The following is a 56,802-nucleotide window of genomic DNA, read 5'->3' on the forward strand; positions in this document are numbered from 1 at the left end:
CGGGACGACAGCGGTGACTTCCGGCTGGCCGCCTGGCTGCCGTGGCCGGCGTGACGGGGCCGGCCGGGGCTGCCGGGCCTTCCGGCGTGGCGGGGCAGCGGGGGGAGGGGGAGTGCTGCGGCCGAAGAGGTACGGGCGGCGTGACCGCGCTCCGCGCGGTGGTCCACCTGCTCAGCTCGGTAGGCGGCCCCGCGTGGAGACGAAGTGGTACGACATGACGGCGAACCCGGGGTCCCGGAGCAGCCGCCGGAAGGCGTTCAGTTGCTGGGGTGACAGCCCGGCGGCCAGGAGGTCGGGCTCCAACTGGCGCGAGTTGGTCTCGTAGAGAGACGTTCCGGTCGACCCGCCGGCCCAGCTCTGCGAGTGGGTGATGGTGTCCAGGTCGGTCAGGCCGGCGAGGGCCATTTCGGTGTGTACGTCCTGCGCCCATCCCAGGTCGGCGCCGTGGTCCTCCAGGACTCCCATCATGGCGTCCATGACCTGCGCGAAGAGCTTCGCGGCGTCGTCGGTGGGTGCGGTGAGCACCCGCTGCGGGGCGGTGCAGTCGAACTCTTCGACGACCAGCCACCCGCCGGGTGCCAGCGCGCCGGTGAGGGTGCGCAGGACCCGTCGTCGATCGGGGAGGTGCAGCAGCACCAGCCGGGCGTGGATCAGGTCGAACGCGTCCCCGGGTGGTGGTTGGGTGCGGACGTCGTGTTGGCGTACGTGCAGGTTGCTCTCGGCCACCAGGTGGGTGGGGTCGATGTCGGTGGCCAGCACCTGACCGTCGTCGCCGACCGCGCGGGCCATCCGCCGGGCCATCGAGCCGCCTCCGGCCCCGACCTCCCAGCACGTCGCGCCCGGTTGCAGGACCGGGCGGGCCAGTCGACGCGTCGTGATCGGGTCCAGAAAGGACTCCAGCGCGTGCATCTGGGGGACGGCATCCGGTGCGCCGTTGTCGAACGTGTACGTGTCATCGCTCGTCGCTGTTGTCATGTGTCTACCTCTCCGAGAGGGGTCGGGTGACGCGAGCAGGGTCGGGTGGTTACGGGGTGTCGGCCCAGAGCCGAGGGGCCGGTCGGTTGGCCGGGGGCGGTGCGCCTGCGGCGACGCTCAACATGGCCGCCAGTGGGGTCGGGTCGCGGCGGGCCTCGGCGGTCGGCCGGTCGTAGACCACCCGGCCGTACTCCAGCACCGCCACCCGGTCCGCGACGTCGATGGCGTGCTGGAGTTGCTGTTCCACGAGCAGCACGGTCAGCCCGTCGGCGGCGAGACCGCCCACGAGTTCGCGGACCCGCGCCGCCAGGTCGGGCGAGAGGCCCTCACACGGTTCGTCGAGAAGCAGCACCCGGGGTTGACCGAGCAGCGCGCGGGCTATCGCCAGCATCTGCTGTTCCCCGCCGGAGAGTTCGCACCCCCGGTGTCGCAGCCGCACCGCCAGCCTGGGCAGCAGGTCCAAGGTCCGGGCGACGGTCCAACCTTCGCCGCCGGAGGTGGGAGCCCGCCACGGCGCGGCTGCCAGGTGCAGGTGCTCGGCCACCGTCAGCCGGGAGAAGACCCGTCGGCCCTGCGGAACGAGGCCGACGCCGGACTGGGCGATGCGATGCGGTTGTCGGCCGGCGACGTGCACGCCGCCGATCTCGACGCGACCGCTGGACGCGCGGACCAGCCCGGCGATGGTGTGCACGAGCGTGCTCTTGCCTGCCCCGTTGCGGCCCACCACGGCCTGGATGCTGCCGGGGCGAACCCGAAGGCTCACCTCGTGCAGGACGATTCCACCGGCGTAGCCGGCGCAGAGACGATCCACTGTGAGCATCAGGTCACCCCGTCGGCGTAGGCCTGCCGCACCAGCGGCGAGGTACGGATCTCGTCCGGTGCGCCGGCGGCGAGTGTCTGACCGTCGCGCAGCACCGTGACCGTGTCGGAGAGGGCGTACACCAGGTCCAGTCGGTGTTCGACGAGCAACACGGCGACCGCCCTGGGCAGCGCCTGGAGCAGCTCGACCAGCCGGCCGACCTCGATGGCGGACAGCCCGGCCGCCGGTTCGTCGAGGAGCAGCAGGCGGGGACGACCGGCCAGGGCCATCGCGATCTCCAGTTGGCGTCGTTGCCCGTGCGCGAGGTGACCGGCGGGCACCGCCGCGACGGCGGTGAGGCCCATCTGTTCCAGCAGCGGGCCGGCCAGGTGCTGCGCGGCGCTCCGGCGTCCGCCCAGCCACCACCGGCGGTGTGGGACGATCCGTGGCAGCGCGGCCACCACGACGTTCTCCGTCGCGGTGAGCGTCGGGAAGACAGCGGGTCGTTGGTGGATGCGGTTGATGCCCCGTCGCGCCCGGGCCGCCGGGCTGAGCCGGCCGATGTCGCGTCCGTCGAACCGCACGCTGCCGCGCTGGGGTTTCGTGGATCCGGCGAGCACGTTGAGCAGTGTCGTCTTGCCGGCCCCGTTCGGGCCGATCAGCGCGTGCCGTTGACCGTCGTGGATGCACAGGTCCACGGCGTCGAGCGCGGCGAGCGAGCCGTACCGCACGCTGATCTTTCTGGCGTCGAGCAGGCCGGTCATCGGCGCAGCTCCGCGACGGCTGGCTGCTCACTGACAGTGGGCTGAAGCGACGGGACCTCCGGCTGGCGCAGCCGCCCCCGGGCCCGGTTCATGCCGGTGGGCAGGAGGTAGACCGTCGCCACGAACAGCGCGCCCAGCACCAGTGGCGCGTGGCCGGGCAGCACCCCGAACAGCCAGTCCCGGACGGCGATGACCAACGCCGCGCCCACCAGGGCGCCGCCCACCGACGCGGTGCCACCGATGACGACACCGAGCAGCAGCAGCGCGGACGTGTCGAAGCCGAAGTCGGCGGGGGAGACGTACTGCTGGGCGACGACCAGGAGTGAGCCGGCGGCACCGGCTATCGCTCCGGCGGCGATGTGCGCACCGGACAGGTGCAACGCCACCCGGTGGCCGCTGGCCCGCAGCCGCGTCTCGTCGTCGCGGCCGGCCCGCAGCACCAGCCCGGCCCGGGTACGCAGCAGCACCAGCACCGCGCCGACAAGTGTGGCCACGACGACCAGGGCGTAGAGGTACCGCGCCTGGTCGCTGGCCAGGGGCGGGAGCCCCCAGAACGGTCGGACCGCGGGGATGCCCGCCAGCCCGTCCGTGCCACCGGTCACCGATCGCCACCGCCCGAGAACGACGACGACGAGTTCGCCGACGGCCAGGGTGATCATCAGGACGATCACCCCTCGGGCGTGCACGACGAGCGGCACGGTGAGCGCGGCCAGCAGCGCCCCCGCGGCCGCCGCTACGGCGAGCTGCACGACGCCGACGTCGGACACCCGGCTGCCGACCACGGCGCAGGCGTAGGCACCGGCCGCGTACGGTGCGGTCTGCCCGAGGGTGGGCATGCCGGCGACGCCGGTGAGCAGCGCCACGCTCACCCCGACCAGGGCCAGCGCCAGCGTCCGGGCGAGGATCGCCGTGGTGTAGTCGTCGACCACCCAGGGCGCCACCACCAGGCCGACCAGGACGAGCGCCGCGATGCCGCCCCGAACCCGCCGGATCACCTCACCCCTCATGCCGCCCTCCACCTGCCGGCCAGGCCACGCGCCCGCACGGCAAGCACGGCCGCCATGGCGGCGAACAGCAGGAACGGCGCGGCGGACGGCAGCAGCGCCACGCCGAGCGTCTGGATCTCGCCGATCGCCAGCGCGGCCAACAGGGTGCCCGCCATCGACCCGAGACCACCGAGGACGACCACCACCAGGGACAGCAGCAGCACGGTGTCGGCGGTGCCGGTGCCCGGGCCGATGATGGGCGCGCCCAGGACCCCGGCCGCGCCGGCGAGCGCACCTGCGGCGGCGAGCACACCGGCCCGGATCCGCGCCGGACTCACGCCCAGACAGGCGACCATCTCCGGGTCGTCGACTGCCGCCCGGACCAGCATCCCGGCCCGGGTGCGGCGTACCACGAGGTAGAGCGCGGCGGCGAGCACCGCCGCGACCACTATGAACACCAACCGGTACGCGGCGTAGCGGTGACCGCCGACGAGCACCGACCCCTCCAGCGCGGCCGGCACCTGGACCTGAGGGTCGTCGGGTCCGAAGGCGGCGACGAGCAGGCTGCCGCCGGCCAACGCCACCCCGAAGGTCAGCAGCGCCTGACTCAGGTGGTTGCCGGTGGCGACAGGTGTGAGCAGGCCGGCCAGGAGCACCCCGGCCGAGGCGGCGGCCAGCACACCGACCCCCAGCGCCAACGCCAGGCTCACCCAGCCGCCGTCGAACAGCGCCGCCGCGGTGTACCCGCCGATCGCGTAGAGCAGGCCGTGCGCCAGGTTCAGGATGTTGGCGACGCCGAAACAGAAGACCAGGCCCGACGCGGCGACGAACACCAGCAGCCCGTAGGCCACTCCGTCCAACGCCGGGATCAGGTACGGGTCGATCCGTTCCGTGCCGGCCGCCACGACTGTCACCGGCCGACGGTCGCGAGGTCACCCACGACGGTGTTGGACAGCGCCCGGCCGTCCTGGCGGACCTGCCGCAGGTACCACTTCTGCACCGGGGAGTGCGTGGCGGTGGAGAACTGCCAGGTGCCGCGCGGGCTGGCGATCTGACCGAGTTGACCGATGGCCGTGTTGATGGCCTCCGGCGTCGGGTTGCTTCCGGCCCCGCCGATCGCCCGGTCCAGCACCGCCGCCGCGTCGTACGAGGCGAGCGCGTAGGTCGTCGGTGAACCGTCGTGCTTCGCCTTCCACGCGGCCACGAAGGCGCGGTTCTCCGCGTTGTCGAGGTCGGACGAGTAGTTGAGCACCGAGTAGATGTCCCTCGCGGCCTCACCCTGCGCGTTGAGCACGCCGCCCTCGGTGAGGAAACCGGCCGCGTACAGCGGGATGTCCTTGATCTCGGACTGCGCGTACTGCTTGACGAAGTCGACTGCGGCGCTGCCGGCGTAGAACGTGTAGACGGCCGCCGCGCCCGAGGCTTTGATGCGGGCGAAGTACGGGAGGAAGTTCGTGGTGGCCGGGAACGGTGTGAAGGTCGTCTTGCCGTCGGCGTTCGCGAGTTTCCCGCCGATCTTCCCGAACGTGTCGGTGAAACCGCGCAGCTCGTCCCATCCGCCCTGGTAGTCCGGGCCGATCGCGTACACCGAGCCCTTCACGTTGTCGCGGACGTGCTGGGCGATCGCCGCCCCGGGCTCGTCGGAGAGGTACGAGGTGTGCCAGACCCGGGAGACGTCCTTGAGTTCCGGCCGGCCGTTGGAGCCGACGAGGGGCACCTTCGTCTCGTTGAGCAGCGGGGTGACCCCGGCTACCGAGCCGCCACCGACGATGCCGGTGAGCGCGGAAACCCGGTCCTGCTTGAGCAGCTTCGTCGCCGCCGGGACAGCGGTCTGGGCTCCGTTGCCCTCGTCCGCGACGATCAGGTCGACCTGCCGGCCGCCCAACTTGCCGTCGTGGGTGTCCAGGTAGAGCTGGAAGCCGTCGCGGATCTCCGTACCGACTGCCTGGTACGTCCCGGACAGCGACGCGAGCAGGCCGATCTTTATCGAGCCGCCGGCGCTCGTGCCCGGAGCGTCGTCGCCGCAGGCGGTGCTTGTGGTCAGCACGGCGGCGAGCAGCGCGGCGGTCAGGGCACGGCTGCGCCAAGGCGTGGTGAGAGGCATGTCTTACTCCAGAGGGAAGGGGAAGGGATCGCCGGCGTGGGGGCGCCGGGTTGGTCAGCGGCTGCGGGCGAGAGCCGCCCGGGCGGCGGGGGTCAGCGCGTCCCCGATCCGGTTGGCCAGCTCGGTCATCTCGTAGGAGACCTTGCCCACGTCGCACTCGGGGGCGGCGAGCACCAGCAGCGAGGCGCCGTCGTTGAAGGCCATCGAGAACATGAATCCGCCCTCGAGTTGCGTGACGTTGGAGATCACCGCACCCGCGTCGAAGAAGGCCGCCGCCCCCCGCAGCAGGCTGACCAGCCCGCTACCCGTGGCGGCCAACTGGTCGGCCCGGTCGGGTGGCAGGTCGCGGGTGGCGGCCACCATCAGGCCGTCGCTGGAGATGGCGATCGCGTGGCTGACCTCGGTCGCGCGCGCCGCGAAGTTGTCCAGCAGCCAGCCGAGATCCTGTTGGTCGGTCACGTGCTCTCCTGTCGCGTCATTTGTTGCCGAGGTTGATCGGGGTACGCCGTCGGTTGGCCACGCCCCGCGCGTACGCGGCCATCGCCGTCGCCACCTGCGCCGGGTCGCGGTACTCGGAGCGTTGCTGCTGCTGGGGCACTGTCACACCGCCGGGCACGAGGTGCCGTTGCGGCTGCCTCTTGGGCAGACCGGAGTTGGTGGTCGTGGTGACCTCGGGGGTGTTCGCCTGGGCGGCCGTACGCCACGCGTCGTCGGCGGGGCTGGACCACTGCTGGCCGTTCTGGCCGTTGTGGCCGTCGACGACGTCGCTCTGGAACCAGTGGTTGACCTGCTCGAAGATGAGAAGCTCCTCGGTGGGCGCGTCGCCCCGGTCCGGGGGTGGGGGAGCCGGTCGGAAGACCGGCGCCGCCGGCAGGGTCCGTTCGGCCGGGGGGCGTCCGGCGGTGGGTTCCGGGCGCGGCTGGTACGGCGGCGGGGGACTGGGCGTGCGCGCTGCCCGCCTCGACAGCCGGCCGGGTGCGAGAAGGTACTCCTCCGGGGGCAGGGACCTGATGATCGCCGCAGGGAGTGTCGCCTCGGCGAGGATGCCGCGTCGGGGGCCGCGTCGTAGTTGGACGGTGGCGCCCAGCCGGGTCGCGAGTTGGCCCACGACGACCAGGCCCATCGCCCGTACCGCGGCGACGTCGATGGCCGGTGGGTGGGCCAGCAGTTCGTTGAGTTGCTGCATCCGCGGCGCGGACAGCCCCACGCCCTCGTCGCTGATCTGGACGATGACGCGGTCACCCAGGCTCCGGCCGCTCACCCAGGTCTCACTGCCCGGCGGTGAGTACGTGGTGGCGTTGTCCATGAGTTCGGCGAGCAGGTGCACTACCTCGTCGACGGTCTTGGCGGCCACTGCGACGTCCCCGTCGATCATGCCGAGCCGGATCCGTGCGTAGTGCTCGATCTGGGACAGCGCCGCCTGGAGCACCTGTTGGAGCGGAACGTCGCGCTGGCGTACGCGACCGACGCCGACGCCGCCGAGCACCAGCAGGCTGGCGTTGATCCGGCCCATCCGGGTCGCCAGGTTGTCGAGTGTGTACAGCTGGTCGAGCCGGTCGGGGTCGGTCTCGTCCCGCTCGACCAGGTCGACCTGGGCGAGGACGGCGTCGACGAGTCGCTGTTCGCGGCGGCTCAGGTGGATGAAGATGTCGGCGGTGTTGGCGCGCATGACGGCCTGTTCGGCGGCGGTCCGCACGGCGGCCTGGTGCACGGCACTGAACGCCTGACCCAGCTCGCCGATCTCGTCGTCGCTCGACGGTTCGAGGGCGGCACTTGACTGCTGGCGGGCAAGCCTCTGTGGGTCGACGGTGGCGCTGCCGGGCTGTTGCAGTTGGGCCACCACGGCGGGGAGCTGTTCGAAGGCCACGGCGTTGGCCGCGTCTCGTAGCCGGCGTAGCCGTCGGGTGATCTGCCGTGCGACGGCCCAGGTCACCAGCGCGGTGAGGATCAGGGCCAGGAGGACTCCGGCCGCCTCGGCCACGGCCCGGCGGCGCTGGTCGGCGTGCGCGTCGCGGACGTCGTCGCGGACCGCGCCGTCGACCCGGGCGCGAAGGTCGGCCAGCCGGGCGGCGCGCGTCTGGGTGGTGGACACCCAGGCGGCGGTCTCCAGTTGCAGCTGCGACCCCGGCTGGGCCCGGGACACCTCGTCCTGCATGCGTTGCAGGGCGAGCGCGTCCTTGCCGGTGCCGGCCTGCTCCCACCAGATGCTCCACGCGGGTGGGGCCAGGGCCAGGAACGACAGGCTCGATTCGGTGTAGCTGGTGCGGGCCGCGGTGATGTCCTGCTGCATGGCCGGGGTCAGCTCGCCTCCCGCGACGGCGCGCAGCACGGCGACCTGCTGTTGACCGATGGCCTCGGCCGTCTTCGACAGGGCCGCGGAGGCGCGGATGCCGTCGGCGAGTTGGGCGTCCACCACGCCGTGTGAGACGTTCTCCCGGAAGTTGATGAGGTCGGCTATCGCGATGCGGTAGCTGAAGGTCATCGCTGACACGGAGGCGTGCGTGGCGGTGCGTACCTGGGTGCGCAGCGGGGCGAGGCCGTCCAGCGCCGCGTCGATGCGCCGCAGCAGCGCTGTGTTGGTGTCGTTTCCGGTGGAGAGCCGGTCGCGCTGCCCGCGATAGCGGGCGACGGCGTCGTCGGTGGCGGCCACCTCCGCGCCGAAGGTGTCCTGCTGCTCCGGGCGGGCGTAGGTGAGCAGGTCGGCGGCGGCGATGCGTTCGCGTTGCAGCCGGTAGGCCAGGTCGCCGGCCTCGGCGCCGACCTGCGCCAGGACCCGCAGGTCGCTGGCCCGGGCCGTCTGGCGTGCGCTCTCGGTCAGCGCGAGACCGGCGAAGCCGATCACGGCGACGAGCGGGGCCGCGACGATGAGGCGCATCCGGCCGGCGATCTTCCAACCGCGTCGACGGGTCGGGTAGGGTCTGGCCGCGTGGGACCGGGTGCTCGACGCCAAGATTGACTCCCACGACTCGTCGATGACGGTCTATGCGCACGTTGCCGAATGCAAGTCCCATTCGGCCGGAAGCCGCGCTCGTAGACCAGACCTGGCCGTGGTACAAACTGCCCGTACCAGCATCTGTACCCAACGTCAGCGACCGGTGACGCCGCGAGGTCGCATCGCACTTGCCGAGTCAGCGCTGGTGGTCGAGGGGTCCGGTCGGTGGGTGCCGCCGCTCCTGACCGTCCGGCTCGGGCGGGCTGTTGAGCACCTGGCCGATGAGCTCCCGCAGTTCGTCGATCGCGTCCACCACCGCACCCGGGTCGCGCACGTCACGCTGACCGCGTTGACGTGGCACCTGCCGATCCAGTCGGGTCGGTTCCGGTGCGCGGGGGCCCCGTCGGCCGTCGGCAGCCATCTGCTCGGCCGCGACCTGCGGCCACAGTGCGGCCAGCTGCCCACCGGTGCCGAGGACGTCGTCGCAGCGCAGCGCGAACTCGTGACTGCCGAACCGGCGACCCGACTCGACCGCCGCGACCGTCTCCCGACTGAACCGCACCAGATCCGCCAGGGCTCGTTGGGTCAGGCCCCGTTGGACGCGGCAGTTGCGCAACTCCCATCGGAACCGTTGACTGGCCGCAGAGTGAGCCGAGCTCGACGGGGACGTGTGCTCCATGCGCTCACCTTCGTGGAACGGACATTCAGCGTCAGACGCCAAATCGAGATTGACCGATGAAGCGAACATTCACAGAGGGCAATTCTTAACCCAGGACATGATGGGTGTGAAGACGTTCACCGGCATGGATCGTCGGGAAAGGCGGGAAAGGTGCCCGCCGGCCTCGGTGCCGCCGCCCAGGTGCGCCGCGTGGAGTCGGCCCGCAACGCCCTGACTCCACCCTCGATCCGTCCGCAGGTCAGCACCGTTGGCGCTCGCGCTCTCTCAGGCGGCGTGCACGTCGACGGTCACCCCGTTCTGTGCCGCCGGCACGTCGACGGGCGCCGAAGTGTCGATTATCGCGAGCAGTGTGCGGTGCGCGCGGAACGCGACATTGGGCTTGTACGAGCGATGTTGCTCGGCGGAGAGTCGTAGCCCCGGAATGGCTTCGGCGAGTCGACCGAGAGCGATTCCGGCCTCGAGTCGCGCCAGTCCCGCCCCGATGCAGAAATGTGGACCGTGGCCGAACGACAGGTGATTGCCCACATCGGCGCGGTGGGGGTCGAACCGGTCCGGGTCGTGGAACGCTGCGGGGTCGCGGTTCGCCGCGCCGATCAACAGCAGGCAACGCGCCCCGGCGGGGATGGTCACCGCGCCCACTGTGACATCCCGGGTGGTCACTCGCAGCCAGCCGTCGATGGCGGGCGCGAACCGGAGCGTCTCGCTCACGAAGGCGGGGACGAGCCCCGGGTCCGCGGTGATCGCCGACCAGCGCTGGGGTACGGACAGGGCCTGGTCCAGGGCGTGCGCGAGCAACCCGGCGGTGGTCTCGTGGCCAGCGACCAGGAGGTTGAAGGCCAGGCTCGCCACCTCGGGCACGGTCAGCACGCTGTCGTCGTCGTCCCGGTAGGTGAGGGCCCGGCCGATGAAGTCGTCGCCGCGATGTCCGCTGTCCACCCGTTGACGGACCAGGCCTTCGCAGTAGTGCCAGAACTCCAGCAGGTCCTGTGCCAGGCGGGTCTGCTCGGCTGGGTCCGGCTGCCCCCAGATGAGGGCGATCTGACCGTCCGCCCAGCTCCGGATCCGGCCGATGTCGGCGTCGGGCACCCCGAGGATGTCCAGGATGACGAGCAGGGGAAGCTCGGCGGCGAACTCCGGGATCAGGTCGACCTCGTCACCCTGGCGGGCGGCGAGTCGGCCCACCAACTGGTCGACCCGGCGACGGACGATCTCCCCGTACTCGGCTTCGACCCGCTCGGAGGTGTTCGCGAAGGTCGCCCGCAGCGCCCGGCGGGTGCGCGGGTGCGCCGGCGGATCCGCGGCGGCCGTCGTGGGCGGCGCGTCGATCTGCATGATCACGTTCAGGGCCGCGGGAGACACCTCGTAGACCGGAGCGAGGGTGAGGGCGTTGGCGAATGTCGTGGTGTCGGCGAGGGCCCGCCGGACGTCCGCGTGCCCGCTGATCAACCACAGGCCCAGATCCTCGGCGTAGTGCACGCCGTCGGGATCGTCGAGAATGCGCCGCCACATGCTTGCCGGATCGGTGAGATAGAGCCCGGCGAACGGATTGAACCGCATGGAAAGCCTCCTGATGCACGCGGCGCGAAACCGGCAGCGCCTCCATTTGGCGATCCACTCCAGCCGGGCCGATAATGGCGCGCATCCGCCTTTTGCTCTTCACGGTGCGCTGACCGGACGCACATGTCAAGATTGGTTGCCGTCTATTTATTTTCGGTTTGATTGCGTGTTGCAACAGTCGAGCGAACCTGGTCGGATGCAAGTTGCGGCCCGGTCCTTGCCGTGCGGTCGACCCAGCCCGACTGTGGATTCGACTCGCCGCTTCGCCTCATGACCGGGGAAACGACCCCCGAGACGACGAGTGACGCCGGAGCCCGGTCGCCGACCGCGGCGCGGGAACCCGCGCGGACGGGGTGGGCGAAACGCTTCGGGACGAGCCCGCGCTGACGGGAGCGGTCAGCCCCGGCGGGCGGAGCCGGCCCCGCGACGCCCGTTCAGGCGTCGCGGGGGTTCCGGCTCAGGGCAGCCTTTGCTCTGCACCCGCGGGTGCGACGCCGGAACCCCCGCGCCTCACCGTGTCGGGGCGGCCGGGTCAGTGCACCTGGTCAGGGCGCCCACGGGGCCGCGACGTTCCAGGTGCTGTCGGCGGCCCACATGGTCGGCGTGTTGTACGCGTCGCCGCCGGTGCCGTTGCTGAGCCAGACCTCAGCGTTGTAGTGCCGCAGGTACTTGCCGCGGAAGTTGTACGACTCCAGCGACACACCGGTGCCGGTCAGCCCGGTGCGGGCGCACCAGGTGGCATCGGCGCGCAGCAGCGCGGAGCCGTCGTCCGGCGAGTTGCGGACCCGGGAGTTCTGGTGGCGCAGGTACTGCCCGGGAAAGTTGACCGACTCGAACGAGTAGCAACCGGACCCGGCCAGACCGGGCCGGATGGTGTACGTGGCGTCGGCCTTGAGCAGGCTGGAGCTGGCGGCGTCGACCACCTCCGTGTAGGCCAGGCCGTCCTGGTGGCGGAGATAGCGGTTGGTGAAGCCCGGCGTGGTCACCTGCAACGACCGCCGGGTGTTGAGCGGCAGGGCGACGGGTGTCGAACCGCCGACGGTCTTCGAGGCGTTGATCAGAGCGGTGTTCGCGGCGCGCACCCGCGTCTGGTCCATCTTGACCACTTGCCGGTCGTAGGTCAGGAAACCGTTCAGCTCACCTTCCAGGTCGGTGATCTCGGTGTAGATGGAGGCACTGAGCCCCTTGCCGACCATCAGGTTCTGGGTGCCCTGCACCAGCCCCACGTACCTGTCGGTGAGGGCGTTCGCACTCGACTGCCACTCGTACGCGAAGAAGCTGCCGTTCGGGCTGTACTCGTGGCCCGGCGTGTGCAGGCCCAGCCCGCCGAACTCACCGAGCACGGCGATCCGGCTGCTCGACGGTACGGGGGAATCCGGTCCGAGGTAGACGTGCCAGTCGTCGATGTCGCCGTTGCCGGGGTCGCCGAGGGACTGGCAGCAGTTGTGACCGCTGTGCGGGTTGACCAGACGGGTCGGGTCCTGGTTCTTGATGTTCTGCGCGACCCGCCGGGTGTCGGCGAGGGACCGCTCGCCCCAGCCCTCGTTGTAGGGCGTGTACGCGATCACCGCGGGTGAGCTGCGGTGTTCGTCGACGATCTCGCGCGCCTCGGCCTCGAACTGCGCCTGCTGGGCGTCGGTGGGGTCGACGTTCTGCGCGGTGAGCGACGGGATGTCCTGCCAGACGAGCAGGCCGAGCCGGTCCGCGTGGTAGAACCAGCGTTGCGGCTCGACCTTGATGTGTTTGCGTACCATGTTGAAGCCCAGGTCCTTGTGTTTCTGCAGGTCGAAGGCGAGGGCGGCGTCGGTCGGCGCGGTGTAGAGCCCGTCCGGCCAGAAGCCCTGGTCGAGGGTGCCGACCTGGAACACGAACTGGCCGTTGAGCTTGGGGCGCAGCACCCCGTTGACCAGGCCGGTGGTGATCTCTCGCATGCCGAAGTAGTGCGTGGTCCGGTCCACTGTGGCACCCGTGGCGCTGCGCAGGGTGACCCGGAGGTTGTAGAGGAACGGGTCGTCGGGTGACCACCGGCGGGCGTTCGGCACCGGCACGCTGAAGTCGGTGAAGCCGCCGGTCGCGGAGCCGACCACTGTGGCGCCGTTGAGCGCCTCGGCGAGCACGCTGTGGCCGCTCACGTCGCCCCTCGTGAAGACCCGGACCCGCACTGTGTTGTTGCTCAGGTTCGGGTAGACGTCCACGCTGCTGATCGAGGCGGTGGGCACCGGCTCCAACCACACCGTCTGCCAGATACCGGAGCTGGGGGTGTAGAAGATCCCGCTGGGCGTCTTGGTCTGCTTGCCGATCGCGGGCAGGCTGCCGTTCTGCCGGCTGTCGGTGGGATCCCAGACCTTGACGACGATCTCGTTCGTTCCGGCGGTGAGCTGCGGTGTCACGTCGAAGCTGAAGGCGTCGTAACCGCCGGTGTGCGCGCCGACCCGGACACCGTTGACCCAGACGGTGCTCTGCCAGTCGACGGCGCCGAAGTGCAGCAGGGTGCGACGACCCGACCAGTTCGCGGGGATGGTGACGGTGCGCCGGTAGAACAGGTAGTTGCGGTTGTCGTTGGCGGCCCGTTGGATACCGGACAGGGCGCTCTCCACGGGGAAGGGCACGTTGACCCGCTCGGGCAGGTTGGTGCCGAACTGTGGGGCGTCGTCGGTCGTCGACTGGCGTAGTTGCCACTCGCCGTTGAGGTTGAGCCAGTCCGGCCGCGTCATCTGGGGCCGGGGGTATTCGGGCAGTGGTGTGCCGTTCAGGGCCTGGCTGGTCCAGGGGGTGGTCAGGGGTGGGGTCTTGGCCGGTGCGGCGTACGCCGGGACGGCGAGGAAGCCGGTGACCAGGGCGATGACGAGCAGCAGTGGCAGGGCGGGGCGGATGGGGACGTGACGTTTCATGCCGTCTCCGGGGGACGAGTCGCCGCGGGCGGGTGCAGCCGGGCCCGAAGCGCGCGGGTGGTGGGCATCGGGTGGTCATTGACGGGGGACGGGCGTCAGCGACGGATGTCGGTGGGATCTCCACCCGCCAACGGCGGCCTGCATATTGACATCCATCATCACCTGTTTAACGTTATAGAGCCGCGTCGGGCGTCTCGTCAATGCTTGTTCGTCAATGCCCGCCCGGCCGGCTGGCCGCATTCGCGAAGGGTTGGAGGATGGGCGTCAACCTGAAGGACATCGCCAGGCGCGCCGGTGTCTCGCTGGCCACTGTGTCGAACGTGGTGAACGGGTACCGGCCGGTGGGGGAGCGGACCCGACAACGGGTGCAGCAGGCGATCGACGAACTCGGCTACAGCCCCAACCTCGGCGCCCGGCACCTCCGCCGGGGCCGTACCGGCCTGATCGCCCTGGCCGTCCCGGAGCTGACCAACCCCTACTTCGCCGAACTCGCCGAGATCGCCATCGCCGAGGCCGCGGCGCTCGGCTACACGCTCGTCATGGAGAACACCGCCGCGGACCGGGAGGCGGAGCTGGCGCTCCTCGACGGCTCACGGCAGCGGATCATCGACGGCCTGATCCTCAGCCCGGTGCGCGTCGGCCGGGAGGAGGTGCTGGCCCGGACCGCCGGTGGTCCACTCGTCCTGATCGGCGAGGGCGTCTACGACGTGCCGTACGACCACATCGCCATCGACAACGTGGCCGCCAGCCACGCCGCCATCCGCCACCTCGTGGCGATCGGTCGCCGCCGGATAGCGTTCATCGGCGCCACCCCGGGCGGGGACCGGCAGTCGGCCCACCTGCGGGTCCGGGGATACCGGGAGGCTCTGGCGGCCACCGGCCTGCCGTACCGACCCCGTCTCGTCGCCCGGACCGACGCGTTCGGTCGGCTCGACGGCATGCGGGCCATGCGGGACCTGCTCGCCCTCGGTGACCGGCCGGACGCGGTCTTCGGTTACAACGACCTGGTCGCGATCGGCGCGCTGCGGGCGCTTGCCGAGGCCGGTCACCGGGTGCCCGCTGACGTCGCGGTGGTCGGGATCGACGACATCGAGGAGGGGCGGTTCACCGCGCCGACCCTCACCACGATCGCCCCGGACAAGAGGGAGATCGGCCGGCTCGCGGTACGCCGCCTCGTCGCGCGCATCGAGGGCGAACAGGTCGCGGGTCCGCTGACCGTGCAGACGCCGTTCCGGCTCCTGCGCCGGCAGAGCACCGGCACGGCGGTCCCCTGACCGCCGGTCGCCCACCAGCCCACGATGCGGCACGAGATCCATAACGCCGGTGGTACGACCCAGAGAGGATGACCCGCTAGATCCATCAGCCTCAATATGATGACCGCAATCTCGAACGGGGTGCGCTCACGAGGCGTGCCATCCTGATGCGGAGGAATGCATGGTTCGCTGGCGTACCCTCACTGGCCTGCTGGCCACCGCGTTGGCCGCGGTGACCGCGGCCAGCCTCACCCTCACCGCGCCGGCCGCGGCCGACAGCCCCATCACGCCGAACGTCGTCGGCGGCACCCGCGCCGCCCAGGGCGAGTTCCCGTTCATGGTGCGCCTCTCGATGGGCTGCGGAGGGGCGCTGTACAGCCCCCGGCTGGTGCTCACCGCCGCGCACTGCGTGGGTGCGACGGGCACCAACACCAGCATCACCGCGACGCTCGGGACTGTCGACCTCCAGTCGTCCAGCCGGATCACCGTCCGGTCCAACTACGTCTACCGCGCTCCCGGCTACAACGGCTCCGGCCGGGACTGGGCGCTGATCCGGTTGGCCAGCCCCGTCACCGGGCTGAGCACGCTGCCGATCGCCAGCACCACCGCGTACGACGGCGGCACCTTCACCGTCGCCGGTTGGGGCGCCGCCCGCGAGGGCGGCGGCCAGCAGCGGTACCTGCTCAAGGCGAGCGTGCCGTTCGTCAGCGACTCCACCTGCAACGCCAACTACGGCGGGGACCTCATCCCGGCCCAGGAGATCTGCGCCGGCTACGCCAGCGGCGGCACTGACACCTGCCAGGGTGACTCGGGTGGCCCGATGTTCCGCCGCGACGCCAGCAACGCCTGGATCCAGGTCGGCATCGTCAGTTGGGGCAACGGGTGCGCCCGGCCCAACTACCCGGGTGTCTACACCCAGGTGAGCTACTTCGCCTCGACGATCGCATCGGCGGCGGCGAGCCTCGGCGGCTGACCGTACGACCGCTCGGGCGGCCCGGACGACACGGTCCGGGCCGCCCGTTCGTGCCGTCCGCCCGCCCGGCGGCGAGTGGGCCACCCGACAGATTCGGCGGGCCGTCAGTGCGCCGTCGTCCGCAGCGGCGATGATGGGCCGGTGAAGATCCTGTCCATTCAGTCGTCTGTCGCCTACGGCCACGTCGGCAACTCGGCGGCGGCCTTTCCGCTGCAACGCCTCGGGCACGAGGTCTGGCCGGTCCTGACCGTGCACTTCTCCAACCACACCGGGTACGGGGCGTGGCGCGGCCCGCTGCTCCCGGCGTCGGACGTGGCGGAGGTGATCGCGGGCATCGAGGACCGGGGCGTCCTCGGCAGCGCCGACGCGGTGCTCTCCGGCTACCAGGGCGACCCGGCCGTGGGCGCGGTGATCCTGGACGCGGTCGCGACGGTGAAGGCGGCCAACCCCGCCGCCGTGTACTGCTGCGACCCGGTGATGGGCGACGCCGGCCGGGGCATGTTCGTCCGGCCGGGCATTCCGGAGTACCTGCGGGACACCGTGGTGCCCCGAGCGGACATCATCACCCCGAACCACTTCGAGTTGGACTTCCTCGCCGGCCGTACGACGAACTCGCTGGCCGAGGTGCTCGACGCGGTCGACGTGGTGCGCGCGACCGGGCCACGGCACGTCCTGGTGACGAGCGTGCTGCACGGTGACCTGCCGCCGGACTCGCTGGAGGTGGTGGCGGTCTCCGACGAGGGCGCCTGGGCGGTGACCACGCCGCTGCTGCCGATCAACCCGAACGGTGGGGGCGACGTCACAGCGGCGCTGTACCTCGCGCACCTGTGGACGACCGGCTCACCCGCCGCCGCCCTGGAACGCACCATCGCCTCCGTCTACGCCGTCCTCGAGGCGACTCTCGCGGCGGGCACCCGGGAGATCCAACTGATCGCGGCACAGGACGTCATCGCCGACCCGCCGACCCGCTTCACCGCCCGCCGGCTCCGCTGACGGCGGGCGGGGCCGCGCAACTGCTGCGCTGACGACTGTCGCGGGCCGGTGGTCGTCAGCTGCCCTCGGGAACTGCCATCTCGCCGAGCAGCGACCAGTCCTCCTGCGGCACCGTGGCGTTCACGATGCGTGGGGTCTCGGCCAGGTGCGGCGGCAGGCTCTCCTGGGCCGCCCGGAAGTGGGCGGACTGGACGTGGGCCGCGCCGGCCTGGTCGTCACGGAACGCCTCCACCAGCACGTACTCGGTGGGATCGTCAAGGCTGCGGGACCAGTCGAACCACAGGCAGCCCGGCTCCGCCCGGGTCGCCTCGGTGAACTCGGCGGCGATCTGCGGCCACCGGTCGGCGTGCTCGGCCCGGACCCGGAACTTGGCGATAATGAAGATCATGGCACCAGGCTACCCAGCCGGGCGGGCGCGGGCGACGACCTCCTCGGGTGTCAACGGCGCCTTCGGGTGGTGCGTCAGGCACAGCGGGGTGCGGACCTTGACGAACGAGAATCCCTCCCCGGCGGCGTAGAACTCGCCGCTGTTGAGCAGGCCGATGTCCGGCAGCCGGCCGCCCTTGGCCTCGGCGAGGTGCCGGGCCGCGTCGATCTGCGCCGGCGCGTTGAGCAGCCCGAAGAACTGCGTCGTCGCGTTGCCGGAGATCTGGTTGTGCAGACCCTTGGGCGCCTGGGTGGCGAAGACCAGCCCGAGACCGTACTTGCGGGCCTGTGAGGCCAGCGCGATCGAACTGGCGGTGCAGGCAGTGGTGCCGCTCGACGGCGCGAGTGTCTGCGCCTCGTCCATCACGAACAGCCCGCCCAGCGGTCGGTCACCGGCGGGGTGCCGTTTGATCCACGCGAAGAGCGCCATCTGCAACTGGTTGACGAAGCTCTGCCGCTCCTGGTCGGAGGTGAGGCCGACGAAGCTGACCACCGACACCCGGGCCCGCCGCCCCGGCGACGGAGTCAGCAGCAGCCCCGGGTCGGCGGGAGCGCCCACCCCACCGAAGAGCGGGTCGGTGACCATCGCCGCCTTGAGTGCCTCGGCCAACTCCTCGGCGAGCTTCCCGGCCCGGGCCAGCCGACTGACCCCCTCGGGCAGGTCGGTGAGGAACTCGGTGAAGCCGGGCAGGCCCACCATCCCGCTGCGCGCGTACGCCTGGAGGGCCTCGGTGAGGACGGCCTTGCCCTGCTGGGCGAGCCGGCCCGCGCGGTCCACCCCGGCCCGGGGCGCGAGCGACTCCACGGCGGAGCGGACAGCCTGGTCGAACTCGTCCGGCCAGTCCCGCAGGGAGGTGAAGTCGGGTAGCGGCTGGAAGCTCAACGGCCGACCGGCGGTGACCCGGGGCGTCCACACCACCACCTCGGTGTGCGCGAGGTAGTCGGTGGCGCGGTCGGCGTCGCCGGGGCCCCAACCACTCGGTGGGTCGGGCCACGCGTCGCCGAGCCGGGCGAGGTCGTTGTTGGGGTCGAGCACGATCGCGGAGACCCCCTCGCGGGCGCACTCCTCGACCAGCCGGCGGATGAGCACGGTCTTGCCCGAGCCGGACCCGGCGAACACCACGGCGTGGCGGCGCAACGACTCCAGGGGAACAGTGAACGGGTGCCCGCCGTCGACGGTCCGTCCCAGCCCGACGGCCCGGCCGCCCTCGCCGGGCGGAAGGTCGACCGGCTCGGCGGGTACGGAGCCGGCCGCCGTGCCCGTCGACACGCCAGTCGGCCCGGTCGTCGGTTCGAGATGGGGGCCGCCCGGCGGTGGCCCGGCGTCGTCAGGCGTCGGGGGAGGCGTGCAACCGCGCGTCCCGTCCGGACCGGGCAGGACCGCGCGGAACAGTTCGGTTCCGCTGGCCGGACGGCGGGCCACCAGCCACTCCTGGAGGGCGGTGGAGGGCTCCGCCGCCATCACCCGAAGCGCGGCGAAGACCCGCAGGTCCGACTCGGACACTGCGCGCCGCAGACCGCCGGCCGCGTCGAAGCCGGTCAACACCTCGGTCGTCCGCTTTCCGGTCGGCCACGGACCGTTGCGCAGCAGGATCAGCCGCCGTTGTGGCAGGTCCCGGTCCAACCCGGCGAGTGTGCACGCGGCCTTGACCCGCGCGGTGACGGCGACGGCATTGGGGTGCGCGACGGCTCGGAAGCACCAGTGCGCCTCGTTCTCGGTGGCCTCGTCGAGCACCTCGATCAGCCGCCCGTGCAACGCGGGCTTGCGCCCGGGTGGCGGGTCGTACTTGTAGGTGGCGCCGGTGGGTGCATGCTCGGCGATCCAGGCGGCCAGGCCGGCGGCGAGCAGCCGCGGCATGTGCTCGTCCTCGCCCGTCGGGCTCACCGCGGCCGACACGTCCGCTGCCTCGACCAGGTCGGCGAAGCGCGCGTCCAGTTCGTGCAGGCGGCGCTCGTCCGTCGCCGGGTCGGCGGACGAGCCACGGACGGCGCTGTCAGGGGGCGTCGACTCGGCGCCGTCGATGAGCCGGTCGAGTTCGACCACCTCGTCGCGGTCCCGGCACCAGGCGATGTGGCGGTCCACCCGGCGGAGCAGGGCGCGTGGCGTGAGGGTGGGCGCGTCGACGAAGGCGGCGGGCGCGATCGGCCAGGTGGGGTGCGGTGGCCCGAAGTACATGCCAGCGAACGCGGCGGCGAGGCGCTTCGCCACTATCGCCTGCCCGATCTCCGGGGTGGGGATCCGGTCCGGCAGGGTGGACGTACGGAAACGGTCGGCGACCGGGGTGGGCGCGGTGCGGGTCATCAGCACCCAGGTGTCCGGCAGGCACGAGACCACGACAAGCGTGCGGCGGGTGATGTCGCGGAGCTTGAGCAGACCGTCGGCGATCGGGCCGAGCACCTTGGCCTGGGCGTCCTCCAGCCCCTGATGCTGGTTGAGCAGTGAAGTGCTGGTCTGGGCGAACAGCGTGTCGAGCTGGTCCACGGCGATGACAGTGGGGTCCAGGGCCAGGGCCATCAGTCGGGAGATGTCCTGCACGACCTGCTGCGGGGTGCGGATCGCGGCGCTCAACCCCCACTCCGCCCGCGCGGCCGGGTCACCGGGTTCGGAGATCAGATGGGCGTAACCGACGTCCTGCGCCTCGAAGTCGACGGCGCCGTGCAGGACGAGCGCCCGAGCGGTGTCCTGGGCGTCCCGCCCGACCTCCCGGTCGCGCTCGCGCAGCGCCCAGACGAAGGTGTCCAGTTGCGCCCGGGTCACCGGTCGGGCACCGGCGACCGCGTCGCGGACCTCCAGCGGCAGGCCGAGCTGGGTGGTGAGTCGGCGCAGGAACGTCTTCAGCTGGGTGCCCCAGCCGACGTGGGCGCGGCCCATTCCCTCCACCAGGGCCAGGGCCACGCTCTCCCAGAAGGTCTTGCCACTGACCATGTCGACAAGGAAGAAGTAGCCGCCGTCGCGCTGGATCTGCTCGCGGACCGCCCCGAGAAGGTGCGTCTTGCCGGCGCCCGCGCGGCCCTGCATGGCCACGCCGAGCGGCATGCTCGTGTCGTCGGTGCGGGCCCGCGCCACTCCGCGCAGGATCTCCGCGGCCACCTTCTCGTGCAGCTCCGGAACGTTGTGCGGGCTGGGTCGCCAGACGTCGTCGGGGGTGACCGCCGGGTTGAGGCTCACCGATTCCAGCGCGGTCCGCTGGTCCTGCGAGATCATGCCGGGCCGATCGCCAGGGCGTGGTTGTCCTCGTTCCCGATGCGGACGGCCGCCGCCCGGTCCCGTTCGGTGAGCGACTTGGAGTTCGCCACCGGGATGATACGGACGTCCGCACGGCCGACCATCGCGCGCAACGCCGCGTCGAGGGCGGCCTGGTCGGTGTCGGCGAGCCGGTCCCGGACGTCGGCGAGGCCGACCCAGGCGCCCGGCGCGGTGGCCAACTCCTGGTACGCGGAACGCACCAGCGCCTCCACCTCCGCCGCGGACTCAGGGCCCGCCGCAGTGGGTGCCGGTGCGGTGGATGCCGGTGCGTCGTGCCGAGGCTCGCCGCCCTGCGCTGCCGTCGCCTCGGTCTGCTTGAAGAAGTCACCGTGGCTGACCCGGAGCCGGTCCAGCGAACGGTGCAGGTTGGACAACACGACGAACAACGACCGGGTCGTCGAGCCGCCCTGCTTCGGCGGTGCGGAGATGTGCAGCCGACGGGCCACCCGCCAACCCTCGTCGGTCAGCTCGTGGGCGAACGGCCGGTGCTTCCGATCGGTGTCCACCAGGCCCAGGTCGACGAGCTTCCTGTTGTCAGTGCCGGTCAGCGTGAAACCGGCCAGCTCTCTCAGCTCGACGTTTGTGAGTCGGCGCGCCTCGACCATCAGCACCACGAGGGCGTTGATCTGGTTCGGTGTCAGGTGCGGGACGTCCGCCGGGCTCGTCATGATGTCTCATCTCCGTGGGGGTACGTGCCGCCCGCGCGTCGCCGGGCCAGCAGCCGACGAATCCCGTCGACCACCGCCGGCGCGTCGGTGAGCACCTGTTCGTTGGTGAAGCGGAGCACGTCCAGCCCGAGGAGTTGCAGCTGCACGTCTCTCCGCCGATCGTTGGCGAAAGCGATTCGCCCACGATGCTCCGGGCCGTCCACCTCGACCGCAAGACCCTCCGTGGGCCAAAACAGATCCAGTCGGTACGCGGTGGCCAGGACGTGCCACTCGTAGGTCTGGTTCCACCGCCTGCCGCGCGCCCAGTCGTGTGGCGCGAGCGCGCGTTCCAACGCCTGCTCGGCGGCGCTGTCACCGCGGGGCACGCCCGCGATCGGCGGCCAGGCCAACACTGTCGGCTCCCGTTCGGCGGCAGTGGCCGGAGTCGGTTCGACAGTGCCGGCCAGCCCGGCGTATCGCGCCGGCACCTCGATCGGCACCGACCGCACCCGGTCGGCGTGGCGCAGCGGCTTTCCTACCAACCACACCGTGAAGCCGCCGTGCCGTACGAGCCACTCGGCGGCGGCCACGAGCGTCCGCTCGGCGTCCGCTGCCAGGTCGGGCAGGGCCACGACGAGGACGCAGCTGTCCCTCTCGTACGCCTCGGCGATCACCCGGGCGAGCCCGGCGGCGCGTACCCCCGGGGCGAAGCGGGACTGGCCGGCGGGGTGACGCGGGCCGCGCAGCCCGCGCTCGGCGAGGTCGGCGAGGAATGGGCCGAAGTGCCGGGACTGGGCGGCGGTACGGGCCGCGAGGGCGCGAACCGCCGCCACGCCGAGCGTGCCCTCGCTGTCGAAACGGTCGGCCCCGGTCAGCCAGCGGGGGAACATCGTGCGGGCCGCGACGTCCAGTTGATCGAGCAGGGTGCCCACGAGGTCGCCGAGGGCGCCGGTCACAGTGGGCCGGTAGTGGACGATCGCGGGCGCCGCCGGCGGCAACGGGTCGAACGCCACCCGCAACAGCTCCGGGTCGACGCCCGGCAGGTGACTCACTCGTCGCGTGGGCGGGGCCGCCCACCAGGCTCCGTTGGCGTCGCCGTCGGCCCGGACGGGGTGCGCCATGGCGGCACCCTACGGCACGGGCCGGCACGACCGGGACCCCTCGGTGGCGACGACGGTGCCGCCGCCGCTGCTCAGCGCAGCCGGCGGATGTCACCGTAGGCGCGGTAGTAACCGCCGCGGCTCGACTCGCGCACCTCGGTCACCAGGTAGCGGGCGCCCGGCTCGCGAATCCCCTTGGGGAACTGCACCGACCAGTCGCGCCGGAAGCCGTCGGACAGCACCTGGACCCGCAACCGCCCCCGGTCGTCCAGACACTGGACGACCACGCCGGCACCCGCGTCGCTCGTCACCTCGACGATCGTCGGTTGCACCGGCTGGGGTGCCTGGCGTGGGGCCTTGATGTCGCGTACCTCCGGCACGTCGCCGGCCTGCGCCGCGCGGATCGCGGGCTCGCTCGCGTCGACGCAGGCGAGGTGACCGCCGGTGGTGACGACGTAGAGCCGGTCGTCGTGGTACTGCATGGAGTACGCCGAGCCGCAGCCGGTGCCGAGCTTCCACAGCCGGGTGCCCGCCGCGTCGAAGCAGTAGATCGAGGACTGGCTGTCACCGGCGAAGACGTACCGGCCGCCCTCCGCGGTGGCGCAGGAGAAGACCGGGGCGTCGCAGCGGTAGGTGCCGGCGAGTCGACCAGACTTGGACAACCGCACCACCTCGCGGGTGCCGGTCCCGGCGAACACACTGTCGTGCTCCTGCCAGCCGAAGAGCACTGAGCCGGTCCGGGTGTGCCACAGTTCCCCGCCGGTACGCCACTCGTAGCAGGTCACGCCCTGCGAGTGGCCGTGGTAGATGGCGTCGTCGTCGCACCGCACCATCCAGGCCGAACGCCCGCGCCCGGGGCGCCGCCACAGGAACTCGTCCTCGTGGTCGATGGCGGTGATCCCGCCGTCGGCGTCGGAGACGCCGAGCACGCCGTCGTGGATGTCCAGCCAGTAGATGTCGATCTCCGGGGCGATCGCGTACGCCACCCGGGGCACCTTGCCGGACAGGTCGTAGACGTTGCCGTCGTCGCAGCCGGCGTAGACCCAGGCGTCGTCGGCCACGATGCACTTGACCCCGTCGGGGAGGCGGACCTGGCTGAGCACCTGCGCGTCGTGGCCGAGCGTGGTGATGATGCCGTGCTCGTTGCCGACCATGCAGTGCTGCCCGTCGACGAAGATGCCGAAGGCGGGGGCGCCGGAGTCGTAGCGCCAGAGCACCGGGGCGGTGCGGGCGGTGGAGTGGGTGCTGACGATCTGCCGCCGCGACACTGTGCGCTTCTGACGGACGCCGGCCACCGCCGGCGCGTAGCCCTTGCGGACCTTCTCCCCGATCTTCTTCGCCGCGGCGGCCCGGGCCCGGGCGTTGTCCGGATAGGCGGTTGCCTTGACCTGCCCCTGGTCGCCGATCCGGCCGTAGCGCACCGTCAGTGTGGCGTTGTCGACGAGGACCTCGTAGAACTTGTGCGCACCGTCCACTTCGGACAGTTCGAGGTAGGTCGTCTCCTGGGACATGGGGAGCCTCCGAGGGTCAGCGGGGCGGCGCGGTCCGGCCAGCGCGGCGACAGTGACCACACGTTAACGGCGACCTCCGACAGAACCGGCGTCCGGCCAGCGCAGCGCGTCGTCGCGGAGCACTGCGTGCGCGCCGACGCTCTGGTTCACGATCTGCGTCACCCGCACGTCGACAGCGATGCTGGCCAGCGCCGCCGCGTCTGCGCGGCTGAGGTCGTGCAGCCGCTGCATCAGGGTCAGCATCGCGTCCAGGGCGGTGAACGTGGCGTCGTCGAGGGAGGCGCCGACGCCGAGGGTCAGCCACGCGTCGGGGGTGCGGGCCACCGGGCCGGTGACCGGGAAGTCGTCGCGTACGTCGAAGGTCAGTGTCACCTCGTCCATCGGACACTCGATAGCGGTGCCGCCGACCTCGCCGTCACCCTGTGCGGCGTGCCCGTCCCCGACGGAGAACAGCGCGTCGTCCACCGGGATCGGCAGCAGGAGGATGCTGCCGGCGGTGAGGTCCCGGCAGTCCAGATTGCCGCCCCACGGGCGCGGTGGGGTAGTCGAGTGCAGCCCCGGCTCCGCGGGTGGCATACCGAGCACTCCCATGAAGGGCCGCAGCGGAACAGTGTGGCCGAGCTGGTTGCTGCCGGTCATGGCCGCCGGGTCCAGCGTCCAGGCGTGCACCACCTGGTGATCCTGCACCCCGTAGTGCTTGTTGAATTCGCTCGGCCATCCGCCGGCCACTGTCGTTCCCCAGCTGCCCGGGACGACGGTGTCGATGCGTACCTCGAGGGTCTGACCAGCGCGCGCACCGCGGACGGCGACCGGACCGATCAGGGCGTGTCCGTGGTCGGGCCGGTGCTGCGCGACGCGGGGCCGCTCCCGGTTCGGCCCCCCGGGGTACGGGCCGGCGGACCACCAGCAGTCCAGGGTGCGGTAGGTAACGGAGTCACCGGGGTCGATGGTGAGCACGGGCGGGAGGTCGGGGGAGAAGTGGCCGTGCAGGGTGTTCTGCCCCGGGGTGAGGGTGTGCCGCATCAGTGCAGGCTAGTGGCAGGTGGTCAGCGCGTCGGGTCGCCAGGTGCGCGGTGGGTGCCGGGCGCACCCACCGCGCACGACTCAACCTGGGCGATGTCAACCCGAGGTGCAGGAGCGGATCTGTGGGCGGGCGCTGCTGTTGCCGTTGTTCATCGTGGTGAAGCCGAAGGTGTTGCCGCTGCCGTTGGACCGCACGGTCATGACGGTGCCGCTGCTGTCCCAGGTGGCGGTGCCGTTCCAGACGGTGGAGACGCGCTGCGGCGAGGTGATGGCCACGACGACGGTCCACGTGTTGGCGCCACTGACCGTCACCGACGTGTTGTACCTGTCGCCCCAGATGTTGGGGGTCGTGGCGGTCGCGGTGCAGGTGCCACCCGAGGGCGGCGGGGTGGTCGGCGGTGTGCTGGTCGGCGGGGTGGTGCCGTCGGGCGCGACCGCGCGGCCGGTGGACGGCGAGATCATGCCGGGGCACAGGTTGCGGCTGGTCAGGTTGGCCATGATCAGGGGGATGGCATCGCGGGTGTTCTGGATGCCATCGTGCATCAGGATGACCTGACCGGCCTGGAGCCGGCTCGCGTTGGACACGATCTGGCTGACGCTGGCGCCGTTCCAGTCCTGCGAGTCGACGTCCCAGATCACCTGACGCATGCCGAGTGACGACGCCACGGACTGCAGGGTGGAGTTGGTCTCGCCGTAGGGCGGCCGGAACAGCACCGGCCGGCTGCCGGTCGCCGACTGGATCGCCGAGCTGGTCTGGGACAGGTCCGACTGCATCTGCGACTGGCTCATCGAGGTCATGTGGGAGTGGTTCCAGCTGTGGTTGGCGACCCACATGCCTGCTGCCACCTGGGCCTGCGCTGCCGACCTGTTGTTCTGGACGTTCTGCCCGACGTTGAACATCGTGGCCCGTACGCCGTTGGTGCGCAGCACGTTGAGCAGAGCGCTGGTGCTGCCGGTCGGACCGTCGTCGAAGGTGAGCCCGACGTAGCCGTTGCAGGTGGCGGCGCTCGACGGGGTCGAGGTGGCGGCCAGGACGACGCCGCACATGGCCACGGCGGTGGCGAGGACGGCGAGCGCCGCGCGCAACCGCCTCGACCACAGAGCCGTGCGGGGGAAGAGCCTGCTCATCTGGTGCCCCTTCTCGCGGACCCGGACGGCGGACAGCGCAGTCCGGACAGGTGTGGTGGTGGTAGGTCGCGGCGTGCCAGCGCATAGACCTCAATGGATCGGAGTATTACAGCGAGAATTCGAACACGTCAACAAGTTCCGGAACCACTCCGGAACAAGGCATTGCGACGTCCGGAGTGGAGATCCGCGTTGACCAGTCCGGACTGTCTCGTTGTCGGATCACAGTGAGCTCCTGTCCGGTCCGTTGCCGCTCCACGGCTCGACATGATCCGGAAAACAACCGGAAGTACCGGCCACCGGATTCCGGGTCGCCGACGCCGGGCGAGCCGGATTAGTAAAGATTGTGAACAGAAGATGTTAGAGTCATCTCGGTCGATATCCGACCCGGGTCTCGGCCAGTCAACCCTCGGAAGGAGCGATCACATGACGAGACTGCGCGCACTTGTCGCGCTGGCGGCACTCGTCGTCGCCGGCGGGCTGGTGGCGGTCATACCGGCCACCGCCGCCTCGGCGGCGGCCTGTTCAGCATCGTGGCAGGCCTCGGCCGTCTACTGGGGAGACGCGCAGGTCTCCCACAACGGCCGCAACTACCGGGCGAAGTGGTGGACCCAGAACGAGGCGCCGCCCGGCACCACAGGCGTCTGGGAGGATCTCGGCGCGTGCGGCGGCGGCACCACGCCGCCCACCGGAGGGACCTGCAGCTACCCGAACTGGACCGCCGGCACCTGGTACGCCACCGGTGCGATCGTGCGGTACACGAACGGTTCCTACTACATCGCCGAGCACGACAACCCGGGGTACGACCCCGTCGTCAGCACCTGGTACTGGGAGCCGTACACCTGTGGCGGTCAGCCACCGACCAGCCCGCCTCCCACCAACCCGGGCGGCTTCGTGGTCACCGAGGCCCAGTTCAACCAGATGTTCCCGGGCCGCAACTCCTTCTACACGTACTCCGGGCTCGTCGCCGCGCTGAGCGCCTACCCGGCGTTCGCGCGCACCGGCAGCACCACGGTCCAGCGGCAGGAGGCCGCTGCCTTCCTGGCGAACGTCTACCACGAGACCGGCGGGCTCGTGTACGTGGTCGAGCAGAACACCGCGAACTACCCGCACTACTGCGACTACGGCCAGCCGTACGGCTGCCCCGCCGGGCAGGCCGCCTACTACGGGCGGGGGCCGATCCAGCTCAGTTGGAACTTCAACTACAACGCCGCGGGCATCGCCCTCAACCTGCCGCTGTTGACCAACCCGTGGCTGGTGCAGACCGACGCCTCGGTGGCCTGGAAGACCGGTATCTGGTACTGGATGACCCAGAACGGGCCGGGCACCATGACCGCCCACAACGCGATGGTCAACGGTGCCGGGTTCGGTCAGACGATCCGCAGCATCAACGGCTCGATCGAGTGCAACGGCGGTAACCCCGCCCAGGTGCAGAGCCGCGTCACCAGATACCAGCAGTTCGTCGGCATCCTCGGCGTCTCGGCCGGGGCCAATCTCTACTGCTGATCAGGGGCCGGGCCTCGGCGTACGTCGCCGGACGGAGTCGAGGCCCGGCAGGCCGACGGCCGGGGCCCGGTGGTGGCCGCGGCCGCTTCGGCGCGATCAACACGTTGACACGGCAGTGCTGCGCCCGGAACTATCAGCGGCAGTCCACCGCCTCGATCCTCGTTGCTCACCACCTCGTATGACAACGATGTCAGGGCTCCGACCCGCCACCCGCTCCACTCTGCCCAGACGTTCGACGTACTCGACCCGGTTCGAGTCGAAAGGCTCCGTCCCCCATGTCGCACATCCCCCTTGCGCGTCCCCGGTCGCGCCGCCTGACAGCGGCGACGACAGCCGCCCTGCTACCGCTGGGCCTGCTCGTCGCCGCGCCGCTGGCGAACGCCGCCCCCACCCCCGCGAACCCCGGCACCTTCAGCTCCTCGTTCGAGGCCGCCGACCCGCAGCCCGCCACCAGCACCGTGGAGGTCGGCGCGAACGGAAAGCCCATCCAGGCCAACCTGAGCGGCACTGTCGCCACCCTGCCGGGCAGCCTGCTCGGCCAGGTCAGCGCCGTGACCGCGAGCGACGAGAACCCGCCGCGGGAGGTCGCCGCGAACCTCGCTGACGACGATCCGTCGACCAAGTGGCTCGTGTTCGCGACCACCGGTTGGGTGACCTACCAGCTCGCCAAGCCGGCGACGGTGGTGCGTTACTCGCTGACCGCAGCCGACGACGCACCGACCCGAGACCCGAAGGACTTCGTCATCCAGGGGTCGAACGACGGCAGCACCTGGACCGACCTCGACAAGCGTGCCGGCGAGACGTTCAGCGGGCGCTTCGCCACCAGGACGTACACCTTCGCCAACCCGAACGCCTACGGCTTCTACCGGCTCAACGTCACAGCGAACTCCGGTGACTCACTCGTGCAGCTCGCCGACTGGAACATCAGCGACGGCTCGGACGTCCGCCCGCCGGCCACCCCCATGGTCAGCGTGGCCACCGCCGGCCCGAACGGCGGCTACACCACGAAGCCGGACGTCGGGTTCACCGGACTTGCCGCGCTGCGCTACTCCGGCGGCGCCGAGGGCAACGGCCGGGCGTACGCGACGAACAGGCTCTTCGACGTCACCATCCCGGTCGGGCCGAAGACGCGACTGTCCTACAAGATCTTCCCTGAGTTCACCGGTGGGGACGGCCGGTACCCGTCCACCTACGCGGCCGTCGACCTGCACTTCACCGACGGCAGCTACCTGAGTTCCCGTACGCCCACCGACCAGCACGGCAACCCGCTCACCGCCGCCGGTCAGGGTGCCTCGAAGGTGCTCTTCGCCGACCAGTGGAACCTGGTGCGGGCCGACCTCGGCACCGTCGCGCGCGGCAAGACGATCGACCGCATCCTGCTCGCGTACGACAATCCGCAGGCCACCGGGGAGACCCGGTTCCAGGGTTGGCTCGACGACATCGAGCTGACCGGCACGCCGACGTCGATCGACGGCTCGACGCTGACCAACTACGTCGACACCCGACGGGGCACCAACTCGACGAGTGGTTTCTCGCGCGGCAACAACCTGCCGATCACCGCCGTGCCGAACGGGTTCAACTTCTTCACCCCGGTGACCGACGCGACCTCCGACTCGTGGGAGTACGAGTACCACCGGATTAACAACGAGGCCAACCTGCCCATGCTCCAGGGCCTCGCGATCTCCCACGAGCCGAGCCCCTGGATGGGTGACCGCAACCAGATGTCCGTGATGCCGGTCGTCGGTGGCGGGCCGCTCACCGGTCAGCCCGCGGGCCGGGCGCTCGCCTTCAGCCACGACGACGAGACGGCGCAGCCGGACCTCTACCGGGTGGCGCTGCAGAACGGCCTGGTCGCGGAGATGTCGCCCACCGACCACGCCGGGATCATGCGGTTCACCTTCCCCACCGGGCAGGCGACCGGAAGCCTCGTCTTCCACAACGGCACGTTCACGATCGGCACGGACGGCACGTTCACGGGTTGGGTCGACAACGGAAGCGGCCTGTCGGCGGGGCGTAGCCGGATGTTCGTCTCCGGCGCCTTCGACCGCGCGCCGACGGCGTCCGCGGCGACCTCGGCCACCTTCGACATCTCCACGTCGCGGGAGGTGACGATGCGTCTCGCGACGTCGTTCCTCTCCGTCGACCAGGCGCGCCGCAACCTCGACCTCGAGGTCACCGGCAGGAGCTTCGACCAGATCCATGCCGCCGCCACGGCAGCCTGGAAGGACCGGCTCGGCCGGGTCGAGGTGCGGGGCGCCACCGAGGCGCAGCTCGTCACCATGTACTCGAACCTGTACCGGCTGAACCTCTACCCGAACTCGCAGTCGGAGAACACCGGCACCGCCGCCGCGCCGCGCTGGCAGTACGCGAGCCCGGTGTCGGCGCCGACCGGTGCGTCGAGCCCCACCCGGACCGGCGCGAAGGTCGTCGACGGGCAGATCTACGTCAACAACGGCTTCTGGGACACCTACCGCACCGTGTGGCCCGCCTACGCGCTGCTGTACCCGGACGTCGCCGCCCGGATCTCCGACGGGTTCGTCCAGCACTACCGCGACGGCGGCTGGATCGCCCGCTGGTCGTCGCCGGGCTACGCCGACCTGATGACCGGCACCAGCGCGAACGTGGCGCTGGCCCAGGCGTACCTCACCGGGGTGAAGCTCCCCGACCCGCTCGCGGCCTACGACGCTGCCGTCAAGGACGCGACAGTCGCGTCCGGGCGCAGCGCGGTCGGGCGCAAGGGCATCGAGAGTTCCCTGTTCCTCGGCTACACGCCGACGTCCACGGGGGAGTCGGTGTCCTGGGCGCTGGAGGGCTACATCAACGACTTCGGCATCGGCAACATGGGTGCGGCGCTCGCCAAGGACCCGGCCACGCCCAAGTCGGAGCGTGCCCGGCTCACCGAGGAGTCGCGGTACTTCCTGGAGCGGGCCCGCAACTACGTCCACCTCTTCGACCCGAAGACGAAGCTCTTCCAGGGTCGCGACGCCGCCGGCACCTTCCTCGCCGGTGACCCGCTCGACTGGGGTGGCGTCTACACCGAGACCAACGGGTGGAACTTCGCGTTCACCGCCCAGCAGGACGGCCAGGGCCTGGTCAACCTGTACGGCGGGCAGAAGGCGCTGCGGGACAAGCTCGACGCGTTCTTCACCACCCCGGAGAACGCCGACCGCCCCGGCGGATACGGCGGCGTCATCCACGAGATGCTCGAGGCCCGCGCGGTGCGGATGGGTCAGCTCGGCATGAGCAACCAGCCGTCGCACCACATCCCGTACATGTACAACGTCGCCGGCGCACCGGCGAAGACCCAGGAGACCGTGCGGGAGATCCTTCGTCGTCTCTACGTGGGCAGCGAGATCGGCCAGGGCTACCTGGGCGACGAGGACAACGGCGAGATGTCGTCCTGGTACATCCTCAGCTCGCTGGGCATCTACCCGTTGCAGGCCGGCTCGTCCGAGTGGGCGATCGGCTCGCCGCAGTTCACCCGGATGACCGTGCACCGCAGCAGCGGCGACATCGTCGTCAACGCGCCGGACAACAGCACGGCGAACGTCTACGTGCAGGGCGTGAAGGTCAACGGCAAGAAGCAGCGCGGCCTGTCACTGGACGTCGCGGCGCTCGCCAAGGGCGGCACCATCGACTTCCAGATGGGCCCCAAGCCGTCGTCGTGGGGCAGCGGCAGGAACGACGCCCCACCGTCGCTGACCAAGGGTGACGAGGTGCCGAAGCCGTTGCAGGACGTCACCGGCCCCGGTCTCGGCACCGCTACCGCGACCGGTGGTCAGGACGCGTCGAAGCTGTTCGACGACACGTCGACCACGCAGCTGACCTTCACCTCGGGGACCCCGCAGATCACCTGGGCCTTCCGCGGTGGCAAGCAGAAGCCGAAGTACTACACGGTCACGTCCGGGGCGGGTGCCGGCGATCCGGCCGACTGGCGCCTCCAGGGCTCCAACGACGGCCTCACCTGGACCACAGTGGACTCGCGTGCCGGCCAGGTGTTCCCGTGGCGCAACCAGACCCGCCCGTACTCGATCGACCGGCCGGGGCGGTTCCAGCAGTTCCGCCTCGCCGTCACGAAGACCGTCGGCGCCGCGCAGACCACCCTCGCCGAGGTCGAGCTGCTCGCCGGAGGTGACCTGGACCTCGGGGGCGGCGACATCACCGTCACCGCAGCGGACGGCGTGCACGCCACCACCGGCGTACCCGTCTCGGTGCCGCTGGGCACCGTCACCGGCGGCGACGCCAGCGGCTACCAGGCCACCATCGACTGGGGTGACGGCACGCCGGTCACCACGGGCACCGTGACGTTGAGTTCGCGGGCCGTCTACCGCATCGGTGGGTCGCACACGTACGCCACACCCGGCTACCACCAGGCGAACGTCACGGTGACCGACGGCGAGAGTCAGAGCTCCGCGACTGTCGGCGTCGAGGTGGCGTACGCCCCGGCCTCCGGTCTCACCGCCGCGTTCGACACCGTCTGCGTCGGCGACGAAGGGGTCCTGGCGGCGGACTGCGACGCCAAGTCGTGGGCGTACTCGCGGGCCGCCCTGGCGGCGGGTGGTGCCACCCAGGGCCAGCCGCAGCAGGTTCCCACGACGGCGCTGCGGTTCACCCTGCCGGTGATCCCGGCCGGGCAGCCGGACAACGCGACAGGCAACGGGTCGACAGTCGTGCTCGACCTTCCGCCGGACGCGAAGAGCATCTCGTTCGTCGGCGCCGGAACGCAGGGCAACCAGAACACCACCGGCACGGCGACGTTCAGCGACGGCAGCACGGCAAGCGTTCCGATCCAGTTGAGTGACTGGACGCTCGGCGGCAACGCCAACGGCACCCCGTCCTACGGGAACATCATCGTCGCCCGGACGGCGTACCGGTTGCAGGGCACGAGCCGCGACGGCGCCCAGCCGTTCCTCTTCGCCACCGCCCCGTACCAGATCCCGGAGGGCAAGACGCTCGTGTCGGTGACCCTGCCGACGCAGACCGGCGATCCTCGCTCGGCGGGTCGGATCCACGTGTTCGCCGTGGCCGACGACGGCACGCCCGCCCCGACGCTGGCGACCGTCGCCCCGAAGGACCAGACGGCCACCGCCGGGCAGGCCCTCGCGGCGAACCTCGGTGCGGTGACCGGCGGTGTTCCCGGTACGACGGGCTACCGTGCCCGGGTCCAGTGGGGTGACGGCACCGTTCCGGACGACGTGACGATCGGTGCGTCCGGCGCGATGAGCGGCCAGCACACCTACCTGCGGGATGGCAGCTACACGGTGCGCGTCACCGCGTGGGACAAGCTGTCGAGCAGGACCCTGTCGTTCACTGTGACGGTGGCCCGGGGCGGATCGCGGCCGGCGATCGCGCTGTCCGCGTCCGGCACCGTCGTCACCGGTGGCGCGATCACCGTCGACGGCAGCGGCTTCGTCGCCGGCGAGCAGGTGACAGTCAGCGTCGGCACCGACCCGGGTCGGACCGTGAGGGTCGCGGCCTCCGCGACGGGAACGGTCCGCGCCGCGGTGCCGACCTCCGGCGACGCGCAACCCGGCCGGTACGCCGTGACGGCGACTGGCGCGTCCTCGCGGACGCCCGCCACGGCCACCGTTCAGGTGACCGGGGAGTCGGAGGCGCTGACCTACCAGCCGCGGGTGGCGTTGCTGACCACCTCGGGGCCGCGCGGCACGTCGATCATGTTGGACGGTTCCGGGTTCGCGCCGAACGAGGCGGTCACCATCGCCTTCGGAAGCGGCCTCGGGGTGAGCAAGGTGCGCGCGAACGGTGACGGCGTCATCTCCGGTGCGACGGTGAGCGTTCCGGGCGCGGCGAAGGCGGGCGCGACGAGCGTCACGTTGAACGGTGCCACGTCGGCGACACCGGTGTCCCGACCGTTCACCGTCACCGGCTAGTACCCGGCGGGGACAACGCACGTGGGGCGGGCCGTGATCACGGCCCGCCCCACGTCGTACCGGAAGGTTCGGCTCTCAGGTGGGTGGCAGCAGCGCGTCGACCAGGTCGCGCAGCGGCCCGACCAGGTCCTGTTCGCTGGCGGAACTCAGCGGTTCCAGCTGGATCGACGACCGCAGCACCGCGACCCCGATGCCGGCGGCCAGGGCGATCTGGGCGCGGAGCAGGAGCTGTTCGCTGCCCGGTTCGCCGGGGCGCCACCCGCGAGCCGCCGCCAGTTGTTCGCTGGAACGGACCAGCACACCGCGCCGGATCTCGTCGGCCCCCGCGTCCCCGGACGACCGCAGCAGCAGGGAGAGTTGGCTCGACAGGCCTGCCGCGCCGAGGTCGGCGATGTGCCGGGCGATGGCCTCGGGCACCCGGTCGGCCGGCGTCTGGCCGGTGGTTCGGCGCAGTTCGTCGCCCGCGGCTCGCAGGCACGCCTCGAACAGGCCCTCCTTCGACGTGAAGTAGCGGCTGATGAGTGCCACGTTGACGCCCGCGTCGTCGGCGATGTCCCGGACCGTGGTGGCCGCGTAGCCGTCCCGGGCGAAGCGGTGGCGGGCGGCGTCGAGCAGGAGTTGCCGGGTCTCCGCCGCGTCCCGTCGGCGACGTTGGGGCGGGTCGCCTGCGGTGTCGCTGGTCGCGGGGACAGGCGGTTCTGCTGCTGTCACGACGCGTCCTCTCGTCGGTGCGGGTAGTAAGTAAACATATGTTGACTTCTTGCCCACCGCAAGCGCCGAGGTAGCCACAGGTGACGTAAACGACTGTTGACATGGCCGGGCGGCAGCGCATACTGGCTAAGTCAGCAAACGTTTACATCTAGGTCAGGATGTCATGACCCACACCATCGAGGAGCCGACCCACCTCGGCTCCGCGTCCAGCGCGGCCCCGCGCGCCAACAGCGGCCTCCTGGTGCTGTACCTGTCGCTGGGCGGCCTGGCGTTCGCTGTGCTCCAGTCGCTGGTGGCACCCGCGCTCTCGACGATCGGAAGGGACCTGGGCGTCTCGACCGGCGACATCAGTTGGGTGCTCACCGCGTACCTGTTGGCAGCCTCGGTGCTGACGCCCATCCTCGGACGTCTCGGCGACATGGTCGGCAAGCGTCGGGTCCTCATCGGCGTCCTCGCGGCCCTCGCCGCGGGCACCCTGCTCGCCGCACTGGCACCCAACCTGGCCGTGCTCATCGTCGCGCGGGCGCTCCAGGGAGCCGCCGGAGCGATCCTGCCGCTGTCGATCGGTATCGTCCGCGACCAACTGCCCCGGGAGAAGGTCGGCGTGACAGTCGGCCTGCTGTCGGCGATCTTCGGAGTCGGTGCCGGCGTCGGAATCGTCGCCGCCGGCCCGATCGTGGAGCACCTGTCGTGGCACTGGCTGTTCTGGCTGCCGCTGGTCCTCGTCGTCGTCGCGCTGCTCGGCGCCATCTTCGGGATGCCCGAGTCGCGGGTCCGTACGCCCGGGCGGCTCGACATGCTCGGCGCGACGATCCTGTCGGTGTCGCTGGTCTCGCTGCTGCTGGCCGTGAGCAAGGGGCAGGGCTGGGGCTGGACCGAGCCGAAGACCCTCGGCCTGTTCCTGCTCGGCGTGGTCGCGATGATCGTGTTCGTCCGGGTCGAGCTTCGGGTACGCGAGCCGCTCATCGACATGCGCCTGATGCGGATTCGGGGCGTCTGGGCCACCGACCTGGTTGCCCTGATCCTCGGCTTCGCGATGTTCGGGACGTTCGTGCTCGTGCCGACCCTGCTCCAACTCCCCGCCGCCACCGGCTACGGGTTCGGCAAGACGGTGTCCCAGGCGGGCCTGTTCCTGCTGCCCACCGTCCTGATGATGGTGGTCTTCGGTCCCCTCGCGGGCCTGCTGGACCGTCGCTTCGGTCCCAAGGTTCCGATGTTCCTCGGCACTGTCGCGGTCGTCGTCGCGTTCGTGCTGCCGGCACTCGCGCACGGCGCGGCCTGGCAGGTGCTGCTCTCCGGGGTGCTCACCGGCGCCGGCATCGGCCTGGCGTTCGCGGCGATGTCCAACGCCATCATCGAGAGTGTCCCGGCCGGACAGACCGGCGAGGCGAGCGGCGTCAACACCATCGCGCGGACCATCGGCAGCAGCATCGGCGCGGCGGTCGTGGCGGCCGTCATCACGTCGAACAGCACCCCCCAGGGGCTGCCCACCGACGCGGCGTTCACCGCCGGCTTCTGGGTCTGCGGGGGCGTCGCGGTCCTGGCCGTCTTCGCGGCGCTCGCCCTGCCCTCGGCGCGTCGCCGTCACGAACAGGCCGTCGCCGCCGGTGTCGACGACCTTCCGCCCGAGCCGGTCGAACTGCACGTGCCGCACCGGCAGCACTGACCAGCCGGCCGAGAGTCACCTGACCGCGCGGGCCGTGTCCACCACTGGTGGGCGCGGCCCGCGCCGTCCGCGTGAGCTCAACCCGCGCGTGGCGCGCCCAGTCGGAGGTGCCAGCGCGTGCCCTGACCGGTGAGCCGGACGATCGCCAACGGCTCCACGTCCACCTGCCGGTACACCGCCGTCGGCAGGCCGAGGGCGTGCACGACAGCGACCCGGATCACCAGTGGGTGGGTGATTGCGACGATGCGCCGACCGGCACCGCAGTGCCCGTCCAGCCAACTACCGACCCGGTCCCGCACTGTCGTGACGGACTCGCCGCCGGGTGGCGCGGTGTCCGGCGTGGACAACCAGTCGTGCACCGCCCGCGGGTCCGCGCCGGCGACCTCCTCGAGCGACAGCCCGGACCAGTCGCCGTAGTCGCAGTCGGCCAACGCCGTCTCGATCGTCGGCAGCAGGCCGAAGGCGTCGGCGGTCTGTCGGGCCGCCGCCGCCGGACTGGACAGGCAGATGTCGTGCACGCCGAGGTGCCCGCGCCCGCCCGGATCCGCGTGGGCCTGGGCGAGGGCGACACGCAGGCCACCCTCGTCCAGGCCGTCGTCGGCCCCACCGAAGTGGGCCCGGCGCAGAGATGCGGTGTGACCGTGGGCGACCAGCCGGAGGCTGGTGGCTGTCACGTGCCGGCTAGCGCGGTGGCGGCCCGGCGGCGCCGCTCGTGGTGCATCAGGGCGGCGAACAGCAGGCCGATGCCGGTCCAGAGCACCACCTGGGTGCCGAGCGACGCCAGTCGGAAGCTCCACAGCAGGGTGGCGGGGAAGTCCGCCGGAACCTCCTGGAAGGACGGCATCACCACGTACGACACGGCCGTGACCAGGAGGAACCCACCCACTGCCGCGGCGGCGCGCAGCCACGGCGGTGCCTGGGCGCCGACTGACCGGTAGCCGAGCGAGCCGGCCCACACGGCCACCAACCCGAGCACCACCATCAGCAGATAGGTGACGGTCCGTTGGTTGATGGTGGCCGGGTCGCCGACCGCCGGCGGGTTCGCCGGATACTTGAGGAACGGCACGATCACCGCGCCGAGCAGCGCCGCGCCAGCCAGCAACAGGCCCGACCGCCCGTCGTCGTCACCGCGCCGCCGACGGGACAGCAGGACGTACGCCGTAGCCAGCAGACCGCCCATCGCGGCCCCGAACAGGCCGGTGGCCAGGAACAGGCCGCCGCGCTGACCTGTCCGGCTGACCAGGGCGTCCTCGTGATCGTGCGCACCAGCGGCAGGCTCGGCGTGGGTCGCCGCCTCCTCGATGGCGATGGCCGCCTCGACGTGTGGTTCGCCGGCGACGTACGCGAACGCCCCGGCGAGCAGGCCGGCGATCAGGCCGGCGAGCAGGCCGCGGACGAGGACGGCAAGGAAGGGGGGAGCGGCGGTGGTGTTCAGTGGCACGGGACGCCCAGCAGGTGCCGGCCGTCGTGCATCAGCTCGTGCAGGTACATCCCACTGCGCGACACGGCCCCCTGGTCGAAGGCGACGAGGTATGTCAGCAGGGTGAGCACGGCAACGGTCGCCAGGGCCGTCCACAGAAGACGGGCGGTGCCGGCGGGGTGCACCACCGGCTGGCTGGAAGCGGAGCTAGACATGAATACACGAACCTCTCCAGGGATGACGCGTCCCCATCGCAAGGCTGCGGACGACCGAGCGTCCTGGCTCGCGGCCCCCGGTTGTGGGGACCCGCTCACAGTGGCGCGACCGCGCCGGAATCACACCGGCTTCCCTCGCGTCGCCGCAGATAGTGGCTCGACGGTATCGGTGCCGCCTCAGGCGGTCAACCCGGACCCCGCGCCCGGAACACGGCGCCCACCGCTCGGTGAATGAACCGGGCCGACCGCAGGATGTAGGCGGATTCGTCAGACCAAAAGGCGACAGTGCCGGAAGCACGTCACGGGGCGCGTTCCGGCGGTTCGGGACTCTCTGTCACCGCTAACATGGTCAATCTGCCAGATCGGCTGTGTGCTCCGGGTCGACCCGGAGGGCTCGATCAGCGGCGGGGCGGGGTGCGGGGTGGACGAGTACACGCCGGGGTGGTTCCGGTGACGACCGGAGAGGTCACGCGCCGACCGGGCATCGTCGACGCGCACCATCATCTCCGGGTCCGGGCGCGGCACCCACAGCCCTGGATCGACCCGCACACCATGGCCGCCGCCGACTTCACGCCGGTCGAGCTGGCTCCGGTGGCCCGGGCCGCCGGGGTCGCCGGGACCGTTGTCGTGCAGTCGGTGGCCGCCCGGTCCGAGACGCCCGAGCTGCTCGGCATCGCCGCCGACGACCCACTCGTCACCGGGGTCGTCGGCTGGGTCGACCTCACCGCCGCCGATGTCGGTCAGCGCCTCTACCGACTACGGAGGGTGCGCGGCGGCGAACGGCTGGTCGGGATCCGCCACCTTGTCGAGTCCGAGCCCGACCCGACCTATCTGGACCGCCCGGACGTGCGGCGGGGCATCGCCGAGGTCGGTGCGGCTGGCCTCGCCTTCGACCTCCTGGTGCGCCATCGTCAGCTTCCCGCGGCGACCCGGCTCGTCCGTGCCCTGCCCGAGGTGCGGTTCGTCCTCGACCACCTCGGCAAGCCCCCGCTCGGGCGCGCCGATCCCGGTGACTGGCGCCGCGATCTGCGGGCGCTCGCCGCCGAGCCCAACGCGACGGCGAAGCTCTCCGGCCTGGTGACCGAGGTGGACGCCGCGTCCTGGATTCCGGCCGACCTGCGGCCCGCCGTCGAGCACGCCCTCGACGTGTTCGGGCCGGACCGGCTGATGTTCGGCTCGGACTGGCCGGTCTGCCTGCTCGCCACCTCGTACGCCCGCTGGGTCTCCGTTCTGGACGACCTGCTGGGTTCGCTGTCCGAGCCCGAGCGGACCGCGATCTGGTGCCGGACCGCCGGCCGCGTGTACCGGCTCGCCCCGTCCTGACCTGGCGGCGGATTCCGAACTGGGGACATAGCATGTTATCGATAACATGCTGCCGAAGGTGGTCGATGTCGTTTGGTCGGACGAATGCGTTCGGCAGCACAGGTAACGATGGCAAAACATGCCGGCAAGACCTTGGCAACATACGTGAACGCGTGGCAAGGTAACGCCTGATCGCGGGAAACATCCGATCTATCGTCGTGGGTGGTGTGGGCGCCTGCCCGCACTGCCCCTGGTGAGGTCGGTCGCTCACAGGCGTACGGCTCGTCGGCGGGTCCCCGTCGGACGCTGGCGCCGTGCTTGGGGAGGTCAGGTCCGACGATGAGTAGCGCCGAGGCAACCGCCGGCACACAGCGCGGCGAACTCAGCGACTGGTTCCGGGAACGGGTCTCCCACGCCGTCTCCGAGTTCACCGCCGCGACCGCGTTGGTGGTCCTGTTCATCGCCCTGACCATCGCGAGTCCCTACTTCCTGACGGCGGACAACCTCTTCAACATCGGGGCCCAGACGGCGGTGATCGCCATCATCGCCACGGCCCAGACGATGGTCATCATCACGAAGGGCATCGACCTGTCAGTGGGGTCGGTCGCCGCGCTCGCCGGCGTCTTGGGCGCGATGGTCGTGCGCGACCTCGGCTTCTCGGTCTGGGCGGCGACGGCGGTCGCGATCGGTGTCGGCGCGTTGGCCGGGCTGTTGAACGGGCTGCTCGTGACGGTGGCCCGGATTCCGCCGTTCATCGCGACGTTGGGGACGATGTCCGTCGGCCGCGGTCTCGTCTTCATCATCACCGGCGCGGTCGGCGTATACGGCCTGCCCCGATCCTTTCAACTGCTCGGCAATGGGCAGATCCTCGGCATCCCGTTCGCCGTGCTGATCACCGTCCTGGTCGCCGTCGGGGTCGCCTTCCTGCTCTCCCAGACCCGATTCGGTCAGTACACCTACGCGATGGGCTCCAACCTGGAGGCCGCCCGCCGCTCCGGCATCCGGGTGGGGCGGCACCTGACCGGGGTGTACGTGCTGGCCGGGGTCCTGGTCGGGCTGGGTGGCATGATCGCGGCGTCCCGGGTCAACTCCGGCCAACCCAACTACGGGATCTCGCTGGAGCTCGACGTCATCGCCGCCGCGGTCATCGGCGGCGCCAGCCTGTTCGGCGGCCAGGGCCGGATCGTCGGGACCATCATCGGCGCGTTCCTCATCGCCCTGGTCCGAAACGGCGCCGTCCTGCTCGACATCAGCATCCACTACCAGCAGGTGATCGTCGGCGTGATCATCTGGGCCGCCGTCTACTTCGACCAGTACCGCCGCCGGCGGCTGGAATCACGGGGTTGACATGCCATTCCGAGAGTCCGAACGAGGAAGGACACACACCATGGCACACACCACCACCAGCCGGCGGACGCGAGGACGACTCCTGCGCGCGCAGGCGATCCTGGCCGCGGCCGCGGCTACCGCTCTGCTCAGCGCCTGCGGCGGGGTCGAGGTGCGGGACGGCGGCGACGGCGCGACGAAGGACGCGAGCGGCCCGTTGAAGCTCGCCGTCGTACCGAAGGCGGTCGGGGCCGACTACTGGAACACGGTCAAGGCGGGCGCGGAGTGCGCCGCACAGCGCGCGGGGGACGTCACCGTCCAGTGGGACGGGGTGACAGCGGAGACCGACGTGGAGGGTCAGGTGAACCTGATCCAGAACTTCGTCACCAAGAAGGTCGACGGCATCGTGTACGCGGCGACCGACTCCAGCGCGTTGGCACCGGCGACCGACAAGGCGCTCGGCGCCAACATCCCGGTCGCCATGATCGACTCTGGCACCAGCCCGCAGCCGGCGGAGGTGCCTCTCTTCGCCACCGACAACCGCGCGTCGGCGACCGAGGCGGCGAAGCTGCTCGCCACCGAGTTGGGCCCCGGCAACCACGAGGTGGCGCTCGTCGAGTTCCAGCCCGGATCGCAGACGAACACCGAGCGGGTCGACGGCTTCAAGGCCGGCCTCGCCCAGTACCCCAACCTGAAGCTGGTCGGCCAGCAGCCGAGCAAGAGCGACGTCAACGAGGCCCGCCGGGTCACCGAGAACATCCTCACCGCCAACCCGAACCTGAAGGGTGTCTTCGCTGCCAACGAGCCGAGCGTGCTCGGCGCGGCGCAGGCCATCCAGGCGGCCGGCAAGTCCGGCAAGGTGGTCATCATCGGCTGGGACGCCGCCCCGGACGAGATCGCCGGGGTGCGCAGCGGCCAGATCTCGGCCCTGGTCGTGCAGAACCCGTTCAAGATGGGCTACTTCGGCGTCGACAAGATGGTCAAGCACCTCCGGGACAAGGCGCCGCTGGCATCGGCCGACACCGGTGTCACGTTCGTCACCAAGAAGAACATCGACTCGGCGGAGATCAAGGCGGTGCTCGAGCCCAGCTGCGCCAACCCCCCGGTGCAGTGATGGGCGGCACGCCAACGGCCACCGCCGACAGCGATCAGCAACCCACCGGGACGGAACCACCGGTCCTCGAAGCCCGAGGCGTCGTCAAGCGGTTCGGGCACGTCGAGGCGTTGCGTGGTGCCGACTTCACGGTCCGCCGGGGTGAGGTGGTCGCGCTGATCGGTGACAACGGCGCGGGCAAGAGCACCCTGATCAAGACCCTGTCCGGTGTGCATCCGCCGGACGAGGGCGAGATCCGGGTCGGCGGCCGTCCGGTCCAGTTCTCCACTCCGGTCGATGCCCGACGGGCCGGGGTGGAGACCGTCTACCAGGATCTCGCCGTCGCCGACGACCTCAGCGTGGCCGCCAACCTGTATCTCGGCCGGGAGATCCTGCGCTCCGGACCACTGGGCCGACTCGGGCTGTTGGACAAGCGGGCCATGCGGCACGGTGCCGCCGCCGCTCTGGACGAACTGGGCGTACGCATCCCCCGGGTCACCACCCCGATCGCGATGCTCTCCGGCGGGCAGCGGCAGTGCGTCGCGGTGGCCCGCGCCATCATCTGGGCGACGAACGTGGTCATCCTCGACGAGCCCACCGCCGCGCTTGGCGTGGTCCAGACCGGGCGGGTGCTCGACGTCGTGCGACGTGCCCGCGATGCCGGCATGTCGGTGGTGCTGGTGAGCCACAACATGCCGCAGGTGCTCGAGATCGCCGACCGGGTGGAGGTGCTGCGGCTCGGTCGGCGAGCGGCCCAGCTCCGCGCCTCCGAGGTCACCACCGACGACCTGGTCGCGGCGATGACCGGCAGCGGCAGCACGGACCGGGACGAGCGGTGACGTCGGTCGTCCAGCGCGGCGCGTGTGATCGCGCCCGTCGGGCGACCCCGGAGGGCGCCCGGTCGCCGTTGCGGCTGGGCCCACTGGGCTTCGGTGCGTCGCAGGGCGGCAATCTCTACCGGGCGACGTCCGACGAGCAGTTCGCCGCCGCGGTGGACACCGCGTGGGCGGGTGGAATCAGATACTTCGACACGGCGCCGCACTACGGGTTGGGCCTGTCCGAGCGGCGGCTGGGCGCGGCCCTCCGCTCCCGCCCACGCGGCGAGTACGTGGTGTCGACGACTGTCGGTCGGCTGCTCCTGCCGTCGCCGGAGACGGCACACCGGCGGGATCCGGAGGGGTTCGACGTTCCCGCCGATCATCGGCGGGTCTGGGACTTCAGCCGCGACGGCGTGCGCCGATCGTTGGAGGCGAGCCTCCAGCGTACCGGCCTGGACCGGATCGACGTGGTGTATCTGCACGACCCGGACGAGCACTGGCAGCAGGCCGCGCGCGAGGCGGTCCCGGCGTTGGTGGAGTTGCGGGAGCAGGGCGTGATCGGCGCCGTCGGGGCGGGGATGAACCAGTCGGCGATGCTGGCCCGGTTCGTGGCGGAGACCGACGTGGACGTGGTGATGTGCGCCGGCCGGTACACCCTGCTGGAGCAGGGCGCCTTGACCGATCTGCTGCCCGCCGCGCAGGCCCGCCACGTCGGTGTGGTGGTCGCCGGGGTGTACAACTCCGGGCTGCTGGCGCGGGACGTGCCGGCGGCCGACGCCGTCTACGACTACCGGCAGGCGCCGGCCGAGGTGATCGACCAGGCCCGCCGGATAGCGCGGGTCTGTCAGACGTACGGCGTCACGCTGCCCGAGGCGGCGTTGGCGTTCGTCCGTCGTCACCCGGCCGTGGTCTCGACGGTGGTCGGCATGCGGGACGCGGCCCAGGTGATGGAGACCCTGCGTAGGTCCGACGTGGCCGTCCCGGATCAGCTCTGGGCGGCGTTGTACGACGAGGGGCTGCTCGACGTGCAGCCGTGAGGGCCGGCGGTGAGGGCCGGGCCGTCGGTCAGGACCGGGCGGTGTCGGTGCTCGTGTCGGCGTCGTCGGGCAACCCGTGCAACGACTCCTCCACGCCGACCAGGTGGTTGGCCATCCGCGTGCGCGCCCGTTCCGGGTCGCGTGCCACGAGGGCCTTCAGGATCGCCACGTGTTCGTCGTGGGTCCGCAGGTCCGCTCCCTCCTCGTGCAGGCTCCGCCAGAGCCGGCCGCGGATCGTTCGCCCGGCGAAGGCTTCGATCAGGCCGACGAGCACCGGATTCTCGGCGTGCACCGCGATGATCCGGTGGAAGGCGATGTCGATCTCCATGATCCGCTCGTGGTCCGGCGGTGACTGGCCGATCAGCCGGGCCGCCTCGGCGAGGAGATCTCCCGCCTGGGCGAGGGCCTCGTCGGTGATCCTGGTCGCCGCCAGGCAGGCGGCCTCGCACTCCAACAGTCGCCGGACGGTGTGGATGTGCCGGGGGTCGCCCTGGCCCTGGAAGTCCACCACGAAACCCATCGGGGCCAGCAGTTGCGGCGCGTCGAGGTTGGTGACGTACGTGCCGTCGCCCTGACGGATGTTGACGATGCCGAGGATCGACAGCGCCGACATCCCCTCCCGCAGTGAACCCCGCGAGACGCCGAGCTGCTCGGCGAGGTCCTTCTCGATGGGCAACCGGTCCCCGGGCCTGAACTGCCCTTCGAGGATCATCCGCTTGATGCCGTTGACCACTTCGTCGGTACGAGACATGATCCCCCTAGCGGCCGGCGGGGGTGGCCTTCCCACCCGCGATCACGTATGCCGCCTCCGGAGAAGACACGGTAGTCGGGTCTGTCGCGCCCCAGTAGTGGCCGTCGGGATACCGGTAGAGCGCCACCGACTCCGGACGCATCCGGGTGGAGTAGCCGGGTTGGCTGGGCAGGACGTATCCGCTGCCGGAGCCGGTGTCGCGGATGACGCACGGGTCGGTGAAGTGCTCGTGCAGGTGGTCGACGAACTCGGTGACCCGGTCGGTGAGGTCTCCCGAGATCGCGACGTAGTCGAGCACCGACACGTGTTGGACCATCTCGCACAGCCCGACACCGCCGGCGTGGGGGCACACCGGGACGTCGAACTTCGCGGCGAGCAGCAGCACGGCGACGATCTCGTTGATGCTGGCCAACCGGCCGGTGTCCAGTTGGCAGAAGTCGATGGCCTCGGCCTGGAACAGCTGCTTGAACATCACCCGGTTGTGGCAGTGTTCGCCGGTCGCGACGCCGATCGGCGCGACGGCACGGCGGACGGCCGCGTGGCCGAGGATGTCGTCGGGGCTGGTCGGCTCCTCGATCCACAGTGGCGTGAACTGGGCGAGGGCCTTGACCCACTCGATGGCCTGGCCGACGTCCCAGACCTGGTTGGCGTCGATCATCAGGTTGCGGTCCGGCCCGAGGATCTCCCGCGCGATGGCGCATCGGCGGATGTCGTCGTCGAGGTTGGCGCCCACCTTGAGCTTGACGTAGCCGTAGCCGGTGTCCACCGCCTCCTGGCACAGCCGGCGCAGCTTGTCGTCGCCGTAGCCGAGCCAGCCGGCCGAGGTGGTGTAGGCGGGGTAGCCGGTCCGGTCCAGCTCGGCGAGGCGGCCAGCCTTCGTGCTCTCCTTGGCCCGGAGGATGGCCAGCGCCTCGTCCCGAGTCAGCGCGTCCGACAGGTAACGCAGGTCAGCGATGTCGACGAGCTGCTCGGGGGTCATGTCGACGAGCAGCCGCCACAGCGGCTTGTCGGCGAGCCGGGCGACCAGGTCCCACGACGCGTTCAACACGGCGGCGAGGGACAGGTGGACGACGCCCTTCTCCGGACCGAGCCACCGCAGTTGCGAGTCGGAGGTGAGGAGGCGGTAGACCGCGCCCATGTCCGCCGCCATCGTCGCCACGTCCAGGCCCACGAGGCGCTGCGCCTGGTGGACCGCTGCCGCCGCGACGATGTCGTTGCCTCGGCCGATGGTGAAGGTCAGGCCGTGACCCGCGAGCGGCGCCCCCACGCCGTCGACGCCGTCGGTGTGCAGGACGACGTAGGCCGCCGAATAGTCGCCGTCCTTGTTCATGGCGTCTGAGCCGTCGGCGGTCAGGGAGGTGGGGAAGCGGACGTCCTCGACGGTGACGGCAGTGATCTGCGGCATGCGCTCCTCGCCCGGCTAGGCTAAAGATCGGATGATCACTGGGAGTATACGGAGGGCGGCTCCAGCACGTCAACGATGTCGATCACTGCCGACCCCGCATACGTATGATGTTTGCGCCCGGTTCGTCGATTCCCCGCGCCGCACGGCGCACCGTGTGATGAGCCCGGGAGCGACGCACCAACGATCCGGAGACCCGACACGGGGCACCAGATCGCAGGCATTGATGTCGACATATGGGTTTGACCTGCGGAACCCCTGCCTTGATACATCAAATCTTTGTCGACTGTCGACGCGAGCGCATGGGCCCCCGTCTCGGGTGCCCCGGCGTCGGCCGACGAGGAGCGGTCGGCGGGGTTGGTGACAGTGGTCACCGAACGGCCGCCGACACGCCCGGAAACGACATGTGGGGTGTGACAACGACTGTGTCCCTATATATGGTGTCGAGCGCAGCTGGTTCGGCAGTGCATCCGGCACGGTCGAGGCAACAGGGAACCCGGTGGAAATCCGGGACTGTCCCGCAGCGGTGAGTGGGAACGACAGCCGTCATCAGCACTGGGCCACCAATCGGCCTGGGAAGCGACGGCCAGTAGGAGACCGGCGTGCCCGGTCGCGCCCGCGAGTCCGAAGACCTGCCAGCGCGCCGCGTACCCGCACCCGGGTGGGCGGCGGTCCGAGGCCGCGTGGGACGGCTGACGCCACCTGACCCACGCCGGACGGCGTGGCGTCCGTCGGTGTCTGTCTCCTCGCGTCCGGGCCACCAGGTCTCGAACTCCGAGGAGCGAGTGGTGACAGTCACCGAGGTAGTCCCGGCCGGCGGCGACGCGACAGTGCGGCGCACGCCGATGCAGGTCCGCAAGCGCGACGGCGCCACCGAACCGGTGGACGTGAACAAGATCGTCCGGGCGGTCGAGCGGTGGGCCGACGACCTGACCGACACCGACCCGATGCGGGTGGCCACCCGCACCATCAGCGGTCTCTACGACGGTGCGACGACAGCCGAGTTGGACCGGCTGTCCATCCAGACCGCCGCCGAGATGATCGGTGAGGAGCCGCAGTACTCGCGTCTCGCCGCGCGGCTGCTGGCCGGCTACGTCGACAAGGAGGTGCGTCGACAGGGCATCACCTCGTTCAGCGCGGCGATCCGGGTCGGCCACGCCGAGGGCCTGATCGGCGACGACACCGCCGCGTTCGTCGCCGCCCACGCCACGACCCTCGACCACGCCGTCGACCCGGACGGCGACCGCCGGTTCGAGTACTTCGGACTGCGCACCGTGTACGACCGCTACCTGCTGCGCCACCCCACCAGCCGACTGGTGCTGGAGACCCCGCAGTACTGGCTGCTTCGGGTGGCCTGCGGCCTGTCCCGGACCGCCGACGAAGCCGTCGACTTCTACCGGCTGATGTCCAGCCTGGCCTACCTGCCCAGCTCGCCGACCCTGTTCAACTCCGGCACCCGGCACACCCAGATGTCCTCCTGCTACCTGGTCGACTCCCCGCTCGACGAGCTGGACTCGATCTACGCGCGGTACGCCCAGGTCGCCAACCTGTCCAAGTTCGCCGGCGGCATCGGCATCGCGTACTCCCGGGTCCGCTCCCGGGGCGCCCTGATCCGCGGCACCAACGGGCAGTCCAACGGGATCGTGCCGTGGCTGCGTACCCTCGACGCGAGCGTCGCCGCGGTCAACCAGGGCGGCCGACGCAAGGGCGCTGCCTGCGTCTACCTGGAGCCGTGGCACCCGGACATCGAGGAGTTCCTGCAACTGCGGGACAACACCGGCGAGGACGCCCGGCGCACCCACAACCTGAACCTGGCCAACTGGGTGCCGGACGAGTTCATGCGCCGGGTCGAGGCCGACGAGGTGTGGTCGCTGTTCGACCCGCACGAGGTCCCCGAACTGCCCGACCTGTGGGGGGAGCGGTTCGACGCCGCGTACCGGCAGGCCGAGGCGCAGGGTCGCTACGTGCGGCAGGTCCCCGCGCGGGAGCTGTACGGGAAGATGATGCGTACGCTCGCCCAGACCGGCAACGGGTGGATGACCTTCAAGGACGCCGCCAACCGACTCTGCAACCAGACCGCCGAGCCGGGCAACGTGGTGCACCTGTCGAACCTCTGCACCGAGATCGTCGAGGTGTCCAGTGACACCGAGACCGCCGTGTGCAACCTCGGCTCGGTGAACCTCGCCGCCCACCTCGCCGACGGCGGCATGGACTGGGAGCGGCTGCGCGCCACGGTGCGGACCGCGGTGACGTTCCTCGACCGGGTCATCGACATCAACTACTACCCGACCGCACAGGCGGCGGCGAGCAACCCCCGCTGGCGGCCGGTCGGGCTCGGGCTGATGGGCCTGCAGGACGTCTTCTTCGCGCTGCGGCTGCCGTTCGACTCGCCGGCCGCGAAGGAGCTGTCCACCCGGATCAGCGAGGAGCTGTACCTGACCGCGCTGGAGACCTCCGCCGACCTGGCCCGCGACTTCGGCGCCCATCCGGCGTACGGGCAGACCCGGGCCGCGCGGGGCCAGCTCCAGCCCGACCTGTGGGGTGTCGAGGGTACGCAGACCGCACGGTGGGACGCCCTGCGCGAGCGGGTCGCGGCGCACGGGCTGCGCAACTCGTTGCTGGTGGCTGTCGCGCCGACGGCGACCATCGCCTCGATCGCCGGGTGCTACGAGTGCATCGAGCCGCAGGTGTCCAACCTGTTCAAGCGCGAGACCCTGTCCGGGGAGTTCCTCCAGGTCAACACCGCGCTGGTACGCGAGCTGAAGGCCCGCGGTCTGTGGACCGAACGGATCCGGTCGGCGATCAAGCGGGCGGAGGGGTCGGTGCAGGACATCGCCGAGCTGCCGGCCGGCGTACGGGAGTTGTTCCGCACCGCGTGGGAGCTGCCGCAGCGGGCGCTCATCGACCTGGCCGCGGCCCGCGCCCCGTTCATCGACCAGTCCCAGTCGCTGAACCTGTTCCTCGCCGCACCGACGATCGGCAAGCTCTCCTCGATGTACCTGTACGCCTGGAAGGCCGGGCTGAAGACCACCTACTACCTGCGCTCGCGCCCCGCGACCCGGATCCAGCAGGCCACCGTCAGCGCCGTCGCACCTCTCAGCGCCGTCGGACCCGCCAGTGCCCGCGGACCCGTCGTCGCCCTCGACGCGGGAGCGCTGGCCTGCTCGCTGGAAAACCCCGAGTCGTGCGAGGCCTGCCAGTGATGGCCCCCGACACCACCACCGAACTGAGCACCACCGACACGAGGACCACGCACATGCTGCTCGACCCCGGGATGGACCTCACTCTCCGCCCGATGCGCTACCCGCACTTCTTCGACAGGTTCCGCGACGCCATCCGCAACACCTGGACGGTCGAGGAGGTCGACCTGCACGCCGACCTCGCCGACCTGGACAAGCTGTCACCGGCGGAACGGCACCTGGTCAGCCGTCTGGTGGCGTTCTTCGCCACCGGTGACACGATCGTCGCCAACAACCTGGTGCTCAACCTCTACCAGCACGTCAACAGCCCCGAGGGTCGCCTCTACCTGTCCCGGCAGCTGTTCGAGGAGGCCGTGCACGTCCAGTTCTATCTCAACCTGCTCGACACGTACGTGCCCGACGAGACCGAGCGCTTCGGGGCCTTCGCCGCCATCGAGAACATCCCCTCGATCCGTCGCAAGGCCGAGTTCTGCTTCCGCTGGATCGACTCCCTGGGCGACCTGCGGGAGCTGCGGTCCCGCGAGGACCGGCGGACGTTCCTGCTCAACCTGATCTGCTTCGCCGCCTGCATCGAGGGATTGTTCTTCTACGGCGCGTTCGCGTACGTCTACTTCCTGCGCTCCCGCGGTCTGCTGCACGGCCTCGCCTCCGGCACGAACTGGGTGTTCCGCGACGAGTCCATGCACATGGCGTTCGCGTTCGACGTGGTCGACACCGTCCGCGCCGAGGAACCGGACCTGTTCGACGACGACCTCGCCGACCAGGTCCGCAGGATGCTCACCGAGGCGGTCGAGTGTGAGGTGCAGTTCGCCGAGGACCTGGTGGGCCTGGGCGTGCCCGGCCTGACGTTGGCCGACATGCGGGAGTACCTCCAGCACGTCGCCGACCGCCGCCTCGTCCAGCTCGGCATCGCGCCGCACTACGGGTCGAGCAACCCGTTCGGCTTCATGGAGTTGCAGGACGTGCAGGAGCTGTCCAACTTCTTCGAGCGGCGGGTGTCGGCATACCAGGTCGGGGTGACCGGCAGCGTCGCCTTCGACGACGACTTTTAGGCGGCCCTCCGCGACGCACATGATCAGGTGATGAGAAGTAGCTCGAAGGTGACCCCGACAGCTACTTCTCATCACCTGATCATCGAAGGCCGCTCGCTCGGCGTCGACGCCCACCTCGCGCGGCGTCCTGAAGTGGCGCGAGATGGTCGGGCCGGTCAGGTCGAACGCGGGGGTCAGGTCGCGGACGCCGATTCTCCCCGGTTTCGGCATGTGCGAGTCTCTGCTTCGACAGCAGTCGAGACGGGCGTCGTCGCCTGGCCGGAAAGGAACCGCTGATGGTCGACATCACAGTGCGGCCCATGACCGAGGCCGACGCCGGCCGGGTGCTGGCGATCTACCAGGCTGGTCTGGACGCCGGCAACGCCAGCTTCGAGATCACCGCCCCGACGTGGGCGGCGTTCGATGCCGCGCGCCTGAGCGCGCACCGCTTCGTGGCCGTCGACAACGACGGGATGGTCCTCGGCTGGGTCGCCGTCTCACCGACCTCGACCCGCGCGGTCTACGCCGGGGTGGTCGAACACTCCGTCTACGTCGATCCGGCCGCCCAGGGCCGTGGCATTGCCCGACTGCTGATGGCCGCGCTCATCGCCTCCACCGAGGCCGCCGGCATCTGGACCATCCAGTCCGGAGTCTTCCCGGAGAACGCGGCCAGCCTCACCCTCCACCAGCGGACCGGCTTCCGGGTCATCGGCGTACGCGAGCGGGTCGGTCGCCACCACGACCGTTGGCGTGACGTCGTCCTGCTGGAACGTCGCAGCCCCACCGTCACCTGACGATCCACGGCCCGTGCGACGGGCGGGCCACCGCCTCGTCAGGCGGGCACCGTCACCGGCGGCTGGCGCAGGCCACACAGGTACGCGCCGACGGGCGGGCGGCGAGCCGTTCGGCGGGGATCGGGCGGGCACAGCCCTCGCACACCCCGTAGCTGCCATCGTCCACCCGTCGCAGCGCGACGTCCAGCTCGGCCAGCCGCCGGCTGGTGGCGTCCAGGACGGCGGTGAGCTGCGCGCGTTCGAAGGCGATGGTGCTGCCCTCGGGGTCGTGTTCGTCATCGGCGTTCGACGACCGGGACGCCTCGAAGAGGCTCCGCAGGTCGCCGTCCAGGGCGGCGGCCTGCGCCTCGGTCTGCTCGCGCAGCCGCAACAACTCTTCGCGGGGGTCTCTGTTCATGAACGTCCCACGGTATCGCCAGGGATCCGTCTGGCGCGGGCGTTGTCCCGGTGGGGTCGGCCGTGCCCGTCCTCCCGGTCGATCCGCAACTCGCGCTCCAACTCGGCGATGACCGCCCGCAGGTCGTCCAGCCGTTGGGTGAGCGCGATGCGGTCCACCTCGTCCGGCACCCCGTCGCCGTCCTCGTCGTACCCGGGGGCCAGTCGCTCGGTCATCTCCAACCGGCGGGCCTCCTCCATGGAGTTGACGATGACGGCGATGAGGATGTTGAGCAGCAGGTTGACGGTGATGATCACGTAGCTGACGTAGTAGAGCAGCGTCCACGGCGAGATCGCCATGCCCTGCTCGATGAGGTCGGGCAGCGTCTCCAGCGACAACAGCACGAACAACGTCAGCAGCGATCGGCCGATGTCGCCGTACTCCTCCGGATACCTGTTGCCGAAGATCAGCCAGCCGGCCATGCCGTACACGTAGAGCGTCACCACGGCCAGGGCGAGGAACCCGGTGACGCCCGGCAGGCTGCGCCAGAGCGCGGAGACGATGGTCCGCAGACCCGGCGAGAACCGCACCAGGCGGACCATGCGGGCGACGCGCACGACCCGCAGCAGCGCCGGGTCGCCGTGCAGGCCCGGGATGAAGATTGCCGCGATCACCACGAAGTCGAAGACGTTCCAGCCGTGCCGGAAGAAGTCCTGTGGGCGTCTGCCGTAGGCGGCCAGCCGGATGGCGATCTCGACGACGAAGACGGCTCGGAAGAACAGTTCCAGTCCATGCAGCGCGGTGTCTGCCGGGCTCAGGTCGTCGTACGTCTCCAGGCCGAGAACGATGCCGTTGGCGAGGATGACCACGACGATGGCGATCTCGAAGGGGCGCGACCGGGCGAGCCGGTCGCACCGGTCGGCCCATCCCGAGCGCGGGCCCGGTGTGGACGGCCCATTCCGGGGGGCGGGCACGGGTGCGTGACTCACCAGTCGGCCGGCTCGATCATGCGACGGTGCGAATGGTGTGCGGGCATGCCCACCAGCCTAGCCAAGATCAAGACAGTGGAGGCCGCGCGACCGCTCAGGAGTGGGGCGTCCGTTCCGTCCGCACGGGGGCGGCGAAGAAGGCGGCGAGTGGTTCGACGGTTCTCGGGTGCGCCCGGTTGATGGCGTCGTGACCACTGCGCGGGATGGTCAGGGTCCGGGCGTGCGGCAGCGCGCGGGCCAGCGCCGCGTTCTGGTGCACGTAGTAGGGCGGGCCGTCGGCCCCGCAGGCCAGCAGCACCTCGGCGCGCACCCCGGCCCACCGGGTGGCCGGGCCGTCGTGCGCCAGGATCAGCGCCGCCTCGTCCAACGTCGTCGGCAGCAGTTCGCCCATGGTCCGGCCGATCGGCGTACGCAGGAACGCGCGGATGATCGCGGTCCGAATGCCGAGTGGGAGTTTCGCCGCCGCCACCTGTGAGTTGATTCCGGCGGTCGTGATGGCGAGGCCGCGGGCGGTGTCGCCGGCCCGTGCCGCCGCCTGGGCCGGCGCGAGCCAGCCCGACGGGAAGCTGCCGTCGATCGAGACGGCGGCATCGTAGAGAGCGAGCCGGTCGATCGGCAGTCGGAGCGCGGCTTCGAGCGCCAGGAAACCGCCGGCGCTGTGGCCGATGACGTTGCCGGACCCGGTGTGCTCCAGCACGGCGGCGAGGTCGTCGACCTCCTGATCTGCGGTGTAGGGCATCGACCTCGGTGGCGCGTCGGCCCGTCCCCGTCGGTTGTAGAGGTGGACGCTGAACCTGTCGGCGAATGCCGTGGCCAGCCGCCGGTAGACGTCGATCGTCACGCCGCCGCCGTGCACCACGACGATCCCCGGCCCTGTCCCGGTTGAGTGCAGCACGATCGTCGCGCCGTCCCGTGCCCTGATCTGCTCCATGTCTGGTCCACCCTTCTCCCACCGACAAACAACTGCAAACGACGTTCGCAGTTTACAGTAGGTCAGTGAGTGACGCACCCGCGAGTACCGGCGACGGCGGCCCCGAGCGGCAGTCGATCTGGAGCAGACCCGAACGCGGCAGCCGCGGCCCCGCCCCGGCACACAGTCGGGACGCCATCGTTGCGGCCGCCATCGCCCTGGCCGACACCGAAGGGCTGGCCGCGGTGTCGATGCGCGCCGTGGCCGCCGCGCTCGGCACCGGCGCTGGATCCCTCTACCGTTACCTGTCGTCTCGCGACGACCTGCTGGACCTGATGACCGATCGGGTCGTGGGGGAGCTGCGCCCGTACCCGGAGGCGGAGGGCGACTGGTTGGAGGCGATGGTGCTGCTGGGGCGGCGTCAGTTGGCGCTGTTCGGGGCCCACCCGTGGCTGCTCGACGTGATCCACCGGCCCTCCGCCGTCGGCCCGGAGAGCCTGGCCTGGTTCGACAACTGTCTCCGGGTCCTGGAGACAGTGCGCTGTCCGGTGACCGACAAGTTCGAGGCCATCGCGATGATGACGGGCGTGGCGAGCCTCTTCGCCCGCCGCGAGTCCGCCGCCGGGACGTTCAGCTTCGCCGGAGTGGACGTAGCCGCGTACCCCCATCTGATCGCGGCGTTCGGTCAGGCCTCCGCGCCGGCGCCCCGGGCGGACCTCGTCGGGCGGACCCTGCGCAGTCTGCTGACCGGTCTGCTGCTCGCGGAGCCGACCGAGGTGGGGTGACCGCCTCGGCGGACAGGTGAAGTCCGCCGTTCTCACCCGCACCACGACGTCCGCTGGTCTAGGTTCGCGGTGGTGCGCGGGGGCCAGGCGACCCCGCTCCGGCGACGAAGGGGTACGCGATGTCCGACCCTGATCTTGTTGAGCTGCGACAGCGGGCCACGGACGGTGACCGGGACGCTGTCGACCAACTCGTCGAGCTCGCGGGGGAGCGGGGTGACCTGGCCGAGCTGCGTCAGCTGGCCGAGGACGGCAACGCGGACGCGGCGGCACAGTTGGTCGAGCTTGCCACCGAACTCGGCGACCTCAACGAGCTGCGGCGTCTCGCCGACCGGGGCGACCTGGACGCCGCCGACCAGCTCGTCGAGTTGGCCACCGAGCGGGCGGACGTCGGCGAGCTTCGCCGACTCGCCGACGGCGGGAACCGGGACGCGGCCGAGGCGCTGGCCGAGCTCAGCGACGAGCAGGACGAGACGGAGTAGTCGGCCGGGACACGAAAGTGCCGCATCGCTGTCACGGCTGCGTGGTGAGGTATCGGCGGTAACCGACGGCGGACCGCGCGAAGCCGAGTGACGCGTAGAACCGGTGGGCGTCGGTGCGCGCGGCGTGCGACACCAGTTGGACCTTGTAGCAGCCGGCCGCTGTCGCGTCGTCGAGCGCCGTCAGCAGGAGCGCCCGGGCGACCCCGCGACGGCGCCACTCGGGCGCGACCACCACGTTCTCCACCACCATGTACGGTCGCGCGCCGTGCGTGAGGTTCGGGGCGACGAGGGTGTCCAGGGTGCCGACGAGGGTGTCCCCGGCGACGGCCAGCAGGAGGCGGCGGCCGCGCTGCGCGTGCAGGTCGCGCCACGCGGTGGCGAGGAGGTCGGCGCCGGGCCGCACGGCGTCGGGCGCGAGGTGCCGCAGCACGTCGAAGACCTGCTCGGGGTCGTCCTGCGGTGTGGCGGCGCGGACGACGACGTCGCCGCCGCTCACCGGGCCGACGCCCGGCTGTCCGGTGCGGACGCCCCCGCGCTGTCTCGGACGTGCTGGTCGTCGACGTGCCGCCCCATGCCCCGAAGGATAGTTGGCCGTGTGCACACCGGGGGGCGGACGACGGCGGCCCTCCGCCGCCGCCCGCTTCGGCAGCGAACCGTCAGGCCCGCGCGGCCCGGATGGCGTCCCGCAACGGGGTGCTCGGCCGCCCGAGGAGCCGGCTGAGGTCGTCGCTGTCGGTCGCCAGCTCACCGTTCGCGATCGAGGTGTCGAGCGCGGCGACGAATCCGGCGGTGCCCGCGTCCAGGCCGACGCTCTCCAGGGCCGAGGCCAGCTCGGTGGCGGACATGTCCTGGTGGACCACTGTGGTGCCGGTCACCTCGCTGACGGCCTCGGCCAGCTCGTCGAAGGTGAACGCGGTGCCGCCCAGTTCGTGGACGGCGTTGCCGTCCTCCCGGCTGGTCAGCGCCGCGACTGCCGCCCCGGCGTAGTCGGCCCGGGTCGCGGCCGAGATCTTGCTGCCGCCGGTGGCGCCGAGGATCGTGCCGGACCCGAGGTACTGCGGCAGTTGGTCGGTGTAGTTCTCGGTGTACCAGCTGTTGCGCAGCACGGTGTAGGCCAGACCGGAAGCGGCGAGGACCTCCTCGGTGGCCTTGTGCTCCGGCGCGAGCGGGTTCGCTGTGGTGTCGGCCTTCAGGATGCTGGTGTAGACGAGACGCTCGACCCCGGCGAGCTTCGCGGCGTCGATGACCGCGGTGTGCTGCGCGACGCGCTGACCGGGGGTGTCGCCGGAGACGAGCAGCAGACGGCGTACGCCGGCCACGGCACCGGGCAGGGTCGACGGGTCGTCGTAGTTCGCGGTGCGGATCTCGACTCCGTGCGCGGCCAGGTCGGCGGCCTTCTCCGGGCTGCGGACGATGGCCGCGATCTCGGCGGCGGGTACGCCGCTGTCGAGCAACTGCTCGATCACCAGACGGCCCAGTCGGCCGGTGGCCCCGGTGACGGCGTAGGTGGGCATGGGAACCTCCGAGGGGTAGTGACGAATCGGCAAGCACTTACGAATCTACAGCACTAACCCGTGTGTGGCGTGGGTTAGGCTGGTGAGGTGAGCGATATGCCGGCCCAGGACCCGGCGGGGCCTACCCAGGAATTCGTCAGCGATGTCTTCGCCCGGGGGTGCACCTCCCGGGCGGCCTTCGAGGACGTCACCTCGAAGTGGGCCTCGCTGGCCCTGTTGGCGCTCGGCGAGGGGCGCTACCGGTTCAACGCGCTCCGTCGTCGCATCGACGGGGTCAGCGAGCGGATGCTCTCCCAGACCCTGCAAACCCTCGAACGCGACGGAATGCTCACCCGCGAGGTGCTCACCGCGATCCCACCACGGGTCGAATACTCGCTGACCCCCCTCGGCACCCGGGTCGCCGAGCAGCTACGTGGCCTCGCCGACCTGCTGGAAGCCTCGGTGCCCGAGCTGCAGACCGCCCGCGACAGCCGCGACCGCGACCGGTGAGAGCCGGCAGCCAAATTCGCTATCCGCCGGCCGCGGCACAGTGCTACACAACCGATGTGCACACCACTGTGGAGTTCCCTGAGGTTCTGCGGCTGATCGAAGACCGCTCGGCCGCGTTCCGCGCCGCTGTCGCGTCCGTCGCCGATCTTGACGCTCAGGTCCCGACCTGCCCGGACTGGACGCTGCGCGACCTGGCGCAGCACCTCGGCGACGGCCGCCGCCGCCAGGCCGCCATCATCGCGGCGGGCCCGGGCGCTGCGCCCCCGGCGAGGACGGACCCGAAGGGCGCCCCGACCGCGCCACGCGACCGCGAAGCCCTGGACGCCTGGCTCGCCGAGTCGATAGCGCTCATGCTCGACGCGATGCGTGCGGCCGGCCCGGACCGCGGTTGCTGGACCTGGTGGGGTCGCTCGCAGGCCCCGGAGACCAGCGGTGCCGTCGCAAGGCACCAGGTCCAGGAGTTGGCCGTCCACACCTACGACGTCCAGTTCAGCCAGGGGGCCGCTCAGCCGCTGCCGACGGACGTCGCGGTCGAGGGCGTCGACGAGTTCCTGACGACCGTCGCGGCGACGACAGTCCCCTGGCCGTTTGCGCCGGCGACGATCGACCTGCACGCGTACGAGGGCCGTTCCTGGCGCCTGACCCTCGACGCCGACGGTGTCCGTTGCGACGACCTCGCCGCCGATGCCGAGCCCGGCGACCTGGTGGTGCGGGGCGCGGCGAGCGACCTGGTCCTCTACCTCTACGACCGCGTCCCGCTCGAGAGCCTGAAGACCACCGGCGACACCGAGCCGATGGAGCAGCTCGCCGACTGGGACCCGAACGCGTGACAGCGCATTCGTGCAGGCGAGCGTTGTGCGGACGGACCAGCGGGTGAAGGGGCTGGGTGAGGCTATCGCCGTTGTGCGTGCCCGGCCGGCCCAGGCCAGCAGCATCGCCGGTGGATAGCGCACTGTGTTGGTCCCGGTCGGCGCACTGGCAGCAGCCGCGCTATTCGGGGTCCTGCGCGCAGATCGTGGTCATCTCGGCCAGGTAGCCGGCCAGCGTGGGCAGGCCGGCCTCGGCCCGGCGTCGCTCGACCTCCGACTCGTCCCTGATCGGAGTCGTCGGGA

General features: G+C 71.0%; 48 protein-coding genes, 1 pseudogene and 2 riboswitches (1 of these 51 only partly in view). Of the genes and pseudogenes, 18 read left to right on the forward strand and 31 right to left on the reverse strand.

Going from position 1 to position 56,802, the window contains the following annotated elements; all coding sequences use genetic code 11:
* Nucleotides 1–171: 171 nt before the first annotated feature.
* From ABZ406_RS26370 to ABZ406_RS26420, 11 genes are all read right to left on the reverse strand, one after another.
* Nucleotides 172–975 (reverse strand): methyltransferase domain-containing protein, encoded by an 804-nt coding sequence (locus tag ABZ406_RS26370; protein ID WP_357766899.1) that lies wholly within the window; start codon nt 973–975, stop codon nt 172–174.
* Nucleotides 976–1,024: 49 nt separating this feature from the next.
* Nucleotides 1,025–1,795, reverse strand: coding sequence for an ABC transporter ATP-binding protein (locus tag ABZ406_RS26375; protein ID WP_357766902.1), 771 nt, complete (start codon nt 1,793–1,795; stop codon nt 1,025–1,027).
* Nucleotides 1,795–2,538, reverse strand: coding sequence for an ABC transporter ATP-binding protein (locus ABZ406_RS26380; protein ID WP_357766905.1), 744 nt, complete (start codon nt 2,536–2,538; stop codon nt 1,795–1,797). Before ABZ406_RS26380 ends, ABZ406_RS26375 begins: the two co-directional genes overlap by 1 nt.
* On the reverse strand, nt 2,535–3,545 hold the full coding sequence (locus ABZ406_RS26385; protein ID WP_357766907.1) for a branched-chain amino acid ABC transporter permease: 1,011 nt from the start codon (nt 3,543–3,545) through the stop codon (nt 2,535–2,537). The genes ABZ406_RS26380 and ABZ406_RS26385 overlap by 4 nt, the downstream gene beginning before the upstream one ends.
* The gene (locus ABZ406_RS26390) at nt 3,542–4,438 is read right to left on the reverse strand and encodes a branched-chain amino acid ABC transporter permease (RefSeq protein ID WP_357766910.1); all 897 of its coding nucleotides are present in this window, start codon (nt 4,436–4,438) and stop codon (nt 3,542–3,544) included. The genes ABZ406_RS26385 and ABZ406_RS26390 overlap by 4 nt, the downstream gene beginning before the upstream one ends.
* Entirely contained in the window at nt 4,435–5,628 is a 1,194-nt protein-coding gene (locus tag ABZ406_RS26395; RefSeq protein ID WP_357766913.1) for an ABC transporter substrate-binding protein, read from the reverse strand. The genes ABZ406_RS26390 and ABZ406_RS26395 overlap by 4 nt, the downstream gene beginning before the upstream one ends.
* 54 nt (nt 5,629–5,682) lie before the next feature.
* Nucleotides 5,683–6,087 (reverse strand): roadblock/LC7 domain-containing protein, encoded by a 405-nt coding sequence (locus ABZ406_RS26400; RefSeq protein ID WP_030490280.1) that lies wholly within the window; start codon nt 6,085–6,087, stop codon nt 5,683–5,685.
* A 16-nt stretch (nt 6,088–6,103) separates the two neighbouring features.
* A complete protein-coding gene (locus ABZ406_RS26405) occupies nt 6,104–8,503 on the reverse strand; it encodes a nitrate- and nitrite sensing domain-containing protein (protein ID WP_357766916.1) in 2,400 nt (799 codons plus the stop codon).
* Nucleotides 8,504–8,756: 253 nt separating this feature from the next.
* A complete protein-coding gene (locus ABZ406_RS26410) occupies nt 8,757–9,239 on the reverse strand; it encodes a helix-turn-helix transcriptional regulator (protein WP_357766919.1) in 483 nt (160 codons plus the stop codon).
* Nucleotides 9,240–9,503: 264 nt separating this feature from the next.
* Nucleotides 9,504–10,796, reverse strand: coding sequence for a cytochrome P450 (locus ABZ406_RS26415; protein WP_357766922.1), 1,293 nt, complete (start codon nt 10,794–10,796; stop codon nt 9,504–9,506).
* A 545-nt stretch (nt 10,797–11,341) separates the two neighbouring features.
* A complete protein-coding gene (locus ABZ406_RS26420; protein WP_357766927.1) occupies nt 11,342–13,687 on the reverse strand; it encodes an AbfB domain-containing protein in 2,346 nt (781 codons plus the stop codon).
* 257 nt (nt 13,688–13,944) lie between these two features.
* Between ABZ406_RS26420 and ABZ406_RS26425 the strand changes: the two genes are divergently transcribed.
* The 3 genes from ABZ406_RS26425 (at nt 13,945) to pdxY (ending at nt 16,906) form a co-directional block, all read left to right on the forward strand.
* Nucleotides 13,945–14,961 carry a LacI family DNA-binding transcriptional regulator gene (locus tag ABZ406_RS26425; protein WP_357766930.1) on the forward strand — a complete coding sequence of 339 codons (1,017 nt, stop codon included), beginning with the start codon at nt 13,945–13,947 and terminating at the stop codon, nt 14,959–14,961.
* A 160-nt stretch (nt 14,962–15,121) separates the two neighbouring features.
* The gene (locus tag ABZ406_RS26430; protein ID WP_357766933.1) at nt 15,122–15,913 is read left to right on the forward strand and encodes a serine protease; all 792 of its coding nucleotides are present in this window, start codon (nt 15,122–15,124) and stop codon (nt 15,911–15,913) included.
* Between the two features lie 141 nt (nt 15,914–16,054).
* Nucleotides 16,055–16,906, forward strand: coding sequence for a pyridoxal kinase PdxY (gene pdxY, locus ABZ406_RS26435; RefSeq protein ID WP_357766936.1), 852 nt, complete (start codon nt 16,055–16,057; stop codon nt 16,904–16,906).
* 55 nt (nt 16,907–16,961) lie between these two features.
* On the opposite strand, the gene ABZ406_RS26440 is transcribed toward pdxY, so the two are convergent.
* From ABZ406_RS26440 to ABZ406_RS26470, 7 genes are all read right to left on the reverse strand, one after another.
* The gene (locus tag ABZ406_RS26440; protein WP_357766938.1) at nt 16,962–17,294 is read right to left on the reverse strand and encodes a putative quinol monooxygenase; all 333 of its coding nucleotides are present in this window, start codon (nt 17,292–17,294) and stop codon (nt 16,962–16,964) included.
* 9 nt (nt 17,295–17,303) lie between these two features.
* Nucleotides 17,304–20,537: an ATP-binding protein gene (locus ABZ406_RS26445; RefSeq protein ID WP_357766941.1), complete on the reverse strand. Its 3,234-nt coding sequence runs from the start codon at nt 20,535–20,537 to the stop codon at nt 17,304–17,306.
* Complete coding sequence (locus tag ABZ406_RS26450) at nt 20,534–21,247, reverse strand: hypothetical protein (protein ID WP_357766944.1); 714 nt, start codon at nt 21,245–21,247, stop codon at nt 20,534–20,536. Before ABZ406_RS26450 ends, ABZ406_RS26445 begins: the two co-directional genes overlap by 4 nt.
* The gene (locus tag ABZ406_RS26455) at nt 21,244–22,347 is read right to left on the reverse strand and encodes a DUF559 domain-containing protein (RefSeq protein WP_357766946.1); all 1,104 of its coding nucleotides are present in this window, start codon (nt 22,345–22,347) and stop codon (nt 21,244–21,246) included. The genes ABZ406_RS26450 and ABZ406_RS26455 overlap by 4 nt, the downstream gene beginning before the upstream one ends.
* Before the next feature lie 71 nt (nt 22,348–22,418).
* Nucleotides 22,419–23,837, reverse strand: a complete 1,419-nt coding sequence (locus tag ABZ406_RS26460) for a WGR domain-containing protein (RefSeq protein ID WP_357766949.1) — start codon at nt 23,835–23,837, stop codon at nt 22,419–22,421.
* A 63-nt stretch (nt 23,838–23,900) separates the two neighbouring features.
* Complete coding sequence (locus ABZ406_RS26465; protein WP_357766951.1) at nt 23,901–24,860, reverse strand: acetamidase/formamidase family protein; 960 nt, start codon at nt 24,858–24,860, stop codon at nt 23,901–23,903.
* Between the two features lie 96 nt (nt 24,861–24,956).
* Nucleotides 24,957–25,988, reverse strand: coding sequence for a polysaccharide deacetylase family protein (locus tag ABZ406_RS26470; RefSeq protein ID WP_357766954.1), 1,032 nt, complete (start codon nt 25,986–25,988; stop codon nt 24,957–24,959).
* A 423-nt stretch (nt 25,989–26,411) separates the two neighbouring features.
* Here ABZ406_RS26470 and ABZ406_RS26475 point away from each other — a divergent pair, with 423 nt between their 5' ends.
* Together ABZ406_RS26475 and ABZ406_RS26480 are read left to right on the forward strand one after the other, a co-directional pair.
* Nucleotides 26,412–27,491, forward strand: a complete 1,080-nt coding sequence (locus ABZ406_RS26475; protein WP_357766958.1) for a glycoside hydrolase family 19 protein — start codon at nt 26,412–26,414, stop codon at nt 27,489–27,491.
* A gap of 275 nt (nt 27,492–27,766) precedes the next feature.
* The gene (locus ABZ406_RS26480; protein ID WP_357766960.1) at nt 27,767–33,382 is read left to right on the forward strand and encodes a GH92 family glycosyl hydrolase; all 5,616 of its coding nucleotides are present in this window, start codon (nt 27,767–27,769) and stop codon (nt 33,380–33,382) included.
* A 75-nt stretch (nt 33,383–33,457) separates the two neighbouring features.
* Here ABZ406_RS26480 and ABZ406_RS26485 read toward each other — a convergent pair whose 3' ends face one another.
* Nucleotides 33,458–34,093, reverse strand: coding sequence for a TetR family transcriptional regulator (locus tag ABZ406_RS26485; RefSeq protein ID WP_357766964.1), 636 nt, complete (start codon nt 34,091–34,093; stop codon nt 33,458–33,460).
* A 163-nt stretch (nt 34,094–34,256) separates the two neighbouring features.
* Here ABZ406_RS26485 and ABZ406_RS26490 point away from each other — a divergent pair, with 163 nt between their 5' ends.
* Nucleotides 34,257–35,759, forward strand: coding sequence for an MFS transporter (locus tag ABZ406_RS26490; RefSeq protein ID WP_357766967.1), 1,503 nt, complete (start codon nt 34,257–34,259; stop codon nt 35,757–35,759).
* A 77-nt stretch (nt 35,760–35,836) separates the two neighbouring features.
* On the opposite strand, the gene ABZ406_RS26495 is transcribed toward ABZ406_RS26490, so the two are convergent.
* Genes ABZ406_RS26495 through ABZ406_RS26505 form a run of 3 tightly spaced genes read right to left on the reverse strand, consistent with a single transcriptional unit; the run spans nt 35,837 to nt 37,394 of the window.
* A complete protein-coding gene (locus tag ABZ406_RS26495; protein ID WP_357766970.1) occupies nt 35,837–36,433 on the reverse strand; it encodes a histidine phosphatase family protein in 597 nt (198 codons plus the stop codon).
* Complete coding sequence (locus ABZ406_RS26500) at nt 36,430–37,200, reverse strand: CbtA family protein (protein ID WP_357766973.1); 771 nt, start codon at nt 37,198–37,200, stop codon at nt 36,430–36,432. The genes ABZ406_RS26495 and ABZ406_RS26500 overlap by 4 nt, the downstream gene beginning before the upstream one ends.
* On the reverse strand, nt 37,191–37,394 hold the full coding sequence (locus ABZ406_RS26505) for a CbtB domain-containing protein (protein WP_357766975.1): 204 nt from the start codon (nt 37,392–37,394) through the stop codon (nt 37,191–37,193). The genes ABZ406_RS26500 and ABZ406_RS26505 overlap by 10 nt, the downstream gene beginning before the upstream one ends.
* Nucleotides 37,395–37,452: 58 nt before the next feature.
* A riboswitch (cobalamin riboswitch) is annotated at nt 37,453–37,528 on the reverse strand.
* A 316-nt stretch (nt 37,529–37,844) separates the two neighbouring features.
* Here ABZ406_RS26505 and ABZ406_RS26510 point away from each other — a divergent pair.
* The 5 genes from ABZ406_RS26510 (at nt 37,845) to ABZ406_RS26530 (ending at nt 42,970) form a co-directional block, all read left to right on the forward strand.
* Nucleotides 37,845–38,717 carry an amidohydrolase family protein gene (locus ABZ406_RS26510; RefSeq protein ID WP_357766978.1) on the forward strand — a complete coding sequence of 291 codons (873 nt, stop codon included), beginning with the start codon at nt 37,845–37,847 and terminating at the stop codon, nt 38,715–38,717.
* Nucleotides 38,718–39,035: 318 nt separating this feature from the next.
* Entirely contained in the window at nt 39,036–40,043 is a 1,008-nt protein-coding gene (locus tag ABZ406_RS26515) for an ABC transporter permease (protein ID WP_357766981.1), read from the forward strand.
* A gap of 40 nt (nt 40,044–40,083) precedes the next feature.
* Nucleotides 40,084–41,136, forward strand: coding sequence for an ABC transporter substrate-binding protein (locus ABZ406_RS26520; RefSeq protein ID WP_357766984.1), 1,053 nt, complete (start codon nt 40,084–40,086; stop codon nt 41,134–41,136).
* Nucleotides 41,136–41,954, forward strand: a complete 819-nt coding sequence (locus tag ABZ406_RS26525; RefSeq protein ID WP_357766986.1) for an ATP-binding cassette domain-containing protein — start codon at nt 41,136–41,138, stop codon at nt 41,952–41,954. The genes ABZ406_RS26520 and ABZ406_RS26525 overlap by 1 nt, the downstream gene beginning before the upstream one ends.
* Nucleotides 41,951–42,970 (forward strand): aldo/keto reductase, encoded by a 1,020-nt coding sequence (locus tag ABZ406_RS26530; protein WP_357766989.1) that lies wholly within the window; start codon nt 41,951–41,953, stop codon nt 42,968–42,970. The genes ABZ406_RS26525 and ABZ406_RS26530 overlap by 4 nt, the downstream gene beginning before the upstream one ends.
* A 28-nt stretch (nt 42,971–42,998) precedes the next feature.
* Here ABZ406_RS26530 and ABZ406_RS26535 read toward each other — a convergent pair whose 3' ends face one another.
* Complete coding sequence (locus ABZ406_RS26535; protein ID WP_357766992.1) at nt 42,999–43,721, reverse strand: FadR/GntR family transcriptional regulator; 723 nt, start codon at nt 43,719–43,721, stop codon at nt 42,999–43,001.
* Nucleotides 43,722–43,728: 7 nt separating this feature from the next.
* Entirely contained in the window at nt 43,729–45,126 is a 1,398-nt protein-coding gene (locus ABZ406_RS26540) for an enolase C-terminal domain-like protein (protein ID WP_357766995.1), read from the reverse strand.
* 434 nt (nt 45,127–45,560) lie between these two features.
* Nucleotides 45,561–45,778: riboswitch (cobalamin riboswitch) on the forward strand.
* 190 nt (nt 45,779–45,968) lie between these two features.
* Here ABZ406_RS26540 and ABZ406_RS26545 point away from each other — a divergent pair.
* Entirely contained in the window at nt 45,969–48,326 is a 2,358-nt protein-coding gene (locus tag ABZ406_RS26545; protein ID WP_357767129.1) for a ribonucleoside-diphosphate reductase subunit alpha, read from the forward strand.
* Nucleotides 48,326–49,375 (forward strand): ribonucleotide-diphosphate reductase subunit beta, encoded by a 1,050-nt coding sequence (locus ABZ406_RS26550; RefSeq protein WP_357766997.1) that lies wholly within the window; start codon nt 48,326–48,328, stop codon nt 49,373–49,375. Before ABZ406_RS26545 ends, ABZ406_RS26550 begins: the two co-directional genes overlap by 1 nt.
* 96 nt (nt 49,376–49,471) lie before the next feature.
* Here ABZ406_RS26550 and ABZ406_RS26555 read toward each other — a convergent pair.
* Nucleotides 49,472–49,561: pseudogene (locus ABZ406_RS26555) on the reverse strand (transcriptional regulator); the annotation flags it as partial.
* A gap of 89 nt (nt 49,562–49,650) precedes the next feature.
* Between ABZ406_RS26555 and ABZ406_RS26560 the strand changes: the two are divergent.
* Complete coding sequence (locus ABZ406_RS26560) at nt 49,651–50,148, forward strand: N-acetyltransferase family protein (RefSeq protein WP_357766999.1); 498 nt, start codon at nt 49,651–49,653, stop codon at nt 50,146–50,148.
* A 52-nt stretch (nt 50,149–50,200) separates the two neighbouring features.
* Here ABZ406_RS26560 and ABZ406_RS26565 read toward each other — a convergent pair whose 3' ends face one another.
* The 3 genes from ABZ406_RS26565 to ABZ406_RS26575 all read right to left on the reverse strand — a co-directional run bounded on the left by ABZ406_RS26565 (nt 50,201) and on the right by ABZ406_RS26575 (nt 52,444).
* Nucleotides 50,201–50,545 carry a TraR/DksA C4-type zinc finger protein gene (locus ABZ406_RS26565; protein ID WP_357767002.1) on the reverse strand — a complete coding sequence of 115 codons (345 nt, stop codon included), beginning with the start codon at nt 50,543–50,545 and terminating at the stop codon, nt 50,201–50,203.
* Complete coding sequence (locus ABZ406_RS26570; protein ID WP_357767005.1) at nt 50,542–51,513, reverse strand: ion transporter; 972 nt, start codon at nt 51,511–51,513, stop codon at nt 50,542–50,544. The genes ABZ406_RS26565 and ABZ406_RS26570 overlap by 4 nt, the downstream gene beginning before the upstream one ends.
* 94 nt (nt 51,514–51,607) lie before the next feature.
* A complete protein-coding gene (locus tag ABZ406_RS26575) occupies nt 51,608–52,444 on the reverse strand; it encodes an alpha/beta fold hydrolase (protein WP_357767008.1) in 837 nt (278 codons plus the stop codon).
* A 65-nt stretch (nt 52,445–52,509) separates the two neighbouring features.
* On the opposite strand from ABZ406_RS26575, the gene ABZ406_RS26580 reads away from it, so the two are divergent.
* Both ABZ406_RS26580 and ABZ406_RS26585 read left to right on the forward strand, forming a co-directional pair.
* A complete protein-coding gene (locus tag ABZ406_RS26580; RefSeq protein ID WP_357767011.1) occupies nt 52,510–53,208 on the forward strand; it encodes a helix-turn-helix domain-containing protein in 699 nt (232 codons plus the stop codon).
* Between the two features lie 119 nt (nt 53,209–53,327).
* Complete coding sequence (locus ABZ406_RS26585) at nt 53,328–53,687, forward strand: hypothetical protein (RefSeq protein WP_357767014.1); 360 nt, start codon at nt 53,328–53,330, stop codon at nt 53,685–53,687.
* Between the two features lie 31 nt (nt 53,688–53,718).
* On the opposite strand, the gene ABZ406_RS26590 is transcribed toward ABZ406_RS26585, so the two are convergent.
* Together ABZ406_RS26590 and ABZ406_RS26595 are read right to left on the reverse strand one after the other, a co-directional pair.
* On the reverse strand, nt 53,719–54,183 hold the full coding sequence (locus tag ABZ406_RS26590) for a GNAT family N-acetyltransferase (protein WP_357767016.1): 465 nt from the start codon (nt 54,181–54,183) through the stop codon (nt 53,719–53,721).
* A 160-nt stretch (nt 54,184–54,343) separates the two neighbouring features.
* Nucleotides 54,344–55,201: an SDR family oxidoreductase gene (locus tag ABZ406_RS26595; RefSeq protein ID WP_357767019.1), complete on the reverse strand. Its 858-nt coding sequence runs from the start codon at nt 55,199–55,201 to the stop codon at nt 54,344–54,346.
* A 96-nt stretch (nt 55,202–55,297) separates the two neighbouring features.
* Between ABZ406_RS26595 and ABZ406_RS26600 the strand changes: the two genes are divergently transcribed.
* Both ABZ406_RS26600 and ABZ406_RS26605 read left to right on the forward strand, forming a co-directional pair.
* Nucleotides 55,298–55,690 carry a helix-turn-helix domain-containing protein gene (locus ABZ406_RS26600; RefSeq protein ID WP_357767132.1) on the forward strand — a complete coding sequence of 131 codons (393 nt, stop codon included), beginning with the start codon at nt 55,298–55,300 and terminating at the stop codon, nt 55,688–55,690.
* A 56-nt stretch (nt 55,691–55,746) separates the two neighbouring features.
* Nucleotides 55,747–56,520: a maleylpyruvate isomerase N-terminal domain-containing protein gene (locus ABZ406_RS26605; RefSeq protein WP_357767021.1), complete on the forward strand. Its 774-nt coding sequence runs from the start codon at nt 55,747–55,749 to the stop codon at nt 56,518–56,520.
* Nucleotides 56,521–56,680: 160 nt separating this feature from the next.
* On the opposite strand, the gene ABZ406_RS26610 is transcribed toward ABZ406_RS26605, so the two are convergent.
* A protein-coding gene (locus ABZ406_RS26610) for a DUF6624 domain-containing protein (protein ID WP_357767134.1) crosses the window boundary here: on the reverse strand, nt 56,681–56,802 show its 3' portion. 484 nt of this gene lie beyond the right edge of the window; only the last 122 of its 606 coding nucleotides appear in the window; its start codon lies beyond the right edge, outside the window; its stop codon occupies nt 56,681–56,683.

This window comes from Micromonospora sp. NPDC005710 (assembly GCF_040630995.1).
GTDB lineage: Bacteria > Actinomycetota > Actinomycetes > Mycobacteriales > Micromonosporaceae > Micromonospora.

Bases quoted from the DNA above. Each gene is read 5' to 3' on its own strand.
- ABZ406_RS26370 (WP_357766899.1), bottom strand. From the start codon at position 975: ATGACAACAGCGACGAGCGATGACACGTACACGTTCGACAACGGCGCA.
- ABZ406_RS26375 (WP_357766902.1), bottom strand. From the start codon at position 1,795: ATGCTCACAGTGGATCGTCTCTGCGCCGGCTACGCCGGTGGAATCGTC.
- ABZ406_RS26380 (WP_357766905.1), bottom strand. From the start codon at position 2,538: ATGACCGGCCTGCTCGACGCCAGAAAGATCAGCGTGCGGTACGGCTCG.
- ABZ406_RS26385 (WP_357766907.1), bottom strand. From the start codon at position 3,545: ATGAGGGGTGAGGTGATCCGGCGGGTTCGGGGCGGCATCGCGGCGCTC.
- ABZ406_RS26395 (WP_357766913.1), bottom strand. From the start codon at position 5,628: ATGCCTCTCACCACGCCTTGGCGCAGCCGTGCCCTGACCGCCGCGCTG.
- ABZ406_RS26405 (WP_357766916.1), bottom strand. From the start codon at position 8,503: ATGCGCCTCATCGTCGCGGCCCCGCTCGTCGCCGTGATCGGCTTCGCC.
- ABZ406_RS26410 (WP_357766919.1), bottom strand. From the start codon at position 9,239: ATGGAGCACACGTCCCCGTCGAGCTCGGCTCACTCTGCGGCCAGTCAA.
- ABZ406_RS26415 (WP_357766922.1), bottom strand. From the start codon at position 10,796: ATGCGGTTCAATCCGTTCGCCGGGCTCTATCTCACCGATCCGGCAAGC.
- ABZ406_RS26420 (WP_357766927.1), bottom strand. From the start codon at position 13,687: ATGAAACGTCACGTCCCCATCCGCCCCGCCCTGCCACTGCTGCTCGTC.
- ABZ406_RS26425 (WP_357766930.1), top strand. From the start codon at position 13,945: ATGGGCGTCAACCTGAAGGACATCGCCAGGCGCGCCGGTGTCTCGCTG.
- ABZ406_RS26430 (WP_357766933.1), top strand. From the start codon at position 15,122: ATGGTTCGCTGGCGTACCCTCACTGGCCTGCTGGCCACCGCGTTGGCC.
- ABZ406_RS26440 (WP_357766938.1), bottom strand. From the start codon at position 17,294: ATGATCTTCATTATCGCCAAGTTCCGGGTCCGGGCCGAGCACGCCGAC.
- ABZ406_RS26445 (WP_357766941.1), bottom strand. From the start codon at position 20,537: ATGATCTCGCAGGACCAGCGGACCGCGCTGGAATCGGTGAGCCTCAAC.
- ABZ406_RS26450 (WP_357766944.1), bottom strand. From the start codon at position 21,247: ATGACGAGCCCGGCGGACGTCCCGCACCTGACACCGAACCAGATCAAC.
- ABZ406_RS26455 (WP_357766946.1), bottom strand. From the start codon at position 22,347: ATGGCGCACCCCGTCCGGGCCGACGGCGACGCCAACGGAGCCTGGTGG.
- ABZ406_RS26460 (WP_357766949.1), bottom strand. From the start codon at position 23,837: ATGTCCCAGGAGACGACCTACCTCGAACTGTCCGAAGTGGACGGTGCG.
- ABZ406_RS26465 (WP_357766951.1), bottom strand. From the start codon at position 24,860: ATGCGGCACACCCTCACCCCGGGGCAGAACACCCTGCACGGCCACTTC.
- ABZ406_RS26470 (WP_357766954.1), bottom strand. From the start codon at position 25,988: ATGAGCAGGCTCTTCCCCCGCACGGCTCTGTGGTCGAGGCGGTTGCGC.
- ABZ406_RS26475 (WP_357766958.1), top strand. From the start codon at position 26,412: ATGACGAGACTGCGCGCACTTGTCGCGCTGGCGGCACTCGTCGTCGCC.
- ABZ406_RS26480 (WP_357766960.1), top strand. From the start codon at position 27,767: ATGTCGCACATCCCCCTTGCGCGTCCCCGGTCGCGCCGCCTGACAGCG.
- ABZ406_RS26490 (WP_357766967.1), top strand. From the start codon at position 34,257: ATGACCCACACCATCGAGGAGCCGACCCACCTCGGCTCCGCGTCCAGC.
- ABZ406_RS26505 (WP_357766975.1), bottom strand. From the start codon at position 37,394: ATGTCTAGCTCCGCTTCCAGCCAGCCGGTGGTGCACCCCGCCGGCACC.
- ABZ406_RS26515 (WP_357766981.1), top strand. From the start codon at position 39,036: ATGAGTAGCGCCGAGGCAACCGCCGGCACACAGCGCGGCGAACTCAGC.
- ABZ406_RS26520 (WP_357766984.1), top strand. From the start codon at position 40,084: ATGGCACACACCACCACCAGCCGGCGGACGCGAGGACGACTCCTGCGC.
- ABZ406_RS26525 (WP_357766986.1), top strand. From the start codon at position 41,136: ATGGGCGGCACGCCAACGGCCACCGCCGACAGCGATCAGCAACCCACC.
- ABZ406_RS26535 (WP_357766992.1), bottom strand. From the start codon at position 43,721: ATGTCTCGTACCGACGAAGTGGTCAACGGCATCAAGCGGATGATCCTC.
- ABZ406_RS26540 (WP_357766995.1), bottom strand. From the start codon at position 45,126: ATGCCGCAGATCACTGCCGTCACCGTCGAGGACGTCCGCTTCCCCACC.
- ABZ406_RS26545 (WP_357767129.1), top strand. From the start codon at position 45,969: ATGCAGGTCCGCAAGCGCGACGGCGCCACCGAACCGGTGGACGTGAAC.
- ABZ406_RS26550 (WP_357766997.1), top strand. From the start codon at position 48,326: ATGGCCCCCGACACCACCACCGAACTGAGCACCACCGACACGAGGACC.
- ABZ406_RS26560 (WP_357766999.1), top strand. From the start codon at position 49,651: ATGGTCGACATCACAGTGCGGCCCATGACCGAGGCCGACGCCGGCCGG.
- ABZ406_RS26565 (WP_357767002.1), bottom strand. From the start codon at position 50,545: ATGAACAGAGACCCCCGCGAAGAGTTGTTGCGGCTGCGCGAGCAGACC.
- ABZ406_RS26575 (WP_357767008.1), bottom strand. From the start codon at position 52,444: ATGGAGCAGATCAGGGCACGGGACGGCGCGACGATCGTGCTGCACTCA.
- ABZ406_RS26585 (WP_357767014.1), top strand. From the start codon at position 53,328: ATGTCCGACCCTGATCTTGTTGAGCTGCGACAGCGGGCCACGGACGGT.
- ABZ406_RS26595 (WP_357767019.1), bottom strand. From the start codon at position 55,201: ATGCCCACCTACGCCGTCACCGGGGCCACCGGCCGACTGGGCCGTCTG.
- ABZ406_RS26600 (WP_357767132.1), top strand. From the start codon at position 55,298: ATGCCGGCCCAGGACCCGGCGGGGCCTACCCAGGAATTCGTCAGCGAT.